The organism is Flavobacterium laiguense, assembly GCF_003097655.1.
Lineage (GTDB): Bacteria > Bacteroidota > Bacteroidia > Flavobacteriales > Flavobacteriaceae > Flavobacterium > Flavobacterium laiguense.
In genome coordinates, this window is the sequence record NZ_QCZH01000008.1 from 57672 (window position 1) to 115342 (window position 57671).

Sequence of the window (57671 nt, forward strand, 5' to 3'; positions counted from 1 at the left end):
ATTTTTCAATTTGACCTATTGATTTTAAAGCAACAGAATAGCGATAGTAATATTCAGGTTCTAAATCAGTTGTCTTACGAAATAATTTAGTATAGTATTTTTCGGCTTTTTCTAATTCGTTATCGAAAAAGTATGAGTTGCCCAATTTTTTTAATATATCTAAAGTCTCGTAACCTTTTTCAGCAACTCCTTCATAGGTTTTTATAATGTCAATGTAGGCAGATGTATCTACTTTTTTTGGAGTATCGGTGATTACTAATTGAGCAGAATTTTTAATTGTATTTGAAGAGCCTAATTTAAAAGCGTTTTCAACGAGTTTTTCTTTTTGGGCAAGAGCAGGTGTTATGATATTTTTATCATCTGGTTCTAAGCGTGATGGATCTGCTATTGCTAACTGAGTAGAATTTTTAATTGTATTTGAAGGGTCTGATTTAAAAGCGCTTTCATCGAGTTTTTCTTTTTGAGCAAGAGCAGGTGTTGCGATAGTTTTAGCTCCTGATTCTAAGTCAGATGGATCTGTTTTTTTTGATGTATTGGCGATTGCTAATCGAGCAGGATTTTTAATTCTCTTTGAGGGATCGGATTTTTTTACAGTTTCAACAATTGGATCACGATAAACGGGTGTTATTATTCGTTTATTATTTGGTCCTAAATCATAGGTTTGAATTAGTTTGGGATCAGATACGTTGTAGGTTGTTTTGTGCCCACCAGATTTCAAATCATAGACTTCTTCAACGTGGTAATACTTTATTTTCCTTGCCGGAGGTGTATCAATTTGATCACTCTGAATTGGAGAATTGGTTTGAGATTCACCTATTTTTTTTTCATTTAGGATATTTTTTTGTGCCCAACTATTGAATGGAATTGAACTTATCAGTAGGATGTAAACGAGTATTCGATTTTTCATGATTTTATTTAAATACAAAGTAAAGGTAGGTCAGTAATTTGTATTGGCAAAGATTGGTATTTTGGATCTTCAAAACAAAAAAAAGCAACAATATTTAATTCGATTTCCTGGAGATAGTGTATAAAGAATTAAATCAGCACTATCAGTGAACATTTTTTTACATGCGAACCGTCAGTAATAGCATTTTGCCGGATTCATTGTTAAAACATATAAGTCGTATAAGTTTTTAATTTGAATAAAATCAAGTAAAACCAATAGCTCATTATAGTAAAGTCACTCCTTTTAATCATTAATTTGACAAACCAACTTTCTTAAACTTACATGACTTTTATGTTTAAAATTAAATGCTTTTTATTTTGGAATATAGTGACTTTTTCTAATCAGAAAAGGTCTTTTTAGGCTATTTGCAGCAATAAATACGCTTATCATCATAAGAACTGAGCCAGCTAAAAAAGGCGCCCCAGCAAATTGGATTAGAGCTGCCGGACGGGTAAACCAAGTAAATAAATTAGTCATTAATAATGGTCCAATTATAGAAGTTACACTCATTAAACTTGTTAAAGATCCCTGTAATTCCCCTTGCTCATTTTGGGGTATATTTTTGGAGATAATTGATCGTAGTGATGGTCCTGCAATGCCACCCAAACAATAAGGAATTAAAAAAACAAACATCATCCAGCTTTGAGATGCAAAAGCAAACAATAAAAGTGCTAGTGTATATAGAACTAATCCAACAAAAATGCATTTTTCATTCCCTATTTTAGGATTAATAATGCGAATCAAACCTCCTTGAACGATAACAACCATTATGCCAGCAAAGGTTAATGAAAGCCCAATAAAGGCATTGCTCCAACCAAATTTTTCAATATTAATAAAAGTCCAAGTACTCATTACGGCATGATCGGCGGTGTAAAGTAATATAAAAGTAATAATTAATCCTCCCGAAAGACTTTTGTGTTTTTTTAATTGTAGTAAAGAACCTAATGGATTGGCTCTTTTCCATTCAAACGGACGTCTATTTTCTATGGATAAAGATTCGGGTAAAACAAAATAACCATAGATAACGTTGAGAAATGTTAAAATTGCAGCGGCAATAAACGGAACCCTTGGGCCAAATTCACTTAATAAACCACCTAGTACCGGACCAATTATATACCCTAATCCAAAAGCAGCTCCGATCATCCCGAAATTTTTCGCTCTGTTTTCATCGGTGCTTACATCTGCTATATAAGCAGTAGCAGTGGTAAAACTTGCTCCAAATATTCCGGCAATAATTCGACCCAGAAATAGCCACCATATTGTTGGTGCTAACCAAAGAAAAATATAATCAATTCCAAAACCCAATAATGACAATAATAAAACAGGTCTTCGTCCATATTTATCACTCAAATTACCAATTATCGGAGCGCAAATAAATTGCATAAAGGCATAAGCGAAAAGCAACAACCCGCTCCATTGTGAAGCCTGACTAATAGTTCCATCGATAAGTTGCTCAATTAATCTTGGTAATACAGGACCAACTATGCTTAGACCGATAACATCCAGTAATAATGTAATGAAAATAAAACGTAATGCCGCCTTTTTGGTTGAAGCCATATTTTTTTTATTGTAAAATTAATACGACGAAAATAGCTTTTTTTTAGAGAAATGGATCAAATTAGTCAAGGAATCTTTTAATATAAAAATTAAAGATTTTAGAAGTAAATTGAGTGAAAAAGATAATGACCTATTAGTTATAGTTTGGTGTATTAAAAGGTATAAGTATATGATATTGAACGCGATGTAATTATTTAAGTAATCGGTTAGTAGTTATAGGAGTGCCTAAAAAACACTGTCAAACCTAAATTACACTAAAAAAATGTAACTTAGCAATCAATTGTTATTAACAAAACGCTCAATGTACGAGTTACTTCTTAAATACATCAACGAACACGCGACAAAACCACTTACCGACAACGAAGTTGAATTGGTAAAGTCTGCATTGTTGCCTAAAAAATTAAGAAAGAAACAATACCTATTGCAAGAAGGCGATGTTTGCAAATATTTTGCTTTCATCGTGAAAGGAGCAATGAGACAATACAGTGTTGATGATAAGGGCATAGATCATATTGTATATTTATCTATCGAAAATTGGTGGGTGGGAGACCGTGAAAGTTTTGTAATGCTTACGCCTTCGGTCTATAATATTGATGCTTGGGAAGATAGCGAGTTATTGCTCATTACACGAGCCGACTTATTGAATTTATTAAGCCAAGTTCCGGCAATAGCTGAAATGGCAAGGCTAATGGACGAAAGAAATTTTATTGCCATGCAAAGAAGACTGAACGCTTCCATTAGTTTTTCGGCTGAAAAACGCTATGGGGATTTTGCAAATAGTTACCCCGATTTTATGCAACGTTTTCCGCAACACATTATCGCTTCCTATCTTGGCATTACCAAAGAAACCCTTAGCCGTGTGCGAAAACAGATTTCAAAATAATAGTTCCTCTTCTTTATATTTAATTTTCCTTATATAACTGTTGACATTTATCAACAGTTTTTCTTATCATACCTCATCGTTCTATGCCTTGCCTTTAATGCAACTTTGTATTGTTAAATCAATATAAAATCAAAGGCAGGAAATATGGATAATCAAAAAAATAAATCGGTAGCCATTACCGGTGCAGGTAGCGGTTTAGGTCGTGATATAGCATTGGGCTTTGCCCAAAAAGGGTACAAAGTTTTTGGCACGGCATTTTCGCAAGCAGAAATTTCAGTATTTAAATCCACTTCGTCAGATGCGGACATTACTCTTAGTATTTGCAACATTACCAAAGAGGAAGAGGTGAAAAATTGGCAAAATGCAGTAACAGCTTCCCTCAACGGAAAAGGGCTTGATTTGCTCATCAATAATGCGGGTGTACTCACGCCTGGACCAATGGAAGTATTAAAATTAGATGCCATCCGCCACGAATTTGAGGTAAACGTTTTTGGCAGCCTTTCGGTTATCAATGCTTTTTTGCCTTTGTTAAGAAAATCAAAAGGACGTATTGTGCAAATCGGCTCTATGACAGGACGTTTCCCGCTTCCTTTCAGTGGTCCTTCTAGTGCTTCAAAAGCAACGATGGAGGCATTTGCAGATGTGTTCAGGATAGAATTGAAACCATTTGGAATTGATTTCGTGATGGCACAACCTGGCCGTATGCTTACCGGTGGCCCCGCCAAAACGGCCGCACTTTTGAAACAGATTTCCGATACAATGACGGCAGAAGAGCGACAATTGTATGGTAAACAATTCGACCAATTTACGGAAGCTCTCAACGGTATGCAAAATGCCGGTTTGCCAGCTGTTGAAGCCGCAAAAAGAGTGATAGAAATATCGGAACAAATGCCGGCACCAAGCAGGGCGACTATCGGGAAAGATGCCGAAGAAATTCTTCAAGCGGTTCGTGAAAAATCGGACGAGGAATTGGATCAAATGAAAATGAAAATTTTTGGCTTGGACAAAATAAATTAACAACAAATTCAATAATAATTAATCTTAAAAACAAATAAAATGACAGCAACAATTATCACAAACGATGCACAAAGCAAACAAAATGTAGAAACCGTTCTTGCTTTTTATGATGAAATGATCAACAAAAAACAAGCACCCAACGCGGTTGAAAAATATCTGACACCGGATTACATTCAGCACAATCCGATAGTGCCCACTACCGCTAAATCTTTGGGAGAGTTTTTTGGGCAAGTTGCCGCAGCGCGCCAAAACTTACGGGTAGTCATTCACCGTGTAATTGCCAGTGGCGACTATGTTTGGGCACATGTAAATTTCATCAATATATTTAATGATGAAGAGGACGACAGAGGCTTTGCCGGTGTAGATATTTATAGGTTTGATGCCAATGGAAAAATTGCAGAACATTGGGATGTATTGCAGGAAGTTCCAGACCCGAAAACAGCAGCTAATACCAACGGAATGTTTTAAAACCAACAAGCGTAGAATTGCGTTTAAAAAAATGTAATGCTTCGTTTATTCAATCAAAAAAATGAAAAAACAAATAAGCTTTTCAGGAAAAGGGCAAAGGGCCGATATCGGAGATATGACCATTTATCGCATTTTACCCAATAGATATGCAGACGCAGTAGGTTCGTTTGTGTTTCTTGATCATATTGCTCCAAAATTACAAACCTCGGCAAATAAAGGTGGAACTGGATCACATCCGCACCGTGGCATTGCAACATTAAGTTATGTTTTAAATGGCGAAGACGAACATTTTGATAGTGCGGGCAATTATGCCAAAGTGCATTCGGGTGGTGTGCAATGGATGAAAGCCGGTAACGGCATAATTCACGATGAGAGTTTGAGTTATGACACAAAAACAGATAGTAAACTCACACATGGGTTTCAATTCTGGATCAATCTTCCGTCAAAAATAAAAGCAGAAAAACCGGAATATTTAGCTATTCAAGGTAATGAAGTACCACAAAAAATGTTGCCGACAGCAAGTGGATGGATAAAAGTCATTATAGGCAGTTATGAAGAATTGAGTTCCAAAATCCCTAATTACACCGAACAATTTTTATATCATATCCATTTGGAAGCAGGAAAACAATTTTTTGTGAATATGGCCGATAAAATTGAAGTTGCAGCCTTTTTACCCACACAAAAAGCTACGATTAACGATGCAAAACATGATGCAGGCGAGTTTGTGGAGTTTGACAGAAACGCAGGAATTATCGAGATAATCAACACTTCAAATTCAGCAATTGATGTGTTACTTTTTGGTGGAGAAAAATATACGGAACCTATCGTTGCCGAAGGTCCGTTTGTGATGAATAGCAGTGCGGAAATAGCAAATGCGTATCAAGATTTTTTTAATGAAAAGTACGGAAAAATTGATTATAATGTTGCTAAATAAGTACAAACCGCTAACTACGGTAATCATCTTTTAGGATTGACCCTTAAGATTCTCTATTGATATGGCGACATTGCAGAAAAGGTGTAAAAAGCAAAAACCTAAACAGTTTAAAGTGTTTAGGTTTTTTTGTGACCTTGACTGGATTCAAACCAGTAACCTCTTGAGCCGTAATCAAGTGCGCTATTCAGTTGCGCCACAAGGCCTTTTATTGTGCTAAACTTGTTTTTGTATCAACCTGTTTGCGGGTGCAAAGATAGGAATAAATATGTATCTTGCAAGCATGAATTTACATTAAAATAAAAAAAAATGAGCTTAAAAAAGTATATACGTGATATTCAGGGTTTTCCGAAAGAAGGAATTGTGTTTAAAGACATCACACCTTTGTTAATTGATGCAAATGCAAGGAAAGAATGCTTAGAAATCTTGGTTTCGGCTGTAAAAGACAAAAAAATAGACAAGGTAATAGGGGTGGAAAGTCGTGGTTTTTTCTTTGGGATGCTTTTGGCACAAGAATTGAATGTGGGTTTTGTTCCGGTTCGTAAACCCAATAAACTGCCTTTTGATACCATATCGGCTTCTTATGATTTAGAATATGGTACTGATACACTTGAAATTCATATCGATGCGATTCAAAAAGGGGATAGAGTTCTCATTCATGATGATGTTTTAGCCACAGGAGGAACCGCAAAAGCGGTTTGTGAATTGGTAGAACGACTGGGAGGTGTAATTGTGCAATGCAACTTCTTGATGGAAATTACTTTTTTAAACGGAAGAGAAAAGATTGCTGGAAATGAGATTTTTGCGGCAATAACGTATTAGTTTTCAGATGTCAGTTTTCAGGTAACAGAATTAAGTTGGAAGATTACTCATTACTGCCGACTGAAATTTGCAAACTGCAATTTACCCAAGCGCTCTTGTTGTTACAAAATAGCGATATCCAATAATTGCCATTTGCCATTTTTTGGATTTGGCTAAATCCAATCTTTGTTTGGTGAAACTTGGTAAAATAAGTTTGTTGATTTGAGCTAGAATTTTAAACATAGTTATATTTTTTTTTCAAAGATATCAAAAAATAAGACTGTCTTGATTAGGGACAGTCTTTCTTTAATTATTTTTTTCTAATTAATTTTGATTTTATTTATTGAATTTTTGCATAGCTTGTTGGTATTTCTCCATGGCAATTTCATAATTTTCCATTTCTTTTTCGAATTTTTCCATTTCGGGATTTAAAGCTTCCATTTCTGTTTGATATTTTTCCATTTCTTTTTCAAAATTATCAATTTGTGGTTGTAATTTCTCCATTTTTTTATCGTAAACTTCCATTTTCTGTTCAAATAGTCTCATAGATTTGTCATCATTTAGGTTTGAGGGTACTCTTGGAGGTTTTGGCAAAAGGGGCATTTTTACTGTTGGAACAGGTATTTTGTTGTAATTAGGTATTTTATTGTAATTAGGAGGAGTAGGAGGAGTTGGCTCATCGCTATTATATCCGATCTCATTTGAGCTGCTACTTTCTTCTTTATCAGTAACGATACCAATATTTGTGGTTCCATTTTTATTCATAGAGATGGCTATCCCAAAATCTTCTAAGGGTTCGCTACTGTTCACTTCCATTTCGGTAGCTATTTCTTTTCCTTTTTGCAGTTTTATTTTGATGCTAATTAATTCATTGTTAGCATTTCTTTTTATTTTAGAAAAAGTAGTTGTAATGGCATATTTTTGACTCAAAATTTTTGCTGTCTCTTGCAATTCTGAATCGGTAGTGGTTTTGTCGATTTGATAAGTATCTGCCGATTCTGGATCTGTTGGATTGTCTTTGATTTCTTTCTTGATTATTGCTTTCTCCTGTGCAATAACTTCCATTTGGAATAAAAACACAAAGGCAACTAATACAGGAAGTATCAAAGCATACTTCCAGGAATTCCATTTTTTTGATTGATTTTTGTTTAACATAACGATTCGTTTTTTGATTAATGATTGATAAAAATGATTGGTAAGGACAACACAATTTTCGTGTGTTGTTATTTTTAAAAGCGTGAGTTGGTACGCTTTTTTGTCGGATATGTTTTTGGTGGCTTCACTATCGGCGATGAATTCCAGATTTTGCAAAATGGCTTTTTTGTACAGCCAAACGAAAGGATTAAACCAAAAGAGGGTGCAAAATAATCTGGTAATCAAAACATCTACAGTATGGTATTGGTCACTGTGTACTTTTTCATGTTCTAGAATACTTTCCAGTTCGGCTTTGCTATACAATGATGAGTTGTAAACAATGGTATTGAAATAGGAAAATGGGGCTATGTTTTCTTTTAGATCGATGAATTTATGATCGGCTTGTTGCTGAATGGTTTTGCCTTTTAAAACGCGATTAAGGTTGTAAAAGTCAAAAATAAATTGGACTAAAAACAATGCTATTCCGATTATATAGGCAAATGCAAGAACAAGATACCAGTTGATTTCAAAACTCTCCTTTTGAATACCAGTTGGCATAGGTATTTTTGACCAATCTAAATTAGTTGGTGTTGGTTCTACCCAAACAATGGTGGTGAAAACTATCCATGGCAAAATTACGGATGTTAGTAAACCCGCTAAAAGAAACCAGCGATTGGCTGTAAAAAAAGTTTCTTTTCGGAGCAATAAATAATAGGCGATATAAAACATCCCTATCAGTCCGTTGGATTTTGCAATATATATGAATAGTGTTTCCATATTTGTTTTTATTTCTTTGGAGTTTCGATCATGGCCAGAATTTCTCTAAGTTCCTCGGCAGTTATTTTTTCTTCTTTAGCAAAAAAGGAAACCATGTTTTTGTAGGAACTATTGAAGTAATTATCAATAGCAGTACTCATAAAACGTTTGCGATATTCCTCAATGGTAACCAATGGATAATACTGATGGGTGTTCCCAAATGCATTGTAAGACACATAACCTTTTTCTTCTAGATTGCGAATAATAGTGGATAGTGTATTATAATGGGGTTGATCTTCGGTGATTTCGGCCATGACTTCCTTTACAAATGCTTTTTTGAGCTTCCATAAAATGTGCATGATTTCTTCTTCTTTGTTTGTTAGTTTTTGCATGATGAATTAATTTGAAACAAACTTACAACTATATTTCTAGTTTGCGAACTATAAGTACAGTTATTTAACTAAATTTTTAGTTTTACATTGATTTTGTTAGGATTGTAGAATCAAGGGTAAGTCATTGAGAGGAACTAAGCACCCGAATGAAACGAACAGAGCGTTAGCTAATCACATTTAGCATATCCGTTCCAATAATCTGGTGGATTTGCTTTTGATAGTGAGTTTGCTTCGTTCCTCGCAATGACTTTGATTGTGGAATTGTATTCTGATTTCCCTCCAGCTTTAGCTGGAGGGAATTAAAAAAGGTGTAAATCAATGTGGGAATTTGGAAAGATTAAATAGTTATAAAAAGCTAATACCACAAAATGTCTTCTGAAATACAACTGTTGTGGTTTTCCGCGTGAGTGATAGCAGCTAGCTACCGAAGTAGCGCGTCCCGATAATTATCGGGAAGCACGACAGCATTCTGGAAAGGGGCCGAATAAGCGGTTTGCATATTTGGCCCCTTTTCAGAATGGTGGCACGCTCAAATGTGGATGAATACGATTTATTATTGTTCGATGCGTACCATTTTATTCAGCCAAATACAACAGAATAAGGCTAGCATTCCTAGACTTCCCATCACAAACCAATTGACTTGATAGCCATAATGGCCAATGATTTCTAGACCAGTTTTGGAACTCGCAATATGTGCCAAACTGAAACTCATGGTGTATAAACCCATGTATTGTCCTTCTTGTCCTTTTGGCGCTCGATTGAGGGCTACGGCATTGGCAAAAGGGAAGGAAAAGATTTCGCCAAAGGTGAGTAAAATGAGACTGATGGTTAATATTCCAACCCAGGAATCGAGTAATAAAACGTAATACCCAGCTGCAATACAGACGGAACCATAGGCGATGTTTCGAACTTTATTTACTTTTTTTCGCTCTAAGAAACTCACCAAAGGCATTTCTAAAAGGAATACCAATAATCCATTGATGGAAAGGAGCATTCCGGTTTGGAATTCGGTTAGTCCGAATTTTTCGTTGTGGTATAAAGGCAGGGTCGTGAATAGTTGGAAAAATACCATGGCCGTGATAAAACTGATGAACAGCAGCAGCCAAAAAGGTTTGTCTTTGTAGATGGACTTTGGAACTGTCTTTGTCTCAATATCATCAGAGATAAGAGGGATTCTCTTTTTTTCTTTAATGTAAAAGGCAAAAATCAAAATCGCAATAATGCAAGAGCTACCATCAACCCAAAATAGACCTTGGTACCCCATTCCTAAAATGATTAATCCGCCCAGTGTTGGACCTGCTGTAAATCCCAAATTAACTGCCAGTCTCACTAAGGACAAGGCTCGGACTCTGTTTTCGGGTTTGGCATAAACGCTCAGGGACACGAACATAGCGGGACGAAACATGTCGGAAATCGCCATGATGATGAACATTCCGAAACATAATCCCCAAAAAGTGGTGATGTATTGCAGGATAAAAAACAGAATTCCACTGGTGAAAAGACTAAAAATCATGATTTTATAAAACCCAATTTTATCGGTCAATTTACCTCCCAGCCAAGAGCCCAACATGGATCCCAATCCGAAGGCTACCATAATCCATCCCACTTCGCCATAGGTAAAGCCTAAATTTTCTTTTAAGTATTTGGATAAAAATGGTAGTACCATCGTACCGGCTCTATTGACAAACGTGATTAGAGCAAGTATCCAAACTTCGCGTGTGAATCCTTTAAAATTATTGATGTAGCGACCGAGAGCAGTTTTGAGCATGAAATGAAATTGAATTTTCAAAGATAAAATTTTTGAGACGATGTATCTTTGTGTCTTTATAACTTTAAACTATTTTTGTATAAAAATTTAAAATGAAGCAATTTTTAATCTTTCTTTTTTTAGTACAAATTAGTGTAGGCTTTGGCCAAGAAAAATTTGATCTAACGGTTGTCGAAGAATTTCAAAAGGACCTCAATTCCGAATATGCCGATGCCAAAACAAGTCCGCTTATGGCTGAAGATTTGGCTCATTTCAAGTCGTTGGATTTTTACTCTGCAAATGAGAATGCCTTTGTGGTTGCTCAATTCATCAGAACCGAGGACGAAAAACCTTTTGAGATGCCAACTTCTGGTACAAGAAGACCAATGTATGTAAAATATGGAGAAGCTCGTTTTCAGTTAGAGGGTAAAGAATTAAAACTAAATATTTATCGCAATATTGAACTTTCTAAAAAAGAGGAATACAAAGACGATTTGTTTTTGCCGTTTTCGGATTTGACTTCGGGTAAAGAGAGTTACATAGGCGGGAAATATATTGATTTGAGAATTCCAACAGCAGGTATGATTGTCATCGATTTTAATTTGTCATACAATCCGTATTGTGCTTACAACCACAAATATTCGTGTCCAAAAGTGCCACTGGAAAACGATTTGAATATCGAAATCAAAGCCGGTGTTAAGAAATTTCACGACTAATGCAGTTTTTTAATTTACATACTCACAAATTCACGAATCAGGATACTGTTTTAGAACTGGTGAATCAATACCCGCAGGAATTTGATGCTGCGATTCCGTTTTATTCTATTGGGATTCATCCGTGGTATATAGATGAACAAAGGCTTGAGGATGATTTAAAAATTATCGAAAGTAAATTACAGGAACCAAATTGTCTCGCTTTAGGCGAATGTGGATTGGATAAACGCATCGAAATTCCGTTAGAGTTACAGCAAATGGTTTTTGAAAGACAATTGCTTTTAGCACAACATTATAAAAAACCTGTTGTGATTCATTGTGTGGCGTCTTTTCAAGAAGTAATTGCCATGAGAAAGCGATTGAAAATTACTGTTCCGATGTTGATTCATGGTTTTTCTAAGAACAAACAAGTGGCTAAGGAACTCATCGATAACGGATTTTATATTTCGTTTGGAAAATATTTATTGCGTAATCCAGATTTAGAAACAGTTTTTCAAAGTATTCCCAATGATCGGTTTTTTCTGGAAACTGATACTGTAGAAGAAGGGATTGAAGAAGTGTATGTCTTGGCAGCCCAATATAAAAATTGGAATATGGATGCACTGCAACAACAAATAAAGAGTAATTTTGCAGCGGTTTTTAAAACGCAACTTTAAAGATAAAATTAAAACGAATTGATATGGCAGAATGGACAGAAAGAGCCGAACTATTATTTAAGAAAGAAGGATTACAGAATTTGCAAAATGCTCACGTAATGGTCGTAGGACTTGGTGGAGTGGGCTCCTTTGCGGCCGAATTTTTGGCTAGAGCAGGAGTGGGATCTCTAACGATTGTGGATGGCGATGTGGTGGATATAACCAATATCAACCGACAGTTGCCAGCCTTGCATTCTACAGTAGGGCAATCTAAAGTAACCGTTGTTGGAGATCGATTGATGGACATTAATCCAGAATTGAAATTGATACGTGTGCAAGAATTCCTTTCGCCAGAACGTGCTTTTGAAATTGTTACCGAAGAATTCGATTATGTTTTGGATTGTATTGATAGTGTAACGCCAAAACTAAATTTGATTATTGCCGCCAAAAGAAAGAGAGTAAAAATCATCAGTAGCATGGGAGCCGGTGGTAAAATGGAAGCTTCAAAAGTGAAAGTAACGGATATTACCAATACCGTAAATTGCTTTTTTGCAAAAACGATTCGCAGACGTTTAAAAGAAGTGAAAATTGATAAACTCAAAGTGGTGTTTTCTTCTGAAATTCAAGATGAAACCAGCTTGCGCATGACTGATGGATCCAATTTTAAAAAATCATTTTACGGAACCAACAGTTATATGCCTGGATTATTTGGCTTGTATGCCGCAGAAACGGTGATTCGATATTTATTGAAAAAGACAGATAGATTATAGACGAATCGATAACAGACTTTTTATAAAGAAATAGAAACCAAGTGTCTCTCCCAATAGCTATCGGGACATAGAAACTCAGCACCTTAGAAACTCAAAAAAAATGATACAAACCGTAATTTTCGACATGGATGGTGTAATTGTCGATACAGAACCCGTACACCGTTATGCTTATTTTCAACACTTCGAGGAATTAAATATAGCAGTTCCAGAGGAAATGTATACTTCTTTTACGGGATTCTCTACTAGAAATGTTTTTCAGAAATTAAAAGATCATTTCCTGTTGGAACGTGAAGTTGAAGATTTAATTCAAAGAAAAAGATCCATCTTTAATGATGCTTTTGATACAAAAGAAGATTTAGAGTTATTGGAAGGTGTAGAGAATTTAATTAAAGATTTTCATCAAAACGGGATGCAATTGATTGTGGCTTCATCGGCTTCAAAAGTGACTATAGAAAGGGTTTTTACTCGTTTTGGGTTACACCAATATTTTTCACATATTGTAAGTGGAGAAGATTTTCCGAAATCAAAACCACATCCGGCTATTTTTGAACATGCTGTTTCTTTGTCTATTGCGTCTAAAGAAAATTGCATTGTAATTGAGGATAGTACAAATGGAGTCATAGCAGCCAAAGCAGCGGGAATTCTTTGCGTAGGATACCATAGCATTCATTCAAAAGACCAGGATTTGACTTTAGCAGATGTAGTGGTGAGTCATTTTGATGAATTAAATTTTGAGAAAGTATCACAATACTAATTTGGAATTAAGAAAAAATTAACACACAAAGCTTTCTTAATTTGTAAATTTGAACAAACACATAAAACAATAACATGAAAAAAATCATTATCGCTGTAGCTTTTATTATGGCACCATTTATGACTGAGGCACAATTAAAAACACCTCAAGCTAGTCCAAAAGCAACCGTTTTTCAAACGGTGGGTTTGACTGATGTTGAGATTGTTTATTCTAGACCAGCTGCTAGAGGTAGAGCCGTTTTTGGAAATCTAGTTCCTTTTGGAAAAGTTTGGAGAACAGGAGCCAATGAAAATACAACTATTTCTTTTAGCGAAGATGTTACTATTGACGGTAAGACATTGCCAAAAGGAAAATATGCATTATATACTATTCCTAAAATTGAAAGTTGGGAAGTGATTTTTTACTCCACTACAAATAATTGGGGAACTCCCGAGACGTGGAATGAAGCCAATGTAGTATTAAGAACTAACGTGAAAGAAGAAGCTTTGACAAAAGCAGTTGAGTCTTTTACTATTAGTGTCAGCAATTTGGATGCAAATTTTGCTTATTTGGATATGGCTTGGGAAAACTCCTCTGTTTCAATGAAATTTGAAGTTCCAACCCAAAAAACAACATTGGCAAACATTGAAAAAGCTTTGGCAGGACCAACAGCATCAGACTACTTTTCGGCGGCACAATATATTTATCAATCGAATGGGGATAATGTAAAAGCACTTACTTATGTGGATAAAGCATTAGAAATGAGCACTGAAAAACCGTATTGGTATAACCGATTAAAGTCATTGATTCAAGCCAAATTGGGAGATAAAAAAGCAGCAATTGAAACCGCTAAACTATCTCTTGCAGCAGCAGAAATTGCTAAAAATCAAGATTATGTAAAAATGAATAAAGAAAGCATTGCTGAGTGGAGTAAAAAATAATTTTTTTTGCATATACACCGCGTAGAGATGCACTGCGGTGCATCTCTACATATAATATCAAGAATCTCGTTTCATATATTTGAAACGGGATTTTTTTTATTAATTGTAAATATGATTGACTATTAATAAAAAACAAGATTAAAAGTTTAAGTATACTTCGTTGTTTTTAATTGTAAATAAATGTGTTTATTTTGCAATTAATTCTGTTTTTATGTCAACTATCGCTATAATTTGCAAATTAATTTATTTTTTTTAGTTTGTGAGGTTTATTTATGTATATCTTTGGTGTTGGATTTAGTAGTGATATTCAAATTTTTGAAATAAATTTTGTTGATCCAAAGTATCAATTATAAGGATAATGAATACATCGCATTATGAAGGTAAAAATAAAATTATGCATTTTGGGACATTTGCCTCATTTGTCTGAAATCTTAAAAATTGAAGAATGGAATTCATCCATTTTTGAAATCACGGGGATCAATAGCCTTAATTTTGCTGGTTGCTCTGATGGCCCAAATTGGGAATTTCTGGATAATAATATTGAGAAAGAACTTCCCCCCAATGCCGATGCCGATATTCTAATTGTGGTAACAAATGTTCCGTTGCAGGATGATTATTTTGTGAGACGCTTTTCGGACAATAGAATTTGTATTACTTATAGCGGCATGTCTGATATTTTGATTTTTAATGATATTCCGTTAAATAATCTACTGTTAAGATTATTATATTCGGCAACCTTGGTTTACAAAAGTCAAGGCAATCGGATACCATTGCTTAGTGAAATTAAATTTACTCATGATGATCCCAGAGGTTGCATATTTGACATGAATGGTGCCGATAAAAAAGACATTGTTTACTCTACTAATAAGCCAGAAATTTGCAATTCCTGTGTGGATTCATTGATCAATAACCATGTTACTAATAACACCGTTGATGAAGCGTTGATTGTTGAAACACAAAAAGAATTAAAAAGAATTAATAAAGGTCTCTATTTTAAAATTACGGATAGAATAAAAAAACATCCCATTATTACCATTATTATTTCATCTTTGGTGGCTTTATCAATTGATTTAATTTCACATGTAATTTATGAGCATTTTAAATAATTTGAGTACTGTTTACAATCCCGTTTCATTGATTTGGAACGAAAATTTTTTATGTAAACGATTGCGCGTAAGGGATGGGAGCTAGTTACCGAAGTAACGCGTCCCGATAATTATCGGGAACCCCGACCGCATTATAGAGAGAGGCCGAATAAGCAGTTTCTTAGTAGGCCTCTTTTTATAATGGGGTTACGCCCGAATGATTTTAAACAATAATTTCTTTAGGTGCAGAATTGTCATTTTTATTTTTAAAAATCGTCTTTTGCAATAAGTAGGATAAAACTATAGTTAGTAATGCCCCAATGAAATTTAACCATAAATAGCCTAGTTTTTCTTCGCCGCTAGGATAGATGAAAATGGCAAAATAATAAATTAAAATAATGGTTATTTGGCTGATAACAGCACTATAAAAAATGGCTTTTCCCTGTACTTTTTTGAAGTAAAAACCAACCAAAAATATACCTAAAACGGTTCCGTAAAATATAGATCCTATGATATTAACCAATTGGATTAAATTCTCAAAAAGAGTGGCAATACAGGCAAATGCTATAGCGATAATTCCCCACATTAGGGTGAAAAATTTAGTGACATTCAGGTAATGTCTGGCTGTTTTCCCTTCCTTTACGTTACGTTTGTAAATATCAATTGCGGTTGTGGAAGCCAATGCGTTGAGTCCGGAAGCGGTAGAAGACATTGCTGCGGAAATAATTACAGCCAGCAATAAACCAATGAGACCTTTGGGTAAATAATGAAGGATGAAATAGAAAAACACATAATCTTTATCATTGGTTTCACTGTTTTTATCCACTTTTGAGATTATTTCTCGACCTTGTGCTCTTAAGTCTTTTTCTTTGAGTGCCAAATCGACTAGCTCTTTTCGAAGTGTGGGATTGTCGTAATCTTGATTGAGTTGGTCTATATACAACAGATTGATTACTTTTTCATCTTCGGATAATTTGTCTAAATCCTTTTGTAAATTCTGGTAGTCATTCTTGTAGATGGAGTTCTCTACCAATTGTTTATTGTTTGGATTAAAGTTTAAAGGCGTCTCATTGAATTGGAAAAACACAAAAACCATAACTCCAGTAAGTAATATACCGAATTGCATGGGTACCTTTAAAAGTCCATTCATAATCAATCCCATTTGGCTTTCGCGAACTGATTTTCCGGATAAATAGCGGCCTACCTGAGACTGATCGGTACCAAAATAAGCTAAGGCAAGAAAAAAACCACCCGTGATTCCGCTCCAAAAAGTATATTTTTCATTTAAATCAAAAGAGAAATTAACGATATTCATTTTGTCATTAGCTCCAGCAATATGCATGGCATTGTCAAAGGTCATTTCGTTTGGTAAATAGTGCAGTATTAGGAAAAAGGTAATTACCATTCCCGTGAGGATCACAAACATTTGCTGTTTTTGGGTGACATTTACCGCTTTGGTACCCCCTGAAAAGGTATAAATAATTACCAAAACACCGATGATAATATTCATATAAGTAATATTCCAACCTAACAATGCCGATAAAATGATAGAAGGAGCATAAATGGTAATTCCAGTTCCCAAACCTCTTTGAACCAAAAATAAAATGGCCGCCAGGGAACGGGTCTCAAGATCAAATCTTTTTTCTAAATATTCATAAGCAGTAAAGACTTTGTATTTATGATATATTGGTATAAAAGTGACGCAAATTACGACCATGGCAATAGGTAAACCAAAATAGAATTGTACAAAACCCATTCCGTCATGAAAGGCCTGTCCCGGTGTGGAAAGAAAGGTTATCGCACTTGCTTGTGTGGCCATAACGGAGAGCCCAACGGTAAACCAAGGAGTTTCATTATTGCCCAAGACATAATCCTCAACGTTTTTGCTGCCTCGAGTTTTCCAAGCACCATATATTACTATAAATAATAGTGTTACTATTAGAATAATCCAATCAAATAATTGCATAGGTTAAGAGTATAATTGCATAATTAAATAAAAAATAATAATAAAAACGGCATTGGCTACAAGAACAAGGGTGTAGTTTTTTGACCAAATTTTAGTTTTTTTTGAATCCATCTTTTCGTTTTATTGTTTTATTTTTTGATTCGGAATGGTTACTGCACTTTTAATCGAAATCATATTCGATAACAATTTATAGGCTCCGGGAACGCCTTCGGGTAATTCCCTAAAAAAACTTAGTCCAGTATAAATGTAATTTCCTTTTCCGTAAGGAGCAATTAATAGCGCACCCTCTTTGGCACTTTCGCCTTTATCACTTGAGGATAGGATAGGCGTAAAGGCCTTGTCAAACTCCTTTGGATAATACAATCCCTGTTCTTGTTTCCAACCTTTAAAATCATTTTGGGTAATTGTATTGGGGTAATTCAATGCTGGGTGATTGGGTGCCAGAAATTGAACTTCGGCATTTTCTTCGGTTACTCTGTCGCTTGAAATTTTAAGAGGATAGGGCGCAATATTTGAGGTAACCAAATCATCGGTAGTGTTGTATTGTACAATCATTGTTTTACCGCTTTTTATAAAATCAAACAAAATATCCTGTTTGTTTGCCAATGTTTGTACAGTATTATAGGCTCTTACTCCTGTCATTACAACATCAAATGATTCCATTTTCTCGGGAGTTATTTCTTCGGGTTTTAGGAGCGTTACCTTGTATCCCATTTGAGTCAAACTCTTAGGAACTTCATCTCCAGCTCCCATGATATAGGCTATTTTTTCTCCATTGGTTTTCAAATCCAATCGAATGCATTTTACATCAGCCGTTTTTAAAACTTGTTGTTTGGTAATATGATCGTAATTGATTGTAATTTGTTCTTTGTCGTATGGAACACCATCAATAGTTGCGATACTTTTACCTACCACTTCGCTCGATTGATTAGGTGGAGTAACTTCAAAGTAAACGGTTTGTTCCATTCCTTTTTTGTCCAATTGAAAAGAGATTGATTTTGGAGATACGTTCCAATCTTGAGGTAAATCTAGTTTTAAATTTCCTTTAATGTCATTTTTGCCTGATTTTATGTTAACACCTACGTATTTGCTTTTGCTTCCTGTAAATAGTATCACTTTGTCTTGAATGGTTGTGGTTACAGCTGGAACAATATCAAGGAAATTATACATTTCTCCTTTTACGTCGTCAGTGTACTTGTAAACAACGGTTCTTTCAAATGGGATTTCTATACCATTGATTTTTACGTTGAAAATTACTTTTACTTCGCGAATTATATCTGGAACTCCTATGCTTTTTTGTTCCTCGACTGTGTACATGCCAACGGTTCCTTTTTCTTTTAGCCAATAGGGTTGCGTATAATTTAACGTTACCGGTAATTGTAAATCTAATTTGGGGTTATGTAAAATATTGTTCTCTAAATCGGTGTTCAAAAGGGTGTTTTTTTGTTCCGGTAATGTTGTAACGCTTACCAATTGCATGGCTATTGGACTTCTGTTAATGGCTTCGAGTTTTAGTTTTACAAGACTTCCTGGAGTAACTTCTTGAGTATCGGCTACCGCTTCAAGATACAAACCTGCACAAGTGGCAATGATGTTTTTTATTTCTTCGGATTTTACAGTTTTCCAATGTTCTTCTTCCAAAGCTTGAATCATGGTATAGGCTTTCGCCAAAGTAGGAATGCTGGCCGATGGGTTTTTAAAATCGTATTGATTGGCAATTTGAGCCAGTAATTCGCCAATGGTTTTTCCTCCTTTTACGCGATTCCAACTCGTATCGATACCTTCAAATAAAGATGATTTGTCTTTTAAGGGTTCTCCTTTTAAAAATTCTAAATATTCTGTTTCTTCTCCTCGGGTTCCGGTGTTGCCAAAGCCTTGTGATTGGTGTCTGCTGCGACTTAAAGCTGCGATTTCTTGATTGGATTTACCTATTGTAGGATAATAAACGCCAGTTTGAATTGCAATTAGATTCGTTTTATTGGAAGCCTCAAATTTTTCCTTACTTCCATAAAACCACCAAGAGGTATTAAAAAAAAGTCTTTTGGGTTGCCAAAGGGGTACTAGTTTTAATTGTTCTGGATATGAAGTTGGATTATTGGCCAAATCAAAACCTTCAACACTAAGCATGGCTGATGAAGTGTGGTGGCCGTGAGTAGTTCCGGGAGTTCTGTGATCGAATCGGTTTATTATTACATCTGGTTGGAATTTTCTAATGGCCCAAACAAGATCTGACAGTACTTTATCTTTATCCCAAATTTGTAATGTTTCGGTTGCTGTTTTTGAATAACCAAAATCATTTGCTCTAGAGAAAAATTGTTCTCCACCATCAATTTTCCTAGCTTCCAGTAGCTCCTGAGTTCGGATTACTCCCAATAATTCTCTCAATTGAGCTCCAATTAAATTTTGCCCTCCATCGCCTCTGGTCAATGATAAATAGCCTGTTCTGGCATGTACATCATTAGACAAATACGAAATTAAGCGAGTGTTTTCATCATCGGGATGTGCAGCAATATAAAGTACAGTTCCCAAAAAATTTAGTTTCTGAATTTGATTGTATATTTCCGCAGCATTAGGTTTTTGCGGTTTTTGAGCATTTGCTATTTGAATAGCTATGATGAGAATAAAAAATGATTTAAAATAAACCTTTCGCATATAAAATGAATTTGTATAAATTAAATTTTAGAATAGCATTGAATGTTGAGTAGCTTCAAAAATACTAATTAAAAAGTGGGAATATTTAGAGAGGTTTCCAAAAGTTATGTTAATGTTTTAATTGGATGAAAATATTGTGTAGTCAAATAGAAATTAAGGTAGAAGCATAATTTTTTTTTATGTTGAGAGCAATTAAAAAAAATGTTTCTATGTGGTAAAAAAACATTTATACCCAACGGGTTTGAAAAAAACAAATCAATATGGGACAAAATCAAAATAGAATATTAAATTTGAGAGAATTGAAAATTGGGATAATTTAATTATGCGATTGAAATTATAAGAAGCCTCTTATCTAAAAAGAATCTAACTATGACGGATGTACAATATGTTGAAGATGTATTACAAAACGGTTTTGAACAAACTACGATTATTCAGCCCAATGATTATGAAGGTAAAGTAACCACCACCCTGATTCGGAAATTAAATCCGAAGCCTCCTGGAAAAGCCACATTGTGTATTCATGGGTTTAATGATTATTTTTTTCAAACAGTTATAGCCGAAGAATTTTTAGAGCAAGGCTATAATTTTTATGCTTTGGATTTAAGAAAATATGGAAGGTCCCAATTGCCAAACCATATGCCAAATAATGTGAGAAATCTGTCTGAATATTATGAAGATATAGATGATGCATTAACGATTATAAAAGAGGAAGGAAATCATAAAATAGTACTGTACGGGCATTCTACGGGTGGGCTTATAGTAACGTTGTATGCCTCGGATCGAAAAGGGAGAGAGCTATTTGATGTTTTGGTTTGTAACAGTCCGTTTTATGATTTTAATGTGCCGTGGATTCAAAAGAAAACGGTCATTCCGATATTTTCTTTTTTGGGAAGATTACACCCAAATGTTTCTTTGCCTGTAGGTTTTTCTAAGTTTTACGGTAAAAGTTTGCATAAAAATGATTTTGGAGAGTGGGATTACAATTTGAATTGGAAACCTCATGTTGCGCCTTCGATAAATGCGGGTTGGGTAAATGCCATTCACCAAGGTCATTTAAAAATAGCCCATGGTGTCACCATTAATAAACCAATTTTGATCTTACATTCCCATAAATCGATTTATCCTAAACATTGGAGTGATGAAATGTTTGAAGGAGATGCTATTTTAAATATAACTGATATTAAAGAGAAATCAAAAAGGGTTAAGGCACTCATAAAAGAAGTTGTTGGAGTGGAAGGTGCGATACACGATGTGGTTCTTTCAAGAAAACCAGTACGGGATACTGTATTTAAAACTATTTTTGAGTGGTTGGATAATTATCTATTTGTAATGAAGCATTTAAAAAAGACTAATGATCAAGATTGTAAAATAAAACTGTCCGAAAAGTAATTTTCGGACAGTTTCATGAAATCTGTATACTATCAATTTATTTATTGTTAAACCTGAATTACTCCCAAATTAAATTTCTTTTCGATAGGTGAGTGGTTGGCGGCTTCAATACCCATAGAAATCCAAGTTCTGGTTTCTAACGGATCAATGATAGCATCTGTCCACAATCGAGCTGCTGCGTAATAGGGAGAAACTTGTTCGTCATAACGGGCTTTTATTTTTGCAAATAATTCGGCTTCCTTGGCTTCATCCACAATTTCTCCTTTTCCTTTTAGGGAAGAAGCTTCAATTTGTGCCAAAACTTTGGCGGCTTGTGTACCTCCCATTACTGCTAGTTCAGCACTTGGCCAAGCAAATATTAGTCTTGGATCGAATGCTTTTCCGCACATGGCGTAGTTTCCGGCTCCATACGAGTTTCCTACTATAACAGTAAATTTTGGCACTACCGAATTTGATACGGCATTTACCATTTTGGCGCCATCTTTTATGATTCCGCCGTGTTCTGACTTGGAGCCCACCATGAAACCGGTTACATCCTGAACAAAAACCAATGGGATTTTCTTTTGGTTGCAATTGGCAATAAAACGAGTGGCTTTGTCTGCCGAATCCGAATAAATAACACCTCCAAATTGCATTTCGCCTTTGGTTGTTTTTACCACTTTTCTTTGGTTGGCCACTATCCCCACAGCCCAACCATCAATTCTGGCATAACCGGTAATAAGTGATTGACCGTAACCATCTTTGTACCCTTCAAATTCGGAATTGTCTACCAATCGCTTGATGATTTCCATCATATCGTATTGTTCGTTTCTTGCTTTGGGCAAAATACCGTAGATGTCTTTTTCGTCTAAAGCAGGTTTTTCGGCTTTGATACGGTTATAGCCCGCTTTATCAAAATCTCCAATTTTATCGACTATGTTTTTTATTTTGTCTAAAGCGTCTTTGTCGTCTTTGGCCTTATAATCGGTCACTCCCGAAATTTCGCAATGTGTAGTTGCACCTCCCAAAGTTTCATTGTCGATACTTTCTCCAATAGCTGCTTTGACCAAATAGCTTCCGGCCAAGAAAATACTTCCCGTTTTGTCTACAATAAGCGCTTCGTCACTCATGATCGGAAGATAAGCACCTCCCGCCACACAACTGCCCATTACGGCCGATATTTGGGTAATTCCCATGCTGCTCATTTGAGCATTATTTCTAAAGATGCGCCCGAAATGTTCTTTGTCTGGAAAAATTTCGTCTTGTAAAGGCAAATAAACACCGGCACTATCAACCAAATAGATGATAGGCAAACGGTTTTCCATAGCAATTTCTTGGGCTCTAAGGTTTTTCTTTGCTGTAATAGGAAACCAAGCTCCTGCTTTTACAGTAGCATCATTGGCTACAACAATGCATTGTTTTCCTTTTATGTATCCTATTTTTACAATTACTCCTCCCGATGGGCATCCGCCGTGTTCTGCATACATTTTTTTGCCAACAAAAGCTCCAATTTCTATGCATTTTGCATTTTCATCAAGCAGATAATCAATGCGTTCCCGAGCGGTCATTTTGCCTTCGGCATGTAGTTTTTCGATTCGTTTTTCGCCTCCACCTAGTTTGACTTTTGCGAATTTTTGCTTTAATTCAGACAATAAAAGTTTATTATGATCTTCGTTTTTATTGAAGTTTAAATCCATGTTGGTTATTTGTTTTTGTTCTAATAGTGTGCGCTAATTTACGAAAACGATTGAAATTATCCGATTTATATGGTTTATTTTGGATTTTTAGTAATTTAAAGTAACGTAACTATTTGGAGCTTAATATTAAAAAACTGGTTATTAGAAAGTTATTGTTAATATGTGTTTTGGATTAGAAAAAAAATACTGTTTTTATGAACAATTGTTGATTGTTAATTGAGAAAAAAGTGTGCCTATAAAATTGAAACAAAAAGGGGCTAGAGTGATGAATAAAACAAGGTGTCTCGTCTGTATTTAAAAACATTACTGTATTAGAAACTAAATAGTTACTGATTTTTAATGAAATCTATTTTTTGTTATGTAAGAAAGTTTTTAATTGAAAATTTTTTCTTAATTTTATTTTTAGTAAAAATAGTATATATTCAAGATGGTCTCAAACCCAGTAAACGGCTGTTAGAAAAATAAATACAGTGTTATTTTCTACACACAACTTCAAATGCTTCGTATCTATGGACAATTTAAATTACTCAATTGGAAATACTGAAAGTAACTACGGCGAATTGCATCTGGAAATGTCTAAAGAGATTCAGTTTTTAAATCAATATAAAAAACTGATTCAAAATGCTACCGATATTATTTTTGAAATTGATTTAAAGGGCAATTATATTTTTATCAATGAAATTGCTTTTAAACTCACAGGGTATTGCAAAGAAGAAATTCTAGGATCTCATTTTTCTCGTCTTGTTCGAAAGGATTATGTGAGGAAAGTTTTGATTACCTATAAAAATTTAATTGAGAACGAAGATGAATTTCCGATTGTAGAATTTCCTATATCAAAAAAAGATGGGGAGAACTTATGGGTTTCTCAAAAATTGATTTTAAACAAGGATGAATTTGGCAATGCAATTAGTTATTCCGGAATCGCTAGGGATATTACCTATCAGAAATTAAAAGACGAAAGCAAATCCAAAAGGCAAAATAAAGTTGAAAAATACATGGATACATTGAGGGACTTGACATTAAAAAGTTACTCGTCTACAGAGAATTTCAATGATATTTTGAAGGGTATTTTAGAGATAACTGCCAAGACCATGGGGATATGCCAATCGAGTTACTGGAAGTATTATCCAGATAAGATTGAATGCCAGAATCTGTATAGTCTAAAGAATCAAGCTTTTGAAAAGAATATTGTTTTATACAGAGAAAATTTTCAGCATTATTTTTATTCAATAGAGAACGACAAACAGGTTGTGACGTCAGATGTTGCAACCTTAGTTCCGCAATCTGATCTTTCTAAAAATGGCTATAATGTCTCAGAAAGAGGGATTTCATCCCTAATTGATACTCCTGTATTTATCAACGGAGAAATAATAGGTATTTGTTCATTTGAAACCACCGAAATCAAAATCGACTGGGATCAGGATGATGTTAATTTTGCTCGTTCGGTTGCTGACATTATAGCCAAGGTATTGGAGTCTGAAGCACGCTTTGAAATAGAAAAGAAAATCGATTATAAAAGCCAACTGCTTTCTGCGATGGCAGTTTGCACAAACAAATTTATACAAAGAAGCAACATTATCGAAATATTTCAAGAAACCTTCCCTCTCATTGGAAAAGTCACCAATGTGAATCAAATTTTTTATTATGAAAATGATAAAAAAGGAAAACACTTAATACAAAAGTACAAATGGAATAAAGAGGATGATGAAATCGAAGTGAATGTTTTGAGGAAATTTTCGAGTGATAAGTTTTATTATTTTTTGTCACCGGAGGAACCTGCCGCACCGTTAATTGCCATTACCAGCCAATTAGATTCCACTTATTTAAAAAAAATACTGCTAACCTATAGTGTGCAATCGATTTTAATTTTGCCGATTCTCATCAAAGAAGAAACTATTGGTTTTATGAGTTTGGAGGATTGCCAAAGTGAAAGAATATGGACAAAAGATGAAATCAATATTCTCCAAATGTTAGCGAGCACCATCAGTTCTACAATGGAGCGGATGCAAAATGAAATTAGTCTTCGTGAGAGTGAAGATAAATTCAAGCTGTTGGCAAACAACATTCCGGGTACTGTTTATTTATCAAAATTCGATGTAAAATCAACGAAATTGTACTTAAATGACGAGATTGAAAACCTGACTGGTTATCTTAAATCTGATTTTCTAGAGAATAAGCTGTCTTTTTTAGAGATAATTCATCCCGAAGACAGAGATGAAACTATTGAATCAAACGTAGAATCTATTCAAAATGGGAAACCCATACATTCTGTTTATAGGATTATCCGAAAAAACAAGGAAATCGTTTGGGTTGAAGAATTTTCTGAGAGTATCGATAAAAATGGAAAAACAGCCTATATTGTTGGTATTTATATTGATATAACCGAAAGGAAACAAAATGAAGCCATTTTAAAAGAAAAACATATTGCCGAAGCATCCAATAAAGCCAAGTCTGATTTTTTGGCCAATATGAGTCATGAAATCAGAACTCCTTTAAACGGTATTCTTGGATTTAGCGAAGTATTGATGAATACTAAATTGACAGATTTCCAAAAGCAATCTTTGGAAACCATCAACCAGTCTTCTCATTTGTTGTTGAAAATTGTTACGGATATATTGGATTTTTCTAAAATTGAATCTGGGAAATTTGAACTTTATATCGAAAAATGCAACCTTATCGATTTGATTAAACAAGTGGTCAAATTGGTAAAAAGTAAATCAATGGAAAAAGAAATTGATTTGAATTTTATTTTAGATAAGAATGTTCCAAAATACATTTGGGCAGATCATATGAGGCTCAAGCAAATCTTATTGAATCTCCTGACCAATGCGATAAAATTCACATCTGAAGGAGAAGTGAAATTAAGTATTTCTACAATAGAAACTTTTGAAAACAAATCGCTTTTACGGTTTTCCGTAAGTGATACAGGAATTGGAATCAAGAAAAAAAGTCGCGCCAAAATCTTTCAAGCTTTTGTTCAGGAAGACAGTTCTACCACAAAAAAGTTTGGAGGAACCGGTTTGGGATTGACGATTTCGAACCAATTATTGGGTTTGATGAATAGTCAATTACAGTTAAAAAGTAAATTTAAATCAGGAAGCGCCTTTTATTTTGAAGTTGAATTCAAAACATCGAATGGGGCTGAAGTGGAAAATGAATTGATAATTGTCCCTTCCGAACCCATAAATTTTGAAACACCAAAGAAAATTGAAAATAAAAAAATAAAAATCCTCATAGTTGAAGACAATAAAATAAATATGTTCCTAATAAAAACATTGGTAAAGAAAATACTTCCGAATGTTATTATTATTGAAGCCGTTGATGGCAAAGAGGCTGTAAAACAATTTAAAGAAGTCAATCCCGATTTAATTCTAATGGACATACAAATGCCTGTAATGAATGGACATGAGGCAACGATAAAGATAAGAAAATTAGAAGGAGGCTCCAGTATTCCTATTATAGCCGTGACAGCCGGAGTGTCTGTAGGGGAAAAAGAAAAATGTATGGAAATAGGGATGGATGATTATGTCCCTAAACCCATTTTAAGAAATACATTGGAAAACGTAATTATAAAATGGATTAAGAAAACAAGAGAATTAGATAAATAGTTAGAAATTTTTTAGCTGACGTTATTTCAGGACGCGTTAGTATAAACGAAAACGCCTTTCAAAAAAAACATTGAAAGGCGTTTCTGTGTTAAATTGTTCGTCGAACTCTAAGAAGTAACTTGATACTACTCCTCTTCGCGTTGCCCCATCATCATCAGGAATGCTTTAAGGAACGGATCAATGTTTCCGTTCATTACGCCGTCTACATCGCTGGTTTCATAACCTGTACGAACGTCCTTGACCAGTTTATAGGGTTGCATCACATAATTGCGTATTTGTGAACCCCATTCGATTTTCATTTTACCGGCCTCAATATCGCTGCGTTGCTCTTGTTGTTTTTTAAGCTCAATTTCGTACAATTGAGAACGCAACATTTGCATGGCACGGTTTCTATTGTCGTGTTGCGAACGGGTTTCTGAACATTGAATCTGAATACCGGTTGGTTTGTGGGTCAATTGTACTTTGGTCTCTACCTTGTTTACGTTTTGACCACCTGCACCACTAGATCGCGCTGTTGTGATATCGATATCGGCAGGGTTGATTTCTATTTCAATGGTATCATCCACAAGCGGGTACACATAAACAGATGCAAAGGAAGTATGTCTTTTGGCATTACTGTCAAAAGGGGAAATCCGCACCAATCGGTGTACGCCGTTTTCGCCTTTGAGGTAACCAAAAGAATAATCGCCTTCAATTTCTAGTGTTACCGTTTTTATTCCCGCTGCGTCTCCTTTTTGGAAATTCAGCTCCCTGATTTTGTACCCTTCTTTTTCGGCCCACATCATGTACATGCGCATAAGCATTTCGGCCCAATCGCAACTTTCTGTACCACCTGCTCCAGCTGTAATTTGTAGTACGGCACTCAAACTATCACCTTCTTCCGAAAGCATATTTTTGAATTCTATAGCTTCAATATGTGCTTGAGTTGAGTTGTACTGACTATCTAGTTCTTCGGGAGTTAGCTCTCCTTCCTTGTAGAAGTCGTAGGCGAGTTGCAACTCGTCTGTCATGTCGACAGCTTTGTTGTAATCTTCAACCCATTTTTTTTTGCTTCTCAGATTTTTTACAAGAATTTCGGCTTCTTTGGGGTTGTTCCAAAAGTCGGGAGCAAAAGTTTTTTCTTCTTCGTTGGCAATTTCGATAAGTTTGGCATCAACGTCAAAGATACCTCCTCAACGCACCAAGGCGCTCCACAATACCTTTTATTTGTTCGGTAGTTGTCATAAATTTATAGTAATTTTGCGTTGAAAAATTATTGGATTAGCCCTTTTTAGCCCTGATAATAGCGGAAATCCTTTTTTTTTGAAAAGGGCTATTTTTTGTTAAAGAAGAAAAGCGACCAACGGAAGCTCTTTTTTCTTTTTTACAAAAAAAGCCATTTTGAAAAAAGATTATAGCGAATAGCAGGATTGGCTTCTAATAATTTTACTAGTTTTGAATGCAAAAATAGGATATAGTTTTTAGATTACCGTTAGCTATTTCAATATTTGTCTAATAATCCGGTCCCGATAATTATTGGGAGTTATCGGGAAGACAATAAGGGATATAGTACAGCGTTATACCGGGAGTTCCGAACTAAAACGAAAATAAATTACGGGTACGATTATGGAAATAAATTTAGTTAGCGATACGATTACCAAACCATCGGTTGAAATGTTGCAGTATATGTTTAACGCCCAAGTGGGGGATGATGTGTACAAACAAGACCCAACAGTTATTGCTCTTGAAGCGAGATTGGCGGCGATGTTTGGTATGGAAGCAGGCCTTTTTTTTCCGTCGGGGACTATGGCAAATCAAACTGCGATTAAGTTGCATACTCAACCAGGGGAACAATTAATAGCCGATAAATATGCTCATGTGTACCATTATGAGGGTGGGGGAGTTTCGTTTAACAGTGGTGTTTCTTGTTGTTTGCTAGACGGGAATCGTGGGATGATTACTGCTGACCAAGTAGCTGGAGCTATAAATGATCCTGAGTTTTATCACAGTCCGTTAACGAGTTTGGTGTGTGTGGAAAATACCACCAATAAAGGTGGAGGGGCTTGTTATGATTTGGAAGAATTGAAGAAAATAAAAGCGGTTTGCGATGCCAATAATTTGAAATTTCACTTGGACGGTGCTAGAATTTGGAATGCAGTTGTTGCCAAAAAACAACATCCTAGAGAATTTGGTGCATTGTTTGATACGATTTCGGTGTGTTTATCTAAAGGACTGGGAGCGCCTATCGGGTCGGTTCTTTTGGGGAGTAAAGAAGCAATTCACAGAGCATTGCGTATCCGAAAAATATTAGGAGGTGGTATGCGACAGGTGGGGTATTTGGCTGCGGCAGGAAATTTTGCTTTAGACAATAATATCGCCAAGTTGGTTGATGACCATAGAAGAGCCAGAGAAATTGCCGAGGTATTATCGCGACAGCCGTGGATTGGTAAAATCGAACCTGTAGAAACCAATATTTTGATTTTTTCGGTCAGAACAGGGTTGAGCGAGAAATTATTTATAGAGAAACTGAAAGAGAAGAATATCTTAATAAGTGCGTTGGGTCATGGAAAACTTCGAATAGTGACGCATCTGGATTATAAAGAAGTGATGCATACGTATGTTTTGGAAACATTACAGAAAATTGTTCTTTAAAAGTTTAAATTATCTAAAGCGCAGTGTTTTACTAAGCTTTACTTATTTTATACTTTAAGTGTAATTATAACCCGTTGGGTGTAATTGTTTTTTCACCACATAGAAACATAGAATTTATAGTTTTTGAAAAGAGTTTGATAGATGTTTTACTTTTCACATAGTCAATCTATGTGAAAAATAGTGCTATTTTCTATTCATTCTTTAATTATTAGTTATAAATCTATGTATCTATGTGGTTTATGATTTATTTAAACAGAATTATACCCAACGAGTTAATTATAGACAGAATTAATTACAAGATTCAAAAAAAAACCTTGCAGGATTGAAAATCTCGCAAGGTTTTTTAGGACTAGCCATAGGCATAGAAATCTAACATCTAAAATTTTATTTAAACATATCTTCCATTCCTGGAATCATTGGCATATCCATTTTGGTAACGGCATCCAATTCGGTTTGGTTTATGTTTGCTGCTTTTTCAATTGCTTTATTCAAAACCAAAATCAGGTAATCTTCCAGTTGTTCTTTGTCTTCCAATAAAGAATCATCGATGGTAATTGATTTTATTTTGGTATTGGCGGTCAAAGTAACTTTCAATAAGTTGTCAGTACTTTGTTCGTCAATTAGTACAGTGTCTAAACGTTTTTTAGTATCTTCGATTTTTTGTTGGGTTTCTCTAAGTTTGCCCATCATTCCCATTAAATCCATTTTGATATTTTTTAAAAATTGAAATGCAAATTTACGAAATTACTAGTTTATAACTATAAAGTATTTTGTTTAAGTGCATTAATTATTAGTTGCCTTTATACTATTTTTGTAATTATATTTTAAACAAACAGCGCCAACGATGCCAGAAATCATACAACCTCCAGTAGCTAAGATTATTCCAAAAAAGCTAAAAAAGCACAAAGAGATTAGAGTTGATAATTACTTTTGGTTAAATGACAGAGAGAATCCTGAAGTTATTGAATATTTGAATCAGGAAAATGCGTATTATCAAGCGAAAACGGCGCATACCAAAGATTTTCAAGTAGCATTATTTGAGGAAATGAAAAGCAGAATTAAGGAAGACGACCAATCGGTTCCTTATTTGTACAATGGGTATTATTATATCACCCGTTTTGAAAAAGGGCAAAATTATCCCATTTATTCCCGAAAAAAAGAAAGCCTTTCGGCAAATGAAGAAATACTGTTTAATTGTAACGAAATGGCCAAGGATAAGCCTTATTTTCAACTGGGAGCTTTGAGTATTAGTCCCGATAATAAAATGGCTCTTTTTAGCTATGATATTGTTGGAAGACGCATTTATACCATTCAAATCAAAAATCTTGAAGACAATTCGATTTTAGAAGATAAAATAGAAAATGTTACGGGAAGCGCGGTTTGGGCTAATGATAATAAAACTATATTTTATTCGGATCAAGATGATGTTACGTTGCGTTCGGATAAAATTTTCAAGCATAAGTTAGGATCAAAACAAGCAGACGATGTTTTGGTTTATTTTGAAAAAGACGAAACGTTTAATGTTGAAATCGCAAAGTCTAAATCCAGAAAATATTTAGCCATAGAGTCCGGTAGTACACTTACAACGGAGTATCAAATTCTGGATGCCGATAATCCGGATGGGGAATTTAAAATATTTCAGAAGCGGGTTCGTGGATTGGAATACAGCATCAATCATTACGGTGATAGTTTCTATATTATGACCAATAAGGATAAAGCAGAGAATTTTAAATTGATGAAAACTTCGGTAAACAAAACTTCAAAAGCCAATTGGGTTGAAGTAATTGCACACAGAAAAGAAGTTTTACTGGAAGATATTGAGATATTCAAAGACTTTTTAGTGGTTGAAGAGCGTGAGAACGGTCTGAATAAAATTAGAATTATGCCATGGAGTGGAGAAGGGGAGTATTACCTTCCTTTTGAAAGCGAAACCTATACGGCTTATACAAGTTCTAATGTTGATTTTGATACGGATGTATTGCGTTATGGATATCAGTCTATGACAACGCCATCTTCTATTATTGATTTTAACATGAAAACCAAAACCAAAGAAATCAAGAAAGAGCAACAAGTACTTGGCGGGAAGTTTGATAAAAATAATTATACAGAAGAACGTGTTTGGGCAACTGCAGAGGATGGAACTAAAATACCTATTTCTATGGTCTATAGAAAAGGATTAAAGAAAGATGGTACTAATCCTTTGCTTCAGTACGCTTATGGGTCTTACGGTCATTCCATGGATGCCACATTCTCGTCGACTCGATTGACTTTGTTGGATAGAGGATTCGTTTTTGCCATAGCACATATTCGTGGAGGAGAAGATCTGGGGAGACAATGGTATGAAGATGGGAAATTATTGAAAAAGATAAATACATTTACCGATTTTGTAGATTGCTCCAAGTTTTTAATAGCCGAAAAATATACTTCTGCACAACATTTATATGCCGAAGGCGGTTCTGCCGGAGGTTTGTTAATGGGAGCGGTGGTTAATATGGCACCCGAATTGTATAATGGAGTAATTGCTCAAGTGGCTTTTGTCGATGTAGTAACGACTATGCTTGATGATAGTATTCCGCTTACTACTGGTGAATATGACGAATGGGGAAATCCTAATGTTAAGGAATTTTATGACTATATGTTGTCTTATTCTCCTTATGATAATATTGTAGCTCAAAGGTATCCTAACATGTATATCTCTACTGGTTTGCATGATTCTCAGGTACAGTATTGGGAGCCAGCTAAATGGGTAGCCAAATTAAGGGTTTTGAAAACAGATGATAACTTGTTGTTTTTGGATACCAATATGGATGCGGGGCATGGAGGTGCTTCTGGACGCTTTGAAGCGATTAAGGAATTGGCCAAAGAGTACAGTTTTTTACTAGATTTAGAAAAAATACAAAAGTAATTAGAATTTTTTTGTTAGATTTGCATCATATCGGGGTGAATTGAAAAAATACCTATAGATAAACTATTTTTTTATGAAAGAAGAAATAAATGCTTATAATAATGTTTTAGAATTAATAGGTAATACACCACTTATTAAACTAAATAAAGTCACTGAAGAGTTAGAAGGTAATTTCTACGCTAAGGTAGAATCCTTTAATCCAGGACATTCTTCGAAAGACAGAATAGCTTTATACATCATCGAAGAAGCAGAAAAGCAAGGTATTTTGTCTCCAGGTGACACCATAATCGAAACTACTTCTGGTAATACAGGTTTTAGTTTAGCTATGGTAAGCATTATAAAAGGATACAATTGTATTCTTGCCGTAAGTTCAAAATCATCCAAAGATAAGATTGATATGTTAAGAAGTTTGGGGGCCAAAGTATATGTTTGTCCTGCCCACGTTTCTGCCGATGATGACCGTTCGTATTATAATGTAGCCAAGCGGTTACATGAGGAAACAAAAGGATCGGTTTATATCAATCAATATTTTAATCAATTGAATATTGATGCGCATTATAAATCTACAGGGCCAGAAATTTGGAAACAAACTAATGGAAAAATCACCCACCTTGTAGCTTGTAGTGGAACTGGAGGAACTATTTCCGGAACTGCAAAATACTTGAAAGAGCAAAACCCTAACATTAGAATACTTGGTGTTGATGCATTTGGTTCGGTTTTGAAAAAATACCATGAAACCAAAGAATTCGATAATGATGAGATTTATCCTTATAGAATAGAAGGTTTAGGTAAAAATTTAATCCCATCGGCAACAGATTTTGATATCATTGATAAATTTATCAAAGTTTCTGACGAAGAAAGTGCTCACGCAGCAAGAGAAGTAACCAGAAAAGAAGGTTTGTTTGTTGGATACACTTCTGGAGCGGTAATGCAAGCGATTAAGCAATATGCAGAAGAAGGGGAGTTTGATAAAAACAGTAATGTAATTGCTATTTTTCCAGATCATGGTTCTCGTTATATGAGTAAAGTATTCAGTGATGAATGGATGAATGATCAAGGTTTCTTCGATAGTATTAATGAGGAAGAAGCCCAAAAAATTGAATTTATTAAATAAATAGAGATAATAGACAAATAGGTAATAGAATAAAGACTTTAAGGTGTTACTTTGGAGTCTTTTTTTTTAGACGTATTGTTAGCATAAAAAAAAACTCCAGATTGCTCTGGAGTTTTTTTATGGCTTATGTTTTTTAAATCTAAAATCAGAAATCTACTCTTCCATAGTATGATATACGTTCATCACGTCATCATCTTCTTCCATTTTTTCGATTAGTTTCTCCACGTCAGCCATTTCAGCTTCGGTAAGTTTTTTTGTTATTTGAGGGATTCTTTCAAAGCCAGAAGAAAGAATCTCTATATTCCTGTTTTCAAGTTCTTTTTGTATCGTTCCAAAACTTCCAAAAGGGGCATAAATTAAGATACCATCTTCGTCTTCAAAAACTTCTTCGGCACCAAAATCGATTAATTCTAATTCTAATTCTTCAGGATCCATTCCTTTTGCAGGGATTCTAAAGTTACAGGTATGATCAAACATGAACTCAACAGATCCTTGAGTTCCCATTGTTCCATTGCATTTGTTGAAATAACTTCTAACATTGGCAACTGTTCTGTTGTTATTGTCTGTGGCCGTTTCAATCAAAAGGGCAATTCCGTGTGGAGCATATCCTTCAAACAATACTTCTTTATAGTTGGCTGTGTCTTTGTCAATTGCTTTTTTTATGGCGCGTTCTACGTTCTCTTTTGGCATATTGGCTGCCTTAGAGTTCTGAATCACGGCTCTTAATCTAGAGTTAGCTTCTGGATTTGGACCGCCTTCTTTTACCGCCATTACTATATCTTTACCAATTCTGGTAAATGCTTTGGCCATTGCTGACCAACGTTTCATTTTTCTACCTTTTCGGAACTCAAACGCTCTTCCCATTTCTTTTTGTTATTTTGAACTGCAAAAATACAGCTATTCCTTATTTTTCCAAAATCAATTTATAATCTTTTGGAGAATTATATTCGAAATTTCTTTTAAAATATCCATTCAGGTTAAAGTTTTCAGTCACAGTCGCAGTTTTCAGGGTTGCTCCTAAACAATATAATTCGCCTTCTTAATAATATTTGTGAAAAAGTGAGTTTATTTTAGAGTTATTTTAAAAAAAACACACACATTTTGGGATGAAAACTGAAAACTGAGACTGAAAACTTGCTGAATAGTTTCTTTTTAGTTTCTTTTTAATGCTTTAAAGTCTTCGATGATTCTTATTGCTTCATCGAGGTAATGGTTCGATTTTAAGGCGTCCAATTGCATTTGATTGTATTCTTTTTCAGAAGGATAAATTATAAGTAATGATTTATTATAATTAGAATTGGATACATTTAGATTCAAATCTTGGGTGTCAAAGTTGTTGATTTCTTCCCATAAATTAGAAATGTTATTTTGTTCTTCAAAAATGCTATCTATAGTCATCGGTATTTCTAACTTTGATTTGTTGACGACCAAATCGATTTTAGAATTCAGCACTTTTACCGAATTAAAATAAGGGTCTTCCGCTACTCTTTTTGCGCTTTTTTGCGCTAATTCGTCTATTAAACTATTTTTCACATAGGTTTTAAATCGAACATGTGTATTTAAACTGTCATTTGGTATGGCGGTAGGGAACTCACTTTCCTTTTGAAAAACGCTTTGATATATAGTAGGGATTTGCACGTCTGGTATTACACCAACTGCTTGATGGCTTTTTCCGGTTATTCGGTAAAACTTACTGATGCTTAATTTTACAAAATTTTGATCATCATTTTTTTCTAAAGGGGCAATGGTTTGCATGGTGGCTTTTCCTAAAGAAGTGCTGCCAATCAAAAGAGCCCGATTGTAATCTTGCATTATAGAGGCGAAAAATTCACTTGCAGAGGCAGAGTTTCCGTTAATTATAATGATAACAGGGCCTTTGTAAATCACGCCTTTATAAGGGTCGTTTATCACGGATAATCTTTTTTTATTATCTACCAATATTGAGATTGGTCCTGACTCAATAAATAAACCAGCTAATTTTATGGCTTCTTCCATTGATCCTCCGCCATTGTCAGTTAAGTCAATAACTAGTCCTTTGATGTCGTCCTTCATTAGTTTAATGGTTTCTTTGGCAACATCTTGCGCACACCCTTTGCTGCTACGGCCTTCAAAATCGGAATAGAAACTAGGGATTTTTATATATCCAATTTTGATATTCTTATCAATAACAAAGCTATACACGGTGTTTTCTTCGTCTTTTAAAACTTGCTTTTGTATGTTAACTTTAAAAATTTTTCCTGCGTTTCTTCTTAAAGTTAGTGTAATGCTAGTGTTTAATTCTGAACCTAATAAAGTTGAAATGGATTCTATAGAGGCACAAGAAACTTGCAAAGTTTCTTTTTGGTTGGAAACCGATAAAATTTGATCTCCTTTCTTGATTTTTCCAGTTTTAAAGGCTGGGCCATTTGGATCGATTTCATTTACAATGATTTCATTTTTACTGTTAAGACTTACGTTTAAACCTATTGAAAGATGTTCTTTGGATAAAGTAGATACAAAACTAGATTTGGAATCGTTGCTAAAATAATTGGTGTGGGGATCAAAATAGCCACAATAGATATTATAAAGACCGTCTTCAAAAGGTTTTTCGCTTTTTATTAAGACATTAACTTTGCAAAGTTCGTTATCGATAATTGTTTTCTTGGATTTTGTCAGTAATGAGTTGAAATTGTTTTTTATAGAATCTAAATTTTTGCTTTTTCCTGAAATGTCATTTAATACTTCGTAACGAATTTTTTTTCTCCAAACTTTCTCAACGTCACTCTCTTGAACGTAAAAGCTAAATTTTTTTTGTTTGAATCGGATTGTGTCTATTTGACTGAAGTCAAGGGTTTCTTTATTTATTTTTTCTAAAATGAGTTTGTTTCTCTCAAGATTAGTTTTATACAGTGCTTTGATTTCGGATATAAAAGAACAGTCTTTTTTTAGAATATAATCATTTAAATGGAGACGGTATTTACTTGAAAGAGCATCAAATTGTGATTTGTAAAAGATGTTTCTTGATGGGTCTAGCTCATTCATTAAGTTATCAAAAACATAAGCCGATAAACTATCGTTTACCGGCTTTGGATTAATATGCTCTTGTTGAATAAGCGTATTTATTTTAAAAAGAATTTCACATGTAGAATTGCTATTTTGTCCAAATAGTGAGTAGGTGAACAAGAATAGTACGAGTGAAATTTTGTTCATTTAAAAAAATTTATTTTTTATAGAAAGGCAATTTTACTACTTTGGCAGCAACATCATTTTTTCTAATTCTAATGAAAATATCACTGTCAATAGTACTATTTTCAGTAGTTACGTAGCCTAATCCAATTCCTTTGTTCATGGAAGGTGACATGGTTCCAGAAGTTACAACTCCAATTACAGTACCACTAGCATTTACTATTTCGTAATCGTGTCTCGGTACAGCGCGTTCTTGCATTTCGAAAGCTACTAATTTTTTCGTTACACCAGCTTCTTTTTGCTTTTTTAAATTCTCAGAATTGGTGAATTCTTTATTGAATTTTGTAATCCATCCTAATCCAGCTTCAAGTGGAGAAGTAGTGTCGTTAATGTCGTTTCCGTATAAACAGAACCCCATTTCTAGACGCAAAGTATCACGCGCAGCCAAACCAATTGGTTTAATTCCATAAGCAGCTCCTGCTTCAAAGACTTTATTCCAAATGTGTTCTGCATCTTCATTTTTGCAATAGATTTCAAAACCTCCTGATCCGGTATATCCAGTAGCAGAAATGATTACATTATCTCTACCAGCAAAATCAGCTACTTCAAAATGATAATAGGTAATTGCTCCTAAATCAATAGATGATAAAGCTTGCATCGCTTCAACGGCTTTAGGTCCTTGAATTGCCAATAAAGAATAATCATCGGATAAGTTTCTCATATCTACACCCAAATCATTATGAGCCGAAATCCAATCCCAATCTTTATCAATATTCGATGCATTTACAACTAGTAAATACTGTTCTTCTTTCATTTTATAGATAATTAAATCATCTACAATTCCACCTTCATTATTAGGTAAACAAGAATATTGTGCTCTGCCTATTGTTAACGTTGCTGCATCATTCGAAGTTACTTTTTGTATTAAAGCCAATGCATTTGGACCAGAGAGAATAAATTCCCCCATGTGAGATACATCAAAAACACCTACTGTATTTCGAACCGTTTCGTGTTCAGCATTTACCCCTTCATAAAGAATTGGCATATTGTATCCAGCAAACGGTAGCATTTTCGCTCCCAAACCCTCATGTATGTGCGTTAAAGCAGTATTTTTCATTGTTTTTTTTATATAAAATTAGACTGCTAATTTATGGCTTTTATTTTTTGTGGCAAAGCCTATAAACATTGAAAAAGAATATATTTTAAATTTATAAACTATTGAATATTAAAGCGGAATAGGAATTTGATTTTTGTTGTCTAATATTATCTGTTTTTGATCTTTTTTTACCTTTTTTATTGAAAAGATTGTGACGGGAAAGTTAAATTCAATCCATGAATTTGCGAACTGTTTATGAATCAATTATTTTAATTAACGTCTATAGGAAGGCAATTGAAACGTTATTTAATTATAAGGAATAAACATTGATTTTATTACGATTTTAGCGCTACTGGAAATAGGATTGTGCTTTTAGTAATAATTTTGGGATGTCGTGACAAACTTCGCTAATAAAGTGTATAAAAAATATTTTTTTGTTCTTCGTACGAAGGATTAATTACATAAGAGAGCAGCTAAAGCAACCGATTAACAACAATGTATAATGTTTTATATAATTGGCCTTAATGTTATTCTGTATAGCTATCAGAATGTATCAACTGTTCCGTTTTTTCATTTAGCAAAAAAATAGCACTAATTCCAAATAAGGATTAGTGCTATTTGACTATTATGGAAAATAATCTCTTAAGAATGCCGTTGTCTAAAAATGGAATTTGGCGCCTACTGAAACATTTCTGCCCGATGCGTTCATACCCGATGCAAAAGTTCTGTATTGTAAATCGAAGATGTTTTCAAGACCAGCGTATACAGACAGTGTTTCATTGATGGCAAAAGCACTTTTAAAATTGAAAGTTTGCCAAGCTGGCATTCCACTTATAGGCGCATATTGTTCGTTGTCTTCACCGTTTAAATAGTAATCGTCGATATTTTTTTTGCCATTGAAAAGCATATAAAGATCAAGATCCATTATTTTTTTTTGATATTTCAAGCCTATCTTTCCGTAAACAGGGGGTATATGATCTAATGGTTTATTTCCGGAGTCTTCTATAATTTCTCCTTTGGTAAAATTCACTGTACCATAAGCTTTCAAAGGTGCTGTGATGGTCACTTTTAAAGTGGATGATAAACCAGTTACAAAAGCGTTCCCTTTATTTTGCATGGCAAAAACTTCGCTTTGCACTCCTTCATAGACTACAGAGCTTTGTCCGTTATATAGAAAATGATCTGTAATGATGGCATCAAACAGTCGGGTGTAATAGAAAGTGTTGTCAAACTGAACTTTTCTTCCTTGGCCTAAAGCAACAGTTAAATCTGCTGTTAATGATTTTTCTGGTTTGATGTTTGAATTAGGAATAACCAAAGTTCCGGGCGCTGACTCGAAGAGTTTTCCTAAATCATCCACATTTGGGACACGATAAGCCGAGGCTAAGTTGAATATGAATTTGGTACTTCTACTATTTTTCACGATCCCGGCAGTACCACTATAGGTAAAGTTATTTTGTTCGATGGTATTATAAGGAAGATTGAAAAATGAATTGTCCTCAATGGTACTTTTTAATGCAGCATAACCCGCTCTTGCACCAAAATTGTAAAAAGTGGTTTCGTCGATGTTGGCACTGTAGGTAGCAAAGAGGTCAGATCTGAAAGTATGGTTTTCACCATTTGGATATCGGGTATCCGTTGGGGTTACGGCTCCTGTGATTCGGTTTGAATTTGTCGCGCTTGAATTTAAATCATCATAAAAAATTTCGGCTCCATACAAAAAATCTCCTTTGCCGAGTTTTTTACGGAAATCGGCATTGAAAGCAAAAACATTTACTTTTTCAACTTGACTTTTAGTATTGTCATTGTTGAATTTTCGGGTAATTCTGCTTTCTATTATATTTTGATAGCTCAATCCTAAATTCATATTGCTATTAAATATCGCTTTGTCTTTTGAAAATTTATAAGCAGAAAGGAATCTTTTTTGTGGTCCGTAATTCCAAACTGCATATTTCAATCCTGAACCAGTTGGGTCTGTCAAACGGTCGTATCTGGGAACTTCTGAGGAAGTTGAATATTGCAAGTTTAAGCTGTGCTGAGTGTGTTCATCCTGCTGAAAAATAACCTTTTGCATGGCATTGTATTGTTTGTATCCTGAGAATTTTTGGATAAGGGGATTGTTGTTGGTTACCAAATTATCTACATTATTTACTGTTTCTACATATTTAGGACGTTCCCCAAAAGATTCATTTCTTGGATTAGCGCCCATGCGTAAATCTCCGTAATTGTTGTATGAGAAAGAAGATAGAGAACTCCATTTTTTGCCTGCAAAATTAAAATCGAAATATTCCGTCAATCCATCGTTAGAACTATTGTAGTTGGTCATAGCATTTCCAGAAAACAATTTGTTATTGGTTTGTGGTAGGAATATTGGATTTTTGGTTTTCATATTGATGGCTCCGCCAAGGGCGTCACTTCCAAAAATTGTGGATGAAGGGCCAAAAAGAATATCGATTTGTTCCAACATGTTTTCATCTACTGTGATTACATTTTGAAGGTGACCTGCTCTGTAAATAAGGTTATTCATGCGGATACCGTCTACCAACAGTAGAATTTTGTTAGCTTCAAACCCTCTAAGTACGGGACTCCCACCTCCTTGTTGTGATTTTTGAACGGTTATGGTTCCTGTGCTAGCCAATAAATCAGCCGTATTTTGACTTTTTTGCAGTTCGATTTCTTTTTGGGAAATGCGCTCAATCTCTTGAGTTGTTTTTGAATAGCGTTCAGAACGAATGTTTATTTCTTTTAATTTAACTGATTTTGTGGTGTCCGAAGCAATTTGCGAATAACCAGTTATAGCGACAAAAAATGTCACTAAATTGAATATTTTTTTCATTTTATGTTATTTTAAGCTGTCAACAAATAAATTAACATGGTGGTTTGAGAAGGTCTATTATTATTTTATTGCTTTTTTTGACTAAGAATAACAGATTATCTTTCAGTGGAAATAGTGTATAGAGACACCAATGGTTTGTTTTTTCTTCGTTTATTAGGGTTATTAAATTAAAGGGATTGAAAGAGGTTTTCTTATCGGCTGAATTATTATTCTTTTTAATAAAAAATTGTCTAAATAGGAGCGAAGTTCGTTTTCAAGATCGTCTTCTACCACAGTAACAGATACATTTTTAGAATTGGCTTTAAATGAAATGACATCATAAAAAGCATCATCGATTTTTATCTCTCTCTTATTGGTAATTTGGTGCCATTGGTGGAGTGAAATTTGGATTTCAGTAGATAACTCCGTTTTCTTTATTTGATTTTGAATTCTGGTTTCTTGTATGTTTTCTATCAATGTACCCGAGAATATAAAGAGTAATTCCAATACGTAAAACGCGGTGATGAATATCAGTGAAATTGTCTTTATTTTTTTTGTCATACTTGTTCCAAAATTGAAGATATATATTTTTTGAAAAAAGTATTAAATGTATATTATTTTAAAAAGATGACCAACAATAACTGCTGTTTTTGACTAAAAAAGAATACATTTAATTGGTTTTCTAAAGCCTTGTGAATGGTTAATTTAGGAATATATTTCACAATGACAAATTAATAACCCAAAATTTGTGTTCGAACATATTAATTTTTTTAATAAATGTTTTCGGAGATGATTTTAGAAGCTTTTTCCGGTCTAATTAAATTGTAGGAAGTTGCGTTTTTTTTATGGAATCCAGTTGTTATTTTGGGATCAGCCATAAGCGTTTGTCTTAGAGAGAATGTTTTGCAGGGGTAAAAATGGACTGCTTATTTTGTTGTTGCAAATAAATAAACCCCATTCGATAATCTTCTTTGAAGATTATCGAATGGGGTTTATTGGATACTAGTTCTGTTGTATTATCCCAGATTCCGCATTGGACTTCGTTACGAAGCTGAATTATTCAATAAAAACAAGTGCTCACGGACTATTTTTAAAGAGGGAAACGAAGTTCAGTGAATACCAAAATGAATAATAACTAATGAGCTAATACTTTTGTCTTTCGATTTTAAAATTAGGAGTAAATACTTGGTTTTGAAGAAGAATTTACATGCATTAGATTTCTAATGCGGAATCTGGGGTTATATTGAATCTCTCTTTTTTGAAATAGTTTAGCGCCTACTTTTTATTATATCGTTTATAATTTGCAGATGATGATTGGTATGAATTTCAAGAAACTTTATGGTTGGTTTTAAAGTTAAATGACCAAAATAAGGATGTTCGAAATAATTTCCACTACCGATTGCATTTAAATCGGCTAATTTTGTTTTTCCTTTTTCGAGATGGATTTTCAAAGATTCTGTATTGAAATCTACTTTGGGCTGAACCACTTTTGGAGCTTTGGCTCTTCCTCTCGGAATTTTATTCATGGTAAATACTAGAATGCGATAGAAGTTAAAAGTCCATTTGTAGTTTTCTGGATTTGACTTTTGCAAGGCTTCAATGACTAAGTTCATAGTCAATAATGTATGCTCAATATGCCAGCCAACTGATGATTTTGAGATTGTAGGATTGAGTATTTCTTGATTTGGAATTTTACTTTCCAAATCTTGTATTAGCTTTTTTAGTTTTTCCATGGGTATATTTAATAGTTTATTACCCCATAAATGTATGATTTTTTTTAGTCACAGATTGCATAGATTTATTTAAAAAGAGTTAGCCACGAATTACACGAATTAGTACTAATTTCTTTAAATTATAAAAAAAAGTTTAAAAAAATTGTGTAATTCGTGACTGATATTTTTTACCCACACTTCCGAAACTTCGGGACGTGGTAAAACTTTTTAATCTATCTAATCTATGTGGAAATTATTCAAATCACATACTTTATTGGTCTCAGATATAGTTTAAAACTATGTACTTTAGTGCATTTTGCTTTAGCTTCTAAAAAGATTTTAGCCACAAATTACACAAATTTTCACAAATTAATTAGTGCTAATTAGTGTAATTTGTGGCTAATAAATAAGTGCTGCAACCTTGCAGAAAGACCATTCTAATGCTTAACATAGCGGCTTTAATTGTTGCAGAAAGACCCTATTTGTTGCAAATGTTGCTCTGTTTGGTATTTATTAAAGTTGTTCCATTTAGGAGGAGAACTTGTTTTTTGTCCATACATAGAATCTAAACAAATATTATTGTCTTTGTATCTATCATGTAAAATTGCCAAAATTTTAAAGAAAAATTCATCCAACATTACTATAGCTTCAAATTCGGCCTTGAGTGTATTGTAGTTGCTGTCAGATGGATCTAACAGTTGTAGTAAATCTAAAATTTCGTTCTTTTCGTCTGAATTAATTTCAGTTAAATAACCGTTTTTTAAAGTTTTGAAAACTAAATTATTCCAAGCTACACTATCATGTCCCCATTGAACATTCGGTAGATTTAGAGCATGTTCACAGATTAGAATAATAGAGAAAAGTACATCATTTAAGTATTCTGCCGGAAATTCATCAAAGCTTCTAAATTCAAAACCACTTTGGTACATTTTTTCCTGATTGAAATCAAGACCCACTTCCGAAAGCAATTCATATTCCATGTCTACTTCAATCTGATCTCTCCACCAAATATTATCTTCTTTTTCAAACTTTAGTAACTTTCTAAAATCATCCACTTTGTACGTTAAGATTTTCCCTTTAGGCATCGCTTTGTTAAAGGTGCCTACGCCTATGTAACGAGACATGGCGTTTCTCATAGAACCTAAAGTGAATTTTTTGTCTAAATTGTATTTATCACTTATGACTCCCATAATGTCGGGACTTCCTAGAGTGGCTATAAAAAAAGGTTCAAACCATTGCAACAAATAAATTGCATTAGCGTGTGTTTTGTCAAAATCATTGTAGTCTACAATCCTACTGTCTTCGGTTAATGAAGGCAACGTAATGTGAAAATGGTAGGTGCCATTATTGAACAAAACAAGGTTTTCCTGATTGGTCATGAACATATTAAGGCCATTATTGTAATCTGGAAAATTCAGTTTTCCATTTAATACGGAGGATTCATTGATTTTATCAAGGAATAACTTTTTGGTGGCTTTTAGTTCCTTGCAGGAATCTGCTATTGTTCGATTTTCAAAATATTTGGTAACAAATTCGATAGAATCGCCATCAAAATGTACCGATCCCATCGTTTTATTCCTTTGGGTAATCATACTTTGAATGTTGTAAGGTTGATCCTCAAGAAAAAGTTCCATGATGGATTTTCCTAGATATTCAGGGTTTTCTATTGGTGGTACCACTTCATCGGTTTCAGTAGTGTCAACTAATGATTTTACTGCTGATACTGTTTTATGCTGGTAGTTTATATCTAGTTTTTCTAGGGAATGACTATTAATCATTCTACTCACTTTATAATTTTCATTCAAGCCAAAAGCTTTTTTCAATATAGGAGCTATGCTTTCGGGTTTATAACATTTCCTGTAATCAATACTGTATTTCTCAAAACCAATTTTTTCTTGTATAAATTCACCAGTTACTATTAAGGATTCTTCAAACTGCATGTAGGTTTCGTTTTCTAATCCAATTCCCCAATAATATTTTTTTGTCTGATTTTCGTTCATTTATACTAATTGTTTTTTATGGTTAATTGATCTTTTAAAAGGTGTTTTTTTTATTTAGAAATACTGTGTAATCTACTGTAAATCAAGTTTAAGGTTTCTTTGATGGATTGAACATAATTGTTTTGAATCCGTTAAAAAAAAACACTTTTTACTTTTAAACTATAGGAATTATATTTCTGTTTTAGAAATTCTGCACTAGTATCGACTGAACGGTTGATGAAAAGCTTAATTTTATAAGGTTGTTATAAAATCAGCATTGTTTTTAATCGCTTTTGTGTCAATAGTTTAGGTGTTGGAATGGCGTGATTACAGCTTTTGCTATTCTTGTTTTTTCTAAGTTGCAAAAGTACTTCATTATTATGTTATTTCCAAGTAGTTAATGTGTTGAAAATCAATAATAATCAAAAATATTTGAGAAGTAAGATTAGCTTTTCGATTTATTCATGGTAATAGAATACATAAGAGGAATATAGCTCATCATTCCACCAATCTTTTTTTACTTCCGAAAAGTAGTTGTAATTCACTTTTCCCGCTTGTGATTGCAGCGGATATACGACTACACCATTCTCTCTGTAGGCGCTATGCAAATTTGTTTCGGGTACAACGGGAACGATATGTCCAGAGAGTCCTTTTTCTTTTCTTTTGGCACAAATTATTCCAATACCTCCGTTGGTGTTTACTTTATTTTGGATTTCATCAGCAGTAAACATTCTTTCCCAACCAAAATCAGCTCCAAATTTTAAAAACCAATCGTGTATGGCACTCGAATAAATGCGATCAACGGTTTCTTCAAAAATAGCTTCTACGGCTTGTCCTTGCACTATTTTTTCCAGAGATTCATCTGTCCACCAAACAGTAGGAAGGTATACTTTGCAGAAATGGCAATAATCGTATGAATACACATTACAATAGGTGTCTTCTACGGTTCTTTGGTATCGAATGCTTTTTTCAACATCTAGTTTGTCAATGAGTTGACCTATGCTTTCTCTTTTGCTCCCAGCGCTAGTTAAGTCTCTATACGGAATACGGGAGTCCCCAAGAGGTTTGTGTTTCATTTCGATAGAATCTAAACGCGATTCTGAATCGGGCAATAAATCGGCAATAAATCGGTAATCTTGTATTGAATCATCAACTATTGATAGGGTATGTCTCTTCATTTTGGCTGATTTGAATTAATTGTGTTAACGCTATCAGAACGTTTCGTTGTTACACGAGCTTTGGGGGCTAAAATACCATTTATTTTTCGGTTAGCACTAAATTTTAAAATACAAAAGTGACTTTTTATTGAGTCCAAAAATTACAATAGCCCGTAAGTTTGATCAGGATCGGACCATTTTGTTCGTGTCAATTCAGCAGTATTGCTCAATTTTTATAGTATTATTCAATAATTGATTTATTCTAATAAATGGTACTAGTCAGTCGTTGATAGTCATAATAATTGTAAAAAAAATCATCGTTTGTATTACCTACAAATCTTTTTAAATGGTCTTCATTCAAGAATATGTTTGACCAAGTATCGTATTTTTCGCAGGTTTATTAGCAGAAGCTTTTACATGCTTAGTGCTAAAATTAGTGTCAATATTCCTATTAGCAAACATAAAGGTGAAAAGTATTTCGTGTCGCTTTTTCCGAATTTTGTTTGTTTTATTTTTTTGAAAAAGCCGACATAATTGAAATCCCCAATGGCTCGTATTATGAAAATCCCGGCAATTATCGAAAGTCCATATTGGTTTAACCAATTGGGCAAATTAAATGCTAAAATACCTGATTTGACTAAAATAAATAGTCCAAAACTCAATACCCCAAATGCAACTATTACTGTTGACAAAATACTCGGATTTAATGCTTTTACTCTATTTTCTTTTGTAGGCAATACCGAATCACTTCCCCAAGTACCACCAAAAGCCCAATAAAAATGAATTGCCGAAATGAATAGAAAAATTAAAAATAGAATGATTGTGATTGCCGTATTCATAGTAGTCTAAATTATAAAAAGAATTATTTGTTTTTTATTGGCTGATTTTGGTAGCTGTTTTATAATCGTATTACAAAACCAAACACCTAACGCAGCTGAAAAGGCTCTCGATATTTTCCGTGAATGTCTTTTGAATTTTATGTTATTTATAGAGTTAAAAAAACTACAAAATGATTAGATTATTACTTTGTAGTTTTTGATTGTGGATTTGTATTGTGTGCTCAGCATGTGTGGCGAAGTCTGGAGACTTCGCTTAACACTGAGCGAGGGATAGCCACTCTATTTTATCTATTTGTCTTTTTTGAAATTGTATTTAATTCCAAAATTTATTAAGTTGTTTTCTGTATTATATGAATTTCTTCCTAAAAGCCCATCACTATATCCTTTAGTTGTACCACTATAAAATTCGGCATCTAAATATATCGCTATATTTTTATTTATAAAATAGTTAAAACCAAAACCGGCATTAACACTTCCATATTGTTTTGAGTAATCTGTTTTTAAATTTTCCGAGTAATTACTATAATTGCTTTTAGTTTCAATGTTATATGCATATCCAAGTTTTAAATTTCCTCCTAAATTTTTAAAGATTCTGAAATTCCATTTTACGTCAAGTGGTATTGAAATTACAGCACCGTTAAAACTTCCAAAATATTCATCCGAACCTAAATCAAACCAACTACCACTGTGAGTATTTGGTTTATAAAATGAGACACCCGTTTCAAAATATTTAATTCTTCCAGACAAGCTCCAGTATCTTGCAAAATAATATTCAGATAAAATACCGCATTGAAAAGAACTTTTGGATTCTCCATTTGAAAAAGAACTAATTTTGTTCATTCCGATTTCTGCACCAAAAAACCACATTCCTTTCGGATTTATAATTTCTTTTGTTTGTGAAATTATTTTATTAGACAACAAACTCAATGCGAAAATAATTAATATTTTATATTTAATTTTTCTGTTCATTTTTGCGGTGGGTTTCCATTAACGTTCTTTTTTAGCAAGTGTTGGTGGCTGGTTTTTTATTTAGTTTCAGTTTTTTGGAAGTTTAAAAATATAAAGTATAATCCCAATATTACAAAAGGGATACTTAATAATTGTCCCATATTTAAACTCATTCCTTTTTCAAAATCTACTTGATTTATTTTAAGAAATTCTATTAAAATTCTCATTATGAATATTAAAGTTATAGATAATCCAAAGTAAAAACCATTTCCTAATTTTAAGTTTTTACTTTTGTAAGTTGCGAAAACTATAATGAATATTGCTAAATATGAAATTGCTTCATAAAGTTGAGATGGATGTCTTGGTATATTGTCAACACGTTTAAAAACAAATGCCCAAGGCATTGAAGTTGGATTACCAATCATTTCAGAATTCATTAAATTAGCTAACCTTATAAATGTTGCTCCCAGTGGTGCAACAATAGCTATTAAGTCAAGAATTTTTAAATATTTTATTTTGTATTTTTTTGAATATAGATAAAGTGAACAAATTAATCCAATTGTTCCTCCGTGACTTGCTAATCCTGCATATCCAATAAACTTGAATTCTCCGTTTAGAGTTTTCTTAATAGGCAAAATTATTTCTAATAGATTTTTTGAATAGTAATCAAAATCATAAAACAAACAATGCCCAAGTCTTGCACCTACAAATATTCCAATTATTCCGTAAATTAATAATGCTTCGTGTGCATTATCATTTAAGTTTTCTCTTTTAAAAATTCCTTTTAGAATGTACATACATAAAAGTAAACCACAAGCAAATAAAAGGCCATAATATTTTAATGGAAAACCTAATATGTTAATTATTTCAGAGTCAAAATTCCAATTTATGTATAATCCAATCATAATTTTTTTATTTTTTTTCTGCGTCTTTTGGCAAACTAGCCAACAACGTTTGGCTAGTAGGCGATGGTCGGGCTAAGTCAAGCTATTATTTCGGATAATCACTAGTTGACCAAGTATAAAACAATCTTTAAACTCAGCCTAATTCCCGACTATTGCTTACTAGCTGTTAGCAACAGTAATTATTTCACAATGTATTTCGTTTTGTTCAGATTTCCAACACTTTCAAACATGTTAAATTCGATTCCCTTTTTCAAATCTCTACTAGCAGTTGCAGAAGAAAGGTCTTTGAAAATATTCATATAATCTTTTCTAGTAAATTCTTTTATGCCAAGTTTTTGAAAGTATTCTAATCTGTCTAAGTCTTTTAAAATTCTATTATTGTAATTAAGTAAATTGCCTAAAGATTTATCAATTACATCAAGCATGTATTCTATGAAATATGTTGATTTTCCTGATTTATCACTTAACGACAAAGATTTATAATAATCATTTTGGGTTTGGCTAATTAATGTTTCAAATGGCAAAAATTCAAAAATTGGATATTCAGACATTAAAATTAAAGTTTGCCATAATCTTCCCATTCTTCCATTGCCATCTAAAAAAGGATGTATGAATTCCATTTCATAATGAAAAACACAACTTTTTATTAATGTCAATTCATCAGAGTCTTTAAGATATTCAAATAAGTCTTTCATAAGATGCGGAACATTTTCATGAGGAGGGGCAATGTGTTCTACTTTTGTTCCTTTAACTATCCCAACACCTTGTTTTCTATATTTTCCTGCACTCTCAATTAGACCATTCATTAACTCAAGATGTGCTTTTAAAAAGCTTTTATCAGATGAAAACTTATATTCTTCAAGTTTGTCATAAACCATAATTGCATTTAATACTTCTAAGACATCTTTTTTTGGACCAATTACTCTTTTGTTTTCAATCAATGCAGTAATTTGTTCCTCGGTTAATGTATTACCTTCAATCTGTAAAGATGAGTGTATAGTTTTGATTCTATTTTGTTTACGAAGTTGTGGAGATTGCTTATTTAGATAATTAGCATTTACTTCTCCAATTTTTTCGGAAATGGAACTTATCAATTTTAAAATTTTAAGCGTTATGTCGTATGGTGGTTTCATTGATACTATCATTTGATATTATCAAAAGTAGCATTTTTTCTGCAGTCGTCCAAAATTATTGTTGCCAACTCGTATATATTACGAAACAAACCCCCGTTTGCCTTATTTTATTATTTCCAAAAATAATAAAAAAATACTTATAAATAACCGTAATTGTTTAGTGACTTCTGAACACTTTCGGTCTTGAAAAAAACAAATTCCCCCTCGTTTTCCCTAAAGATCTTGTGAACGCGTAAGGGATAGCGCCAAGTTACCGAAGTAACGGCAATAGCCCGACCGCCACTAGAAGAAAGGGCGTATAAGCGGTGCTAAAAGTTGCCCTTTTTTCTAGTGGCGGTTACGCCCAAAAGATAACTTTGGAAAATCGTACGTTACAATTTACCGGAACTGTTTCTTTGTTGAATAAGTAACTCGAGATTCTTTTCTTTTTCGGGAGTTCTGTTTTGAATGCAATAGGGGGTATGATAGGAATGTGATTGCAGAAAATGAATTTGTATCTCGTTCCATTCTTCCACGCTTAAATCGGGGTTTATATATTTCATTTCCTGAAACAATCTGTTGGTCATGTATTTGAAACAGTCTGTTCCCAGATACTCGAGATCGGCATCTGCAAGAATGCATTCTAATTTTGTTTTTGGATTTTGTGGAATCGAAGTGGCCTGAATCATTCCGGAAATGATTTCGATTTCGTGTTTTGTATAGCCAAATTCGGGTAACTTTATTTTTGCCATCCGAATGCTTTCGTCTTCATGTCCCTCGCTTGGACTATTAATGAAACCAGCGTCATGAAACAATGCAGCTGTCTTAATGAGTAGAATATCATCTTCTGGTGTTTGTTCCTGTTGCGCTATGTATTCGGCCATTTTTATAACATGTTCTGTATGTTTCCAGTCATGATATGTTAGAAAAGGAGCTAGTTTTTCTATTAAAACACCAATTATGGTATGACATAGTAAATCCCAGTTTTTCATGTTTCAATGCTTAGATTTATTTCTTAAAATTCCACCTCTTGCTTCTTTGATGTATTGAATGTACATAAAGGCATTTGGATCTAATTGACTTACTTCTTCTTTTATTCTAAGGAGCTCTAATCGTGTTACTACTGTGATTATAATATCACATTCGGTTTTTATGTGGAATGTATCCGGCAAATAGCCTCGTTCTCCTTTGATAACGGTGATTCCTTTTCTGAATTTATTTACAATCAAGAATTTTATTTCTTCGCTTTTAGACGAAATGATATGCAACGAAGTGTACTGTTCTATGCCATGAGCAATATAGTCAAGCGATTTTATGGCAGCAAAATAAGTAACTATCGAATATAAGGCAGTTCCTATGCCAAATGACCAAGCGGCACCAAGAAACAGCAAGGAGTTGATACCAAAAATGACTTCAGACACATTGAGACCAATTTTGCGGGTGGTAAGTAATGCAAGGATTTCTATACCATCTGCTGCTGAACCACTCCGAATAACAAAACCCATTCCCATTCCGATTAAACAGCCACCAAACAAAGCGATCAGCAACCGATCTGATGTCACGGCATCAATGCTAATAAAGGTCATACTCACCGAAATCATCAGGAGCGTTATCAAACTTTGTAAGGCAAATGTTTTGCCCAGTATTTTTTTTCCGATAAATAAAAAAGGAATATTTAAAACGAACACTAATATTCCAAAGGGAATATGAGTGATTTCATGAATGAGTATAGAAATTCCGATAACGCCTCCATCTAAGAATTTATTAGGTAACATGAAACCCTTTAATGCCAAAGTAATGAAAGCAACACCAACTAAATTGAGGATTATGTTTTTAAAATGGAAAATTTCTTTCCAGTCTATTGATTGTTCTCCGCTATTCATAATGAATCGGGTTTAATTGAATCAGTTTTATATTGAATTAAGGATAGGTTAAGTTGTATTTGATGTTCAAATACAGTTAGATAGGTATGTAAATTTAAGAAAAATAGATCTTTTAGACTACTATATTACTTTGAAATTCTGATTTAATTTTTGTTTTCTCTTTTTGGTGTTGTTTTTAGATGTAATATGTTGTTTATTAGTGTTCTATATTTGTTTTTGTTTAAAAGGATTGCAATAAATCACTATATTTGATCTTGCTTATTTTTAGCAAATCCCCTTGTCAATTAAACTGTTACTTCCTTTGTTTTTTCTGAAATTTTGGTTTTGAAAAACTATTATTTATTAATCTTAATTTAGAAGTTGGATGGGCAAAAATGTGCAGATAGTTTTGACTGTAGATGCTAGCAGTCTCTATCAAATGAATAATCCGTCTCAGGATGAAATACATGATAAATGTATTTTGTCTGATGATAATGATGGAATTTCTGAAAATGGAAAAGTGCAAGATTTTTTATCGAATGTTTATCTTGGCAAAAAGATAGAATGGGTAGGTGAAACCACTGATAAAGGCTACTCTGTTGCAATTGATAAAATTGTTTATGATTTTGACTTAAACGATCCCAATGACAAGTATTTTCTGGATGATGATATTACCATTCTGGGTACAGGTGGTAAATCCAGTAATGTTATAGCCACAGTAAAAGACCAATTAGAGATGGCAAACACCCATAATATTTATAAAATTGGGTTTAGTGTGCATTATAATGATCAATCAAAATCCTATTTGATTGACCCAAAGTTACTGTCCAATACTTAAAAGAGCGCAAATTTATCTGAGTTGTAATTTTCTTGTCCACATTCTATTTTTTAACGATTAAAAAAGGTGTTCTTTTTTAATTCATTTATTGTCCCCAAATCGACCCGTAAATTTTTTATTTCAATCTAGGTTATAGCAAAGTTGATAATTAACCTTTAAATAAATTTACTATGTCCAAAAATGTCGAAATTAAGTTGATTGTTGATGCCAGTAGTCTTTATGCCATGAAAGACCCAACTCAGAAAGAAGTCGAAAATGCATGTAAGTTAGAAGATAATAATAATGGGAATTCTCCAAACGGAACCATAGATGATTTTACATCTCAGGTGTACTTGGATAAAGAGGTAAAATGGAAAGGTAAAACAAAAGATAATGGGTATAGTATTGCCATAGACTGCATTACTTATGAGCCTAAAACGAAAGATCCTAATGATGAAGATTTTTTTGACGAAACGGTTATCAATGGAAGTGGAGGCAAGAACGGAGAAGTCAATGCAAAGGTTAAAAATAATAAAAAGTTGATTGGAAAAATTGATGTTTACTCCATAAATTTCAGTAGTCATAATCATGATTCATCTTCCTATTCTTTTCATATAGATCCCAAATTACTTGGTAACTCATGATAGTATTTAGGTCATTCAGCTATTTTTTAGACTTCTGACTTTATTTTTCTTTTTGCAGAACCTAAGTGTTTTTGCTCAAGATCAAAAAGTTGCTGATAGCCTTGTGAAAATTTATAAAAAAGATAAACTTACTAATTCTGATAAAATGGAATTGCTAAGGAATTTATCTTTTAATGAAGTTAATAATCGAGAGTTATCTTTGAAATATGCAGAAGAGCTTATCGCTTTGGCAAAATCTGAAAAAAACTATTTGTATTTATTTAGAGGTTACAATCAAAAAGGGAATAAAAACAGACTTTCCGGAGATTTAAACCAAGCTTTGGAAGCCTATTTTAAAAGTATTGCAGCAGCTGTAAAAGCTAGATATTTAGCAGGAGAAGGAGCTTCTTATATGTGCATTGCTGATGTGTATTCCATCTTGGGAAACTCAAAAAATGCAACACTTTATTACAATAAATCAATTCAATTATTTAGAAAGACAGATGATTTTCTCGGATTGGCTACGGTTTTATTAAATGCAGGTGAAGAGTATTCGAAGATTTATAAATTCGCTCAGGCTTTAAACTATTTTAATGAAGCTGGAACCATATTCCAAAAAGAAGATTATTTGATTGGTACAGCCTACACTATCGGGAATACGGGTATGGTTTATGCGAGACAAGGGAAGGATGATTTGGCAATGAAGAAGATCAGTGAAGCGATTAGTATTCTGGAGAAGCTGGAGGATTATTACGCCATTTCGGATTATCTAACCTATATGTCTGATATTTATTTAAAAAGGAATGATTGGATTAAAGCTCTTGCCTACGCTAAAAAAAGTTTAGAACTAGCCCAAAATAGAGGGTTAAAAGACCAGATCAGTACATCGAATCTTAAAATTTCAGAACTGTATCAAAAATCCGGAAATCCCAAAGAAGCGTTTGCCTATTATAAAAATCATATTACTTATCGGGACAGTGTAAAGAACCTTGAAGCGGTACAAAAAATGGCAGATTTGCGAACTAATTTTGAAGTTTCACAAAAACAGGCGGAAGTTGATTTAATGTACCAGGAAAAAAGGAACCAAAAAATTATTGCAATTGCTTCTATTATTTCTTTAGTTCTTGTTTTTCTATTGGCTGTTGGTTTATTCAGAAGGTATCGATTCATAAAAAAAACGAATCTAATTATAGAATCAGAACGGAAAAGATCCGATGAATTGTTATTTAATATTCTTCCTGAAGAAACCGCTTTTGAATTGAAAGAAAGCGGTAAAGTAGAGGCGAAAAAATTCGAGTCGGTAACGGTGCTATTTACCGATTTTGAGGGCTTTACACAGTATGCCGAAAATTTGGCACCAGAAAAATTAGTAGAAAGTATCGATTATTATTTTTCTAAATTTGATTCGATCATTGAAAAGTATGATTTAGAAAAAATAAAAACAGTAGGAGATTCCTATATGTGCGCAGGAGGTTTGCCTTTTCCTACCGAAGATCATGCTTATAAAATGCTTCTTGCCGCAAAAGAGATTTTAGAATTTGTTACTTTTTCCAATGATAATAATCCCTTCAATAAAATCCGTTTTAAAGTCCGAATTGGCATCAACACAGGTCCTGTGGTGGCGGGAGTTGTAGGGACGAAGAAATTTGTTTATGATATTTGGGGAGATACCGTAAACATAGCTTCCCGTATGGAATCTAATTCGGTTCCCGGAAAAATCAATATTTCCGAAAATACTTATGCATTGATTAAAAACGACTTTGATTGCGAGTGCAGGGGAGAAGTTGATGTTAAAAATAGGGGAATGATGAAAATGTATTTTGTAAACGATACAAAGAATTAATACCATTTTTTATTTCAATTTCTTTTAATGTGTTTTCCATATTCTAATAGCAGTTCAGAAGCCGTAATGCTATCGAGACCCTTAGAGGAAGAATTTAATAATTGGGCGATTTCTGTTAATGGAAGCAAATGCCAGTTCATGTGTTTTTGTTTTGATACGACAGAGGGGGCATTTAGTAAATCACTTCCCTTTAATACGTTTCAGTAATGATATAAATAAAGAATAAGTAGACACTTCGTATTTGGTTCTATTCAATGCTCTTTTGTTGTGCGCATTTTTGTTGAGGTTGTATTTAAAGGCAAAAGGCCCATCTGCTTTGTCCCATCCACTAACTTGACCAAATCGTATGTCATTAAAATATACGATAGAATCTTCCTTAGTAACGATATAGTTACCTTTTGAAAGTTGTTTTAGATGCTGCACTGCTTTGTCCTTTGCAAAGGGAAGTAACAATGAATCATTTCGTTGCAGCCTGTAATAATCTACTTTTTTTTTCTTGTCAAAAATAGAGTAATACCCTATCCAAGTACCGTCTTTATCCTGTGAATACCCCATCCACAGGAAAGTATTAAGTGGAGTTGGGGTTACCGTAAAATGATCCGATGCTAATTTTTGCTCTTTAAGGGATTGTTCCATTATATGTTGAGCATACTCATGAGTTAGTATTGCAAAAATTAAATAGAAGGAACTAATCCATAAACCGGTTTTATTCCATTTTTTTCGTTGAGGTGAACCGTTTTTTGCTTTAAATGCTAATATCATACACAATAAAAAAGGTAAAGTATACATTGGGTCGGCAACAAAAATGGTGTCAAAGGATAGTCTGTAATTGTCAAAAGGCTCAAATAATCCCAAGCCGTAACAGGTAAAAGAATCCAATAAAAGATGGGATAGTATTGCTGCAAAGAACAACCATGCCCAATTGATCCAGTTAATTGAGTCATCCCTAAATCCTCTTTTGGAAAGCCAGCCCAATAGAACAGAAATTAGTGCAGCAAAGAATAAAGAATGTGTAATACCACGATGAAACAGCAATTGTTGGGAGTCACTAAGAAAAAATATTCCAAACACATCAATGTCCGGAAGATTACCTGCCAAAGCTCCATAAAGCATGGCTCTTCTGCCTGCTTTTTCTCCCAGTATTGCTTCGCCTATAGCAGCTCCCAAGACTATATGTGATACTGTATCCATATTCGATTGGTTATTGTTTTGTACTGTTTTTTCTAACGCTCTTTTTCCATAATAAACGTATTTGTTTTTCTATGTGGACAAGTTAAAAAGCTTTCGTATAAATGAATTAATACGACTTTTTATTGACGAAACACTATTATAGCTTTACTTTAATTAAAGTATGCTATAGTTTAAAAAAAGTATTATTGCTTTACTTTAATTAAAGCATTCTATTTATTTGAATTTTATCCGTTTTATATTTTAAATAGAATCATTGCTTTTTATTGCTGTTTATTTTTTATTCTATGGGAATTTTGGAAGCATTTACGGAAAGCCATTTATCAAAGTCTTGCAATTCAGGATTTAATTCCTTTGCAAAAGTTTCATTGCGCGCCCCATTAAAATCATCGTTAAAATCTCTTTTAAACTGAAACATATTTCCCAAATCTTCTGCACCTGGAAATCCAAAATTGCGATACGCTTCTGGGGTTACGGGGTTAAAAATTACATTTTTGCCTAAGACGTTCGAAAGTTTGGTAGCCATTTCGTTTCCGTTTAACTTTTCGCCTGCAATACCAACCGTTTTTCCAATTAATTCTTTTCCTTTTTTGAATATTCCATAAGCACATTTTCCGATATCTTCGGCTGCTATCGCTGCCAATTTTTTGTCATCCATAGGGAATGTGATGTAGTAATTACCATCCTCTCCTTTTTTAGGACCCATACCAAAATGAATAAAATTGTCCCAGTAAAAAGAAGTTCTCAAAAAAGTGGTTGGTAAGCCAGCCTCTGTAAAGAAATGATCAGCTTCTCCTTTTCCGTCAAAGTGAGGTACTTTGTATTTGCCGTTTAGAGTCGGCATTCTGTCATCATCCAATTTCATCCAATTTCTGGTGTCTTCTAGTGTTGACCAAATAATGTGTTGCAAATGTGATTCTAGAGCAGTTTCAATAAAATTCTTTACCTCTTGTTGTTCTTTTTCAACTGAAAAATGTTCCCAGAAAAAGGTAACAAAGTAAGCTCCATATGCGCCCTCTAAAGCCTTTTTGATACTTTTTACATCATCTATATTGGCTTCGACAACTTCTGCGCCTAATTGTGCGAATGTTTTTGATTTTTCAGAATTAGCATTTCTAGTGACAACTCTTACTGCAAATGCACTGTTTTTATCGGCCAAAATAGCTCTAGCCAGTCCACCACCTTGGGCGCCAGTCGCACCAAATACGGTAATTATCTTTTTACTTTCCACTTTGATTGGTTTACTTTCCATTTTGATTGGTGTTTAATTTTTATCTACTCATAAGGCTTTTCGGTGTCGCCCCGTTTTTATAGTGATTTCTGATCTCCACTTTTATATTTTTGTCCGTCAAGTAGAACCGTTAGGTAGGATTAAGCTATTTTTTGACGTTTATCGTGTTTGCCTTTTATGTTTAATTCAATTTGTTTACAGACTATGTTTTGTAATAAATACAGAAAGAAATGAACTGTTTTTACATTATTTGTTAAACTAAAGTTGGTTTTTTAGGGATATAAAGATAAAAATAAAAATTTAATTAATTGGTTTTTAGCAACTTGTATTTTTATGAGTAGCTATTGTTTATTTTTATTGCCCCGATAGATTAGTATTTTGCAGTAAAGTGAGATTGTCTCAAGTCATTGTGGGTTTTTATTTCCATAGAAAAGAAGCGATCACACGAATAGGAGTGAGGCAGTTCTTTATTTGTAGATTGATATTGAATGCCCTTATTATTCATTTGTCTATACATAATAGGAAAAAGTCACAACAAAACAGCCTTTCGTTGTGGTTTTTGTTCTTAACATTGGGGGAATGGATAATTTCGGCAGTTTGCTGTGCTCGGGCAGAAAAATCCGTGATGGTGTGTGTTGTAAATAACGTTGCGACACCTCTGGTTTCCGAATTACCATTTAAATTAATGCAAGTAATTTTTTTAGAAAAACCGATTTAATGAAAGATTCAGATATTCATTTGTAAAGGGGGATGGATACCGCTGAAAAGGGTTTTTAATTAATAATAGATTCGGCAAAAAGGGACAATGTCTCGGTTTTCCATATTAAAGCTATAGGGATCAAATTCCATAAATTCGATCCATTTTATGCGGGTAAACAGTTTGTTGTCTTCAAGATCAAAATACCAATCTTGGCAAACTCTTATCCGGG

General features: G+C 33.8%; 48 protein-coding genes and 1 tRNA gene (2 of these 49 cut by a window edge). 19 read left to right on the plus strand and 30 right to left on the minus strand.

Features of this window, described 5'->3' with window-relative positions; genetic code table 11:
* Positions 1-907, minus strand: the 5' portion of a protein-coding gene (locus DB891_RS09290) for a tetratricopeptide repeat protein (RefSeq protein WP_116762819.1). It extends 53 nt beyond the left edge of the window; 907 of the gene's 960 nt are visible here — the first part of the coding sequence; it begins with the start codon at positions 905-907; its stop codon lies off the left edge, out of view.
* A gap of 351 nt (positions 908-1258) precedes the next feature.
* Positions 1259-2503, minus strand: coding sequence for a TCR/Tet family MFS transporter (locus DB891_RS09295; protein ID WP_116762821.1), 1245 nt, complete (start codon positions 2501-2503; stop codon positions 1259-1261).
* A 301-nt stretch (positions 2504-2804) separates the two neighbouring features.
* Here DB891_RS09295 and DB891_RS09300 point away from each other — a divergent pair, with 301 nt between their 5' ends.
* From DB891_RS09300 to DB891_RS09315, 4 genes are all read left to right on the plus strand, one after another.
* Positions 2805-3386, plus strand: coding sequence for a Crp/Fnr family transcriptional regulator (locus DB891_RS09300; RefSeq protein WP_116762823.1), 582 nt, complete (start codon positions 2805-2807; stop codon positions 3384-3386).
* Between the two features lie 144 nt (positions 3387-3530).
* Positions 3531-4403 carry an SDR family NAD(P)-dependent oxidoreductase gene (locus DB891_RS09305; RefSeq protein WP_116762825.1) on the plus strand — a complete coding sequence of 291 codons (873 nt, stop codon included), beginning with the start codon at positions 3531-3533 and terminating at the stop codon, positions 4401-4403.
* Positions 4404-4442: 39 nt separating this feature from the next.
* On the plus strand, positions 4443-4871 hold the full coding sequence (locus DB891_RS09310; protein WP_116762827.1) for a nuclear transport factor 2 family protein: 429 nt from the start codon (positions 4443-4445) through the stop codon (positions 4869-4871).
* A 61-nt stretch (positions 4872-4932) separates the two neighbouring features.
* Entirely contained in the window at positions 4933-5805 is an 873-nt protein-coding gene (locus DB891_RS09315) for a pirin family protein (protein WP_116762829.1), read from the plus strand.
* A 129-nt stretch (positions 5806-5934) separates the two neighbouring features.
* Here the strand turns inward: DB891_RS09315 and DB891_RS09320 are convergent.
* Positions 5935-6008, minus strand: a tRNA-Arg gene (locus DB891_RS09320).
* 103 nt (positions 6009-6111) lie between these two features.
* On the opposite strand from DB891_RS09320, the gene DB891_RS09325 reads away from it, so the two are divergent.
* On the plus strand, positions 6112-6624 hold the full coding sequence (locus tag DB891_RS09325) for an adenine phosphoribosyltransferase (RefSeq protein WP_116762831.1): 513 nt from the start codon (positions 6112-6114) through the stop codon (positions 6622-6624).
* A gap of 81 nt (positions 6625-6705) precedes the next feature.
* Here DB891_RS09325 and DB891_RS09330 read toward each other — a convergent pair whose 3' ends face one another.
* The 4 genes from DB891_RS09330 to DB891_RS09345 all read right to left on the minus strand — a co-directional run bounded on the left by DB891_RS09330 (position 6706) and on the right by DB891_RS09345 (position 10653).
* The gene (locus tag DB891_RS09330; RefSeq protein ID WP_116762833.1) at positions 6706-6846 is read right to left on the minus strand and encodes an SsrA-binding protein; all 141 of its coding nucleotides are present in this window, start codon (positions 6844-6846) and stop codon (positions 6706-6708) included.
* Positions 6847-6939: 93 nt separating this feature from the next.
* Positions 6940-8514 carry a M56 family metallopeptidase gene (locus tag DB891_RS09335; protein ID WP_116762835.1) on the minus strand — a complete coding sequence of 525 codons (1575 nt, stop codon included), beginning with the start codon at positions 8512-8514 and terminating at the stop codon, positions 6940-6942.
* 8 nt (positions 8515-8522) lie between these two features.
* Positions 8523-8885, minus strand: coding sequence for a BlaI/MecI/CopY family transcriptional regulator (locus tag DB891_RS09340; protein ID WP_116762837.1), 363 nt, complete (start codon positions 8883-8885; stop codon positions 8523-8525).
* A 553-nt stretch (positions 8886-9438) separates the two neighbouring features.
* A complete protein-coding gene (locus DB891_RS09345) occupies positions 9439-10653 on the minus strand; it encodes an MDR family MFS transporter (protein ID WP_116762839.1) in 1215 nt (404 codons plus the stop codon).
* Between the two features lie 92 nt (positions 10654-10745).
* On the opposite strand from DB891_RS09345, the gene DB891_RS09350 reads away from it, so the two are divergent.
* The 6 genes from DB891_RS09350 to DB891_RS09375 all read left to right on the plus strand — a co-directional run bounded on the left by DB891_RS09350 (position 10746) and on the right by DB891_RS09375 (position 15530).
* Positions 10746-11348 (plus strand): DUF1684 domain-containing protein, encoded by a 603-nt coding sequence (locus tag DB891_RS09350; RefSeq protein WP_116762841.1) that lies wholly within the window; start codon positions 10746-10748, stop codon positions 11346-11348.
* Positions 11348-12001 (plus strand): TatD family hydrolase, encoded by a 654-nt coding sequence (locus DB891_RS09355; protein WP_116762843.1) that lies wholly within the window; start codon positions 11348-11350, stop codon positions 11999-12001. The genes DB891_RS09350 and DB891_RS09355 overlap by 1 nt, the downstream gene beginning before the upstream one ends.
* A gap of 23 nt (positions 12002-12024) precedes the next feature.
* Positions 12025-12750, plus strand: coding sequence for a tRNA threonylcarbamoyladenosine dehydratase (locus DB891_RS09360; protein WP_116762845.1), 726 nt, complete (start codon positions 12025-12027; stop codon positions 12748-12750).
* Positions 12751-12850: 100 nt separating this feature from the next.
* Positions 12851-13504: an HAD family hydrolase gene (locus DB891_RS09365; RefSeq protein ID WP_116762847.1), complete on the plus strand. Its 654-nt coding sequence runs from the start codon at positions 12851-12853 to the stop codon at positions 13502-13504.
* Positions 13505-13578: 74 nt separating this feature from the next.
* A complete protein-coding gene (locus tag DB891_RS09370) occupies positions 13579-14424 on the plus strand; it encodes a DUF2911 domain-containing protein (protein WP_116762849.1) in 846 nt (281 codons plus the stop codon).
* 374 nt (positions 14425-14798) lie between these two features.
* Positions 14799-15530 carry a hypothetical protein gene (locus DB891_RS09375; protein ID WP_116762851.1) on the plus strand — a complete coding sequence of 244 codons (732 nt, stop codon included), beginning with the start codon at positions 14799-14801 and terminating at the stop codon, positions 15528-15530.
* Between the two features lie 202 nt (positions 15531-15732).
* Here DB891_RS09375 and DB891_RS09380 read toward each other — a convergent pair whose 3' ends face one another.
* Together DB891_RS09380 and DB891_RS09385 are read right to left on the minus strand one after the other, a co-directional pair.
* Complete coding sequence (locus tag DB891_RS09380; protein WP_116762853.1) at positions 15733-17475, minus strand: sodium:solute symporter; 1743 nt, start codon at positions 17473-17475, stop codon at positions 15733-15735.
* A gap of 120 nt (positions 17476-17595) precedes the next feature.
* On the minus strand, positions 17596-20127 hold the full coding sequence (locus DB891_RS09385; RefSeq protein ID WP_116762855.1) for a PIG-L family deacetylase: 2532 nt from the start codon (positions 20125-20127) through the stop codon (positions 17596-17598).
* Positions 20128-20496: 369 nt separating this feature from the next.
* On the opposite strand from DB891_RS09385, the gene DB891_RS09390 reads away from it, so the two are divergent.
* Positions 20497-21516 (plus strand): alpha/beta hydrolase, encoded by a 1020-nt coding sequence (locus DB891_RS09390; RefSeq protein ID WP_116762857.1) that lies wholly within the window; start codon positions 20497-20499, stop codon positions 21514-21516.
* A gap of 47 nt (positions 21517-21563) precedes the next feature.
* Here DB891_RS09390 and DB891_RS09395 read toward each other — a convergent pair whose 3' ends face one another.
* Positions 21564-23192, minus strand: a complete 1629-nt coding sequence (locus DB891_RS09395) for an acyl-CoA carboxylase subunit beta (protein WP_116762859.1) — start codon at positions 23190-23192, stop codon at positions 21564-21566.
* Positions 23193-23701: 509 nt separating this feature from the next.
* Here DB891_RS09395 and DB891_RS09400 point away from each other — a divergent pair.
* Positions 23702-26800 carry a PAS domain S-box protein gene (locus DB891_RS09400; protein ID WP_116762861.1) on the plus strand — a complete coding sequence of 1033 codons (3099 nt, stop codon included), beginning with the start codon at positions 23702-23704 and terminating at the stop codon, positions 26798-26800.
* 125 nt (positions 26801-26925) lie between these two features.
* On the opposite strand, the gene prfB is transcribed toward DB891_RS09400, so the two are convergent.
* Positions 26926-28024, minus strand: a protein-coding gene (gene prfB / locus DB891_RS09405) for a peptide chain release factor 2 (protein WP_116762863.1) whose coding sequence is annotated in 2 segments (ribosomal slippage) — positions 26926-27960 and positions 27962-28024 — 1098 coding nt in all. Because the reading frame shifts where the segments join, the coding sequence is not laid out codon by codon here.
* A 381-nt stretch (positions 28025-28405) separates the two neighbouring features.
* Between prfB and DB891_RS09410 the strand changes: the two genes are divergently transcribed.
* Positions 28406-29431 (plus strand): threonine aldolase family protein, encoded by a 1026-nt coding sequence (locus DB891_RS09410; protein WP_116762865.1) that lies wholly within the window; start codon positions 28406-28408, stop codon positions 29429-29431.
* Positions 29432-29815: 384 nt separating this feature from the next.
* Here DB891_RS09410 and DB891_RS09415 read toward each other — a convergent pair whose 3' ends face one another.
* A complete protein-coding gene (locus tag DB891_RS09415) occupies positions 29816-30136 on the minus strand; it encodes a YbaB/EbfC family nucleoid-associated protein (RefSeq protein WP_116762867.1) in 321 nt (106 codons plus the stop codon).
* Between the two features lie 139 nt (positions 30137-30275).
* On the opposite strand from DB891_RS09415, the gene DB891_RS09420 reads away from it, so the two are divergent.
* Positions 30276-32336: a S9 family peptidase gene (locus tag DB891_RS09420; RefSeq protein ID WP_116762869.1), complete on the plus strand. Its 2061-nt coding sequence runs from the start codon at positions 30276-30278 to the stop codon at positions 32334-32336.
* A 73-nt stretch (positions 32337-32409) separates the two neighbouring features.
* Positions 32410-33450: a PLP-dependent cysteine synthase family protein gene (locus DB891_RS09425; protein WP_116762871.1), complete on the plus strand. Its 1041-nt coding sequence runs from the start codon at positions 32410-32412 to the stop codon at positions 33448-33450.
* A 153-nt stretch (positions 33451-33603) separates the two neighbouring features.
* Here DB891_RS09425 and DB891_RS09430 read toward each other — a convergent pair whose 3' ends face one another.
* From DB891_RS09430 to DB891_RS09495, 14 genes are all read right to left on the minus strand, one after another.
* Positions 33604-34314 carry a YebC/PmpR family DNA-binding transcriptional regulator gene (locus DB891_RS09430; RefSeq protein WP_116762873.1) on the minus strand — a complete coding sequence of 237 codons (711 nt, stop codon included), beginning with the start codon at positions 34312-34314 and terminating at the stop codon, positions 33604-33606.
* A 288-nt stretch (positions 34315-34602) separates the two neighbouring features.
* Positions 34603-36639: a carboxy terminal-processing peptidase gene (locus DB891_RS09435; protein ID WP_116762875.1), complete on the minus strand. Its 2037-nt coding sequence runs from the start codon at positions 36637-36639 to the stop codon at positions 34603-34605.
* Between the two features lie 10 nt (positions 36640-36649).
* Positions 36650-37732, minus strand: a complete 1083-nt coding sequence (gcvT, locus tag DB891_RS09440) for a glycine cleavage system aminomethyltransferase GcvT (protein ID WP_116762877.1) — start codon at positions 37730-37732, stop codon at positions 36650-36652.
* A gap of 637 nt (positions 37733-38369) precedes the next feature.
* A complete protein-coding gene (locus tag DB891_RS09445; RefSeq protein WP_116762879.1) occupies positions 38370-40547 on the minus strand; it encodes a TonB-dependent receptor plug domain-containing protein in 2178 nt (725 codons plus the stop codon).
* 162 nt (positions 40548-40709) lie between these two features.
* The gene (locus DB891_RS09450; RefSeq protein ID WP_116762881.1) at positions 40710-41087 is read right to left on the minus strand and encodes a hypothetical protein; all 378 of its coding nucleotides are present in this window, start codon (positions 41085-41087) and stop codon (positions 40710-40712) included.
* Between the two features lie 707 nt (positions 41088-41794).
* Positions 41795-42259, minus strand: coding sequence for a DUF1569 domain-containing protein (locus DB891_RS09455; RefSeq protein WP_116762883.1), 465 nt, complete (start codon positions 42257-42259; stop codon positions 41795-41797).
* Between the two features lie 437 nt (positions 42260-42696).
* Positions 42697-44238, minus strand: coding sequence for a hypothetical protein (locus tag DB891_RS09460; protein ID WP_116762885.1), 1542 nt, complete (start codon positions 44236-44238; stop codon positions 42697-42699).
* A gap of 437 nt (positions 44239-44675) precedes the next feature.
* Entirely contained in the window at positions 44676-45395 is a 720-nt protein-coding gene (locus tag DB891_RS09465; protein ID WP_116762887.1) for a hypothetical protein, read from the minus strand.
* A 392-nt stretch (positions 45396-45787) separates the two neighbouring features.
* The gene (locus DB891_RS09470) at positions 45788-46213 is read right to left on the minus strand and encodes a DUF3995 domain-containing protein (protein WP_116762889.1); all 426 of its coding nucleotides are present in this window, start codon (positions 46211-46213) and stop codon (positions 45788-45790) included.
* A gap of 288 nt (positions 46214-46501) precedes the next feature.
* Entirely contained in the window at positions 46502-47131 is a 630-nt protein-coding gene (locus DB891_RS09475; RefSeq protein ID WP_189337129.1) for an outer membrane beta-barrel protein, read from the minus strand.
* A gap of 107 nt (positions 47132-47238) precedes the next feature.
* Positions 47239-48066, minus strand: a complete 828-nt coding sequence (gene lgt / locus DB891_RS09480) for a prolipoprotein diacylglyceryl transferase (RefSeq protein WP_116762891.1) — start codon at positions 48064-48066, stop codon at positions 47239-47241.
* A gap of 179 nt (positions 48067-48245) precedes the next feature.
* Positions 48246-49199 (minus strand): Fic family protein, encoded by a 954-nt coding sequence (locus DB891_RS09485; protein ID WP_116762893.1) that lies wholly within the window; start codon positions 49197-49199, stop codon positions 48246-48248.
* 371 nt (positions 49200-49570) lie between these two features.
* Entirely contained in the window at positions 49571-50170 is a 600-nt protein-coding gene (locus DB891_RS09490; RefSeq protein ID WP_116762895.1) for an HD domain-containing protein, read from the minus strand.
* 3 nt (positions 50171-50173) lie between these two features.
* The gene (locus DB891_RS09495) at positions 50174-51061 is read right to left on the minus strand and encodes a YitT family protein (protein ID WP_116762897.1); all 888 of its coding nucleotides are present in this window, start codon (positions 51059-51061) and stop codon (positions 50174-50176) included.
* A 364-nt stretch (positions 51062-51425) separates the two neighbouring features.
* Here DB891_RS09495 and DB891_RS09500 point away from each other — a divergent pair, with 364 nt between their 5' ends.
* From DB891_RS09500 to DB891_RS09510, 3 genes are all read left to right on the plus strand, one after another.
* Positions 51426-51878: a hypothetical protein gene (locus tag DB891_RS09500; protein ID WP_116762899.1), complete on the plus strand. Its 453-nt coding sequence runs from the start codon at positions 51426-51428 to the stop codon at positions 51876-51878.
* A gap of 170 nt (positions 51879-52048) precedes the next feature.
* The gene (locus DB891_RS09505; RefSeq protein ID WP_116762901.1) at positions 52049-52501 is read left to right on the plus strand and encodes a hypothetical protein; all 453 of its coding nucleotides are present in this window, start codon (positions 52049-52051) and stop codon (positions 52499-52501) included.
* A 145-nt stretch (positions 52502-52646) separates the two neighbouring features.
* On the plus strand, positions 52647-54323 hold the full coding sequence (locus DB891_RS09510) for an adenylate/guanylate cyclase domain-containing protein (RefSeq protein ID WP_223256082.1): 1677 nt from the start codon (positions 52647-52649) through the stop codon (positions 54321-54323).
* A gap of 14 nt (positions 54324-54337) precedes the next feature.
* On the opposite strand, the gene DB891_RS17975 is transcribed toward DB891_RS09510, so the two are convergent.
* The 4 genes from DB891_RS17975 to DB891_RS09530 all read right to left on the minus strand — a co-directional run.
* Complete coding sequence (locus DB891_RS17975) at positions 54338-54463, minus strand: cation-transporting P-type ATPase (protein WP_116762905.1); 126 nt, start codon at positions 54461-54463, stop codon at positions 54338-54340.
* Positions 54464-54503: 40 nt separating this feature from the next.
* Positions 54504-55514 carry a metal-dependent hydrolase gene (locus DB891_RS09520; protein WP_116762907.1) on the minus strand — a complete coding sequence of 337 codons (1011 nt, stop codon included), beginning with the start codon at positions 55512-55514 and terminating at the stop codon, positions 54504-54506.
* Positions 55515-55791: 277 nt separating this feature from the next.
* Complete coding sequence (locus tag DB891_RS09525; protein ID WP_223256083.1) at positions 55792-56763, minus strand: NmrA/HSCARG family protein; 972 nt, start codon at positions 56761-56763, stop codon at positions 55792-55794.
* Between the two features lie 756 nt (positions 56764-57519).
* Positions 57520-57671 carry the 3' end of a hypothetical protein gene (locus tag DB891_RS09530; RefSeq protein ID WP_116762909.1) on the minus strand. It continues 376 nt past the right edge of the window, so only the last 152 of its 528 coding nucleotides appear in the window; the start codon falls outside the window, past its right edge; its stop codon occupies positions 57520-57522.

Bases quoted from the DNA above. Each gene is read 5' to 3' on its own strand.
- DB891_RS09330 (WP_116762833.1), bottom strand. From the start codon at position 6,846: ATGTTTAAAATTCTAGCTCAAATCAACAAACTTATTTTACCAAGTTTC.
- DB891_RS09335 (WP_116762835.1), bottom strand. From the start codon at position 8,514: ATGGAAACACTATTCATATATATTGCAAAATCCAACGGACTGATAGGG.
- DB891_RS09360 (WP_116762845.1), top strand. From the start codon at position 12,025: ATGGCAGAATGGACAGAAAGAGCCGAACTATTATTTAAGAAAGAAGGA.
- DB891_RS09455 (WP_116762883.1), bottom strand. From the start codon at position 42,259: ATGGAAAAACTAAAAAAGCTAATACAAGATTTGGAAAGTAAAATTCCA.
- DB891_RS09410 (WP_116762865.1), top strand. From the start codon at position 28,406: ATGGAAATAAATTTAGTTAGCGATACGATTACCAAACCATCGGTTGAA.
- DB891_RS09435 (WP_116762875.1), bottom strand. From the start codon at position 36,639: ATGAACAAAATTTCACTCGTACTATTCTTGTTCACCTACTCACTATTT.
- DB891_RS09450 (WP_116762881.1), bottom strand. From the start codon at position 41,087: ATGACAAAAAAAATAAAGACAATTTCACTGATATTCATCACCGCGTTT.
- DB891_RS09485 (WP_116762893.1), bottom strand. From the start codon at position 49,199: ATGAAACCACCATACGACATAACGCTTAAAATTTTAAAATTGATAAGT.
- DB891_RS17975 (WP_116762905.1), bottom strand. From the start codon at position 54,463: ATGAACTGGCATTTGCTTCCATTAACAGAAATCGCCCAATTATTAAAT.
- DB891_RS09355 (WP_116762843.1), top strand. From the start codon at position 11,348: ATGCAGTTTTTTAATTTACATACTCACAAATTCACGAATCAGGATACT.
- DB891_RS09345 (WP_116762839.1), bottom strand. From the start codon at position 10,653: ATGCTCAAAACTGCTCTCGGTCGCTACATCAATAATTTTAAAGGATTC.
- DB891_RS09390 (WP_116762857.1), top strand. From the start codon at position 20,497: ATGACGGATGTACAATATGTTGAAGATGTATTACAAAACGGTTTTGAA.
- DB891_RS09495 (WP_116762897.1), bottom strand. From the start codon at position 51,061: ATGAATAGCGGAGAACAATCAATAGACTGGAAAGAAATTTTCCATTTT.
- DB891_RS09310 (WP_116762827.1), top strand. From the start codon at position 4,443: ATGACAGCAACAATTATCACAAACGATGCACAAAGCAAACAAAATGTA.
- DB891_RS09300 (WP_116762823.1), top strand. From the start codon at position 2,805: ATGTACGAGTTACTTCTTAAATACATCAACGAACACGCGACAAAACCA.
- DB891_RS09500 (WP_116762899.1), top strand. From the start codon at position 51,426: ATGGGCAAAAATGTGCAGATAGTTTTGACTGTAGATGCTAGCAGTCTC.
- DB891_RS09315 (WP_116762829.1), top strand. From the start codon at position 4,933: ATGAAAAAACAAATAAGCTTTTCAGGAAAAGGGCAAAGGGCCGATATC.
- DB891_RS09325 (WP_116762831.1), top strand. From the start codon at position 6,112: ATGAGCTTAAAAAAGTATATACGTGATATTCAGGGTTTTCCGAAAGAA.
- DB891_RS09380 (WP_116762853.1), bottom strand. From the start codon at position 17,475: ATGCAATTATTTGATTGGATTATTCTAATAGTAACACTATTATTTATA.
- DB891_RS09420 (WP_116762869.1), top strand. From the start codon at position 30,276: ATGCCAGAAATCATACAACCTCCAGTAGCTAAGATTATTCCAAAAAAG.
- DB891_RS09505 (WP_116762901.1), top strand. From the start codon at position 52,049: ATGTCCAAAAATGTCGAAATTAAGTTGATTGTTGATGCCAGTAGTCTT.
- DB891_RS09525 (WP_223256083.1), bottom strand. From the start codon at position 56,763: ATGGAAAGTAAACCAATCAAAGTGGAAAGTAAAAAGATAATTACCGTA.
- DB891_RS09375 (WP_116762851.1), top strand. From the start codon at position 14,799: ATGAAGGTAAAAATAAAATTATGCATTTTGGGACATTTGCCTCATTTG.
- DB891_RS09400 (WP_116762861.1), top strand. From the start codon at position 23,702: ATGGACAATTTAAATTACTCAATTGGAAATACTGAAAGTAACTACGGC.
- DB891_RS09460 (WP_116762885.1), bottom strand. From the start codon at position 44,238: ATGAACGAAAATCAGACAAAAAAATATTATTGGGGAATTGGATTAGAA.
- DB891_RS09295 (WP_116762821.1), bottom strand. From the start codon at position 2,503: ATGGCTTCAACCAAAAAGGCGGCATTACGTTTTATTTTCATTACATTA.
- DB891_RS09430 (WP_116762873.1), bottom strand. From the start codon at position 34,314: ATGGGAAGAGCGTTTGAGTTCCGAAAAGGTAGAAAAATGAAACGTTGG.
- lgt (WP_116762891.1), bottom strand. From the start codon at position 48,066: ATGATTGGATTATACATAAATTGGAATTTTGACTCTGAAATAATTAAC.
- DB891_RS09465 (WP_116762887.1), bottom strand. From the start codon at position 45,395: ATGAAGAGACATACCCTATCAATAGTTGATGATTCAATACAAGATTAC.
- DB891_RS09350 (WP_116762841.1), top strand. From the start codon at position 10,746: ATGAAGCAATTTTTAATCTTTCTTTTTTTAGTACAAATTAGTGTAGGC.
- DB891_RS09305 (WP_116762825.1), top strand. From the start codon at position 3,531: ATGGATAATCAAAAAAATAAATCGGTAGCCATTACCGGTGCAGGTAGC.
- DB891_RS09490 (WP_116762895.1), bottom strand. From the start codon at position 50,170: ATGAAAAACTGGGATTTACTATGTCATACCATAATTGGTGTTTTAATA.
- DB891_RS09365 (WP_116762847.1), top strand. From the start codon at position 12,851: ATGATACAAACCGTAATTTTCGACATGGATGGTGTAATTGTCGATACA.
- gcvT (WP_116762877.1), bottom strand. From the start codon at position 37,732: ATGAAAAATACTGCTTTAACGCACATACATGAGGGTTTGGGAGCGAAA.
- DB891_RS09415 (WP_116762867.1), bottom strand. From the start codon at position 30,136: ATGGATTTAATGGGAATGATGGGCAAACTTAGAGAAACCCAACAAAAA.
- DB891_RS09470 (WP_116762889.1), bottom strand. From the start codon at position 46,213: ATGAATACGGCAATCACAATCATTCTATTTTTAATTTTTCTATTCATT.
- DB891_RS09520 (WP_116762907.1), bottom strand. From the start codon at position 55,514: ATGGATACAGTATCACATATAGTCTTGGGAGCTGCTATAGGCGAAGCA.
- DB891_RS09340 (WP_116762837.1), bottom strand. From the start codon at position 8,885: ATGCAAAAACTAACAAACAAAGAAGAAGAAATCATGCACATTTTATGG.
- DB891_RS09425 (WP_116762871.1), top strand. From the start codon at position 32,410: ATGAAAGAAGAAATAAATGCTTATAATAATGTTTTAGAATTAATAGGT.
- DB891_RS09445 (WP_116762879.1), bottom strand. From the start codon at position 40,547: ATGAAAAAAATATTCAATTTAGTGACATTTTTTGTCGCTATAACTGGT.
- DB891_RS09510 (WP_223256082.1), top strand. From the start codon at position 52,647: ATGGAATTGCTAAGGAATTTATCTTTTAATGAAGTTAATAATCGAGAG.
- DB891_RS09395 (WP_116762859.1), bottom strand. From the start codon at position 23,192: ATGGATTTAAACTTCAATAAAAACGAAGATCATAATAAACTTTTATTG.
- DB891_RS09370 (WP_116762849.1), top strand. From the start codon at position 13,579: ATGAAAAAAATCATTATCGCTGTAGCTTTTATTATGGCACCATTTATG.
- DB891_RS09385 (WP_116762855.1), bottom strand. From the start codon at position 20,127: ATGCGAAAGGTTTATTTTAAATCATTTTTTATTCTCATCATAGCTATT.